Annotated in this window: 21 protein-coding genes (1 of these 21 cut by a window edge); 7 read left to right on the plus strand and 14 right to left on the minus strand. The window is 71.2% G+C overall.

What is annotated here, in order from left to right:
* Positions 1-513: DUF1349 domain-containing protein (locus tag ACFXC1_RS12230; protein WP_463293448.1), on the plus strand; the 513-nt coding region annotated here is incomplete at its 5' end.
* Between the two features lie 32 nt (positions 514-545).
* Here the strand turns inward: ACFXC1_RS12230 and ACFXC1_RS12235 are convergent.
* Positions 546-2,078, minus strand: a complete 1,533-nt coding sequence (locus ACFXC1_RS12235) for a sensor histidine kinase (protein WP_381241854.1) — start codon at positions 2,076-2,078, stop codon at positions 546-548.
* Entirely contained in the window at positions 2,075-2,800 is a 726-nt protein-coding gene (locus tag ACFXC1_RS12240; RefSeq protein WP_381241856.1) for a response regulator transcription factor, read from the minus strand. Before ACFXC1_RS12240 ends, ACFXC1_RS12235 begins: the two co-directional genes overlap by 4 nt.
* A 279-nt stretch (positions 2,801-3,079) precedes the next feature.
* Between ACFXC1_RS12240 and ACFXC1_RS12245 the strand changes: the two genes are divergently transcribed.
* Positions 3,080-6,754, plus strand: a complete 3,675-nt coding sequence (locus ACFXC1_RS12245) for a S8 family serine peptidase (protein WP_381241857.1) — start codon at positions 3,080-3,082, stop codon at positions 6,752-6,754.
* Positions 6,755-6,833: 79 nt separating this feature from the next.
* Positions 6,834-7,835, plus strand: coding sequence for a response regulator transcription factor (locus ACFXC1_RS12250; RefSeq protein WP_381241859.1), 1,002 nt, complete (start codon positions 6,834-6,836; stop codon positions 7,833-7,835).
* 65 nt (positions 7,836-7,900) lie between these two features.
* Here the strand turns inward: ACFXC1_RS12250 and acnA are convergent, their stop codons facing one another.
* Positions 7,901-10,615: an aconitate hydratase AcnA gene (gene acnA / locus ACFXC1_RS12255; RefSeq protein ID WP_381241860.1), complete on the minus strand. Its 2,715-nt coding sequence runs from the start codon at positions 10,613-10,615 to the stop codon at positions 7,901-7,903.
* Between the two features lie 312 nt (positions 10,616-10,927).
* On the opposite strand from acnA, the gene ACFXC1_RS12260 reads away from it, so the two are divergent.
* The 3 genes from ACFXC1_RS12260 to ACFXC1_RS12270 all read left to right on the plus strand — a co-directional run bounded on the left by ACFXC1_RS12260 (position 10,928) and on the right by ACFXC1_RS12270 (position 13,129).
* The gene (locus ACFXC1_RS12260) at positions 10,928-11,284 is read left to right on the plus strand and encodes a hypothetical protein (protein ID WP_381241862.1); all 357 of its coding nucleotides are present in this window, start codon (positions 10,928-10,930) and stop codon (positions 11,282-11,284) included.
* 53 nt (positions 11,285-11,337) lie between these two features.
* Entirely contained in the window at positions 11,338-11,535 is a 198-nt protein-coding gene (locus ACFXC1_RS12265) for a DUF4236 domain-containing protein (protein ID WP_078532723.1), read from the plus strand.
* A gap of 64 nt (positions 11,536-11,599) precedes the next feature.
* On the plus strand, positions 11,600-13,129 hold the full coding sequence (locus ACFXC1_RS12270) for a helix-turn-helix domain-containing protein (protein WP_381241863.1): 1,530 nt from the start codon (positions 11,600-11,602) through the stop codon (positions 13,127-13,129).
* 54 nt (positions 13,130-13,183) lie between these two features.
* Here the strand turns inward: ACFXC1_RS12270 and ACFXC1_RS12275 are convergent, their stop codons facing one another.
* From ACFXC1_RS12275 to eccD, 10 genes are all read right to left on the minus strand, one after another.
* Positions 13,184-14,371 (minus strand): ricin-type beta-trefoil lectin domain protein, encoded by a 1,188-nt coding sequence (locus ACFXC1_RS12275; protein ID WP_381241865.1) that lies wholly within the window; start codon positions 14,369-14,371, stop codon positions 13,184-13,186.
* A gap of 37 nt (positions 14,372-14,408) precedes the next feature.
* On the minus strand, positions 14,409-44,345 hold the full coding sequence (locus tag ACFXC1_RS12280) for a hypothetical protein (RefSeq protein WP_381241867.1): 29,937 nt from the start codon (positions 44,343-44,345) through the stop codon (positions 14,409-14,411).
* Between the two features lie 18 nt (positions 44,346-44,363).
* Entirely contained in the window at positions 44,364-44,729 is a 366-nt protein-coding gene (locus ACFXC1_RS12285) for a hypothetical protein (RefSeq protein ID WP_381241868.1), read from the minus strand.
* A gap of 7 nt (positions 44,730-44,736) precedes the next feature.
* Positions 44,737-45,186, minus strand: coding sequence for a YbaB/EbfC family nucleoid-associated protein (locus ACFXC1_RS12290; protein ID WP_381241870.1), 450 nt, complete (start codon positions 45,184-45,186; stop codon positions 44,737-44,739).
* A complete protein-coding gene (locus ACFXC1_RS12295) occupies positions 45,183-48,278 on the minus strand; it encodes an AAWKG family protein (RefSeq protein WP_381241871.1) in 3,096 nt (1,031 codons plus the stop codon). Before ACFXC1_RS12295 ends, ACFXC1_RS12290 begins: the two co-directional genes overlap by 4 nt.
* A 108-nt stretch (positions 48,279-48,386) precedes the next feature.
* Entirely contained in the window at positions 48,387-48,836 is a 450-nt protein-coding gene (locus ACFXC1_RS12300; protein WP_381241872.1) for a type VII secretion system-associated protein, read from the minus strand.
* A 117-nt stretch (positions 48,837-48,953) separates the two neighbouring features.
* A complete protein-coding gene (locus ACFXC1_RS12305; protein WP_381241874.1) occupies positions 48,954-49,277 on the minus strand; it encodes a WXG100 family type VII secretion target in 324 nt (107 codons plus the stop codon).
* A 47-nt stretch (positions 49,278-49,324) separates the two neighbouring features.
* Complete coding sequence (locus ACFXC1_RS12310) at positions 49,325-49,663, minus strand: hypothetical protein (RefSeq protein ID WP_093629627.1); 339 nt, start codon at positions 49,661-49,663, stop codon at positions 49,325-49,327.
* A 221-nt stretch (positions 49,664-49,884) separates the two neighbouring features.
* Entirely contained in the window at positions 49,885-51,465 is a 1,581-nt protein-coding gene (eccB, locus tag ACFXC1_RS12315) for a type VII secretion protein EccB (protein WP_381241876.1), read from the minus strand.
* 54 nt (positions 51,466-51,519) lie between these two features.
* Positions 51,520-52,920 carry a type VII secretion integral membrane protein EccD gene (gene eccD, locus ACFXC1_RS12320; RefSeq protein ID WP_381241878.1) on the minus strand — a complete coding sequence of 467 codons (1,401 nt, stop codon included), beginning with the start codon at positions 52,918-52,920 and terminating at the stop codon, positions 51,520-51,522.
* 320 nt (positions 52,921-53,240) lie between these two features.
* On the opposite strand from eccD, the gene eccCa reads away from it, so the two are divergent.
* On the plus strand, positions 53,241-57,176 hold the full coding sequence (gene eccCa, locus ACFXC1_RS12325; protein ID WP_381241934.1) for a type VII secretion protein EccCa: 3,936 nt from the start codon (positions 53,241-53,243) through the stop codon (positions 57,174-57,176).
* 278 nt (positions 57,177-57,454) lie between these two features.
* Here eccCa and ACFXC1_RS12330 read toward each other — a convergent pair whose 3' ends face one another.
* A protein-coding gene (locus ACFXC1_RS12330; protein WP_381241880.1) for a S8 family serine peptidase crosses the window boundary here: on the minus strand, positions 57,455-57,671 show its 3' end. It continues 1,076 nt past the right edge of the window; 217 of the gene's 1,293 nt are visible here — the last part of the coding sequence; its start codon lies off the right edge, out of view; its stop codon occupies positions 57,455-57,457.

Here is a 57,671-nt window from a genome sequence, read left to right on the forward strand (position 1 = left end):
GGTCGCATCTCGGTGTGCCAGCACGCCAGGAACCACCGGGGGGGCGTCCCGCCCCTCCGCCCATCCGGCTGGGGGACCCGGTGGTCCCCGTCCACCGGGTCCGCCCCGAGCAAGGGCTCAACCGGCCTGGCCGGTACAGCTCGCGTTGCCGCTCCAGAGGCCGGCGACCGTGTCCGCAACGACATCACCCAACCCAACACGTCTCCGGGCTACTTGGCCCTCGTCGCGACCCCGGGCAACGGCTGTCTGCTCGAGTGGGACAGCGACGGCGACGGCAAACTGGACTCGCAGGACTCCACCGGCACCGCCGTCTACCCGTCGTGGCTGAAGCTGGTCCGCGACGGCACGACCTACCGCGGCTACTACTCCACCGACGACGTCACCTGGAACCTGGTCGGCACCATCGACGTCCCGACCGCCGCGGCCACCCAGGACGTCGGCCTGACCCGGACCCCGCACGCCTCGGGCACCACGGGCGAGGCGGACTTCGAGTCGTTCACGAGCACGCCGTAGCGGTCGGTCGCGGATACGCGCTCGTACGGCGGCTAGACCGGCGCCGTACGGGCGCGCATCTGTGTTTCGGCGGGCGGGAGTTCGGCCGCCGGGAGTTCGACGGTGAACTCGGTGCGGCCGGGGACGCTGGTGACGTCGATGCGGCCGCCGTGGGCGCCGGTGATCGCCGTGGCGATGGCCAGGCCGAGGCCGGAGCCGCCCTCCTTGCCGCCGGAGCGGGCGCGGGAGGCGTCGGCGCGGGTGAAGCGTTCGAAGACGGTGGGGAGGAGGGCCGGGGGGATGCCGGGGCCGTCGTCGCGCACCCGGATGACGACGGTGCGGTCGGCCGTGGCCTCGACGCTCGCGGTGACCGTGGTGCCGACGGGTGTGTGCATACGCGCGTTGGCCAGCAAGTTGGCCAGCACCTGGTGCAGGCGGGCCTCGTCGCCGATCACCAGGGCGGGGGCGTCCAGGGAGAGTTGGAGCTGCCACTCGTGACCGGTGCCCGACGCGCGCGCGTCCCACACCGCCTCGGCGAGCACGGCCGCGAGGTCCACCTCGGCGGACTGCAGCGGCCGGCCCTCGTCGAGCCGGGCGAGCAGCAGCAGGTCCTCCACCAGGCCTGTCATGCGTGCCGACTCGGCGGTGACCCGGCGCCAGGCGAGCCCCGGTTCGATGCGGTCGGTGCCGCGGTTCATCAGCTCGGCGTAGCCCGCGATGGAGGCGAGCGGGGTGCGGAGTTCGTGGCTGGCGTCGGCGAGGAAGCGGCGCATGCGTTCCTCGCTGCGGCGCACCTGCTCCTCGCTGCGCTGGCGTTCGGCGAGCGAGGACTCGACGTGGTCGATCATGCGGTTGAGCGCGGCGCCGACCTGTCCTGCCTCGCTGCCCGGGTCGGTGTCCCGCTCGGGCACCCGGGTCAGCGCGGTGACCTCGCCGTGGCCGAGCGGTGAGCGGGAGACCTCGACGGCGGTGGCGGCGACCCGGCCGAGCGGCCGCAGCTGCCGTCGTACGACCACGGCGCACAGACAGCCCGCCACGGTCAGTCCGACGAGGGCGACGCCCGCCTCGACCGCCACCAGACCGCTGATCATGTGCTGTACGTCGTCCATCGGGAGGCCGGTGAGGACCCGGACGCCATCGGTGTCGAGGGCCGTGAGCCGGTAGGTGCCGAGGCCGGGCACGGACCGGGTGTGCTTCGCGCTGTCGGCGGTGATGCCCGCGAGGGCCGTGCGCTGGGCGGCGGTGAGGTTCTGGGGCGGGGCGTCCTGTCGGACGACGGCCGCGGCGATGATCCTGCCGTTGGCGTCGAACCGTGCGGCGAGCGTCCCGACGGCGTGACCGTTCTCCATGAGGAACCCGAGGTCTCCGTCGAAGCCCGGGTGGTGTTCGGCCCCGCCCAGGCTGCGTTGGGCCGCGTCGCCGACCCGGTCGTCCAAGTCGCCCAGTAGATAGGCGCGTTGGACGAGGACGGTGGTGAGGGACATCGCGGCGCAGACCACCACGAGGGTGGCGCTGATGAAGAGGAGCAGGCGGGTGCGGAGTGAACGGCCGTGCAGGCGGCCTCGGTTGCGGGTCAGGGGGTTCATCTGCCGTCCTCCACGGGCCGTATGGCGTATCCCATCCCCCGGACGGTGTGGATCATCGGTGCGCGCCCCCGGTCCATCTTCCGGCGGAGGCTGGAGATGTAGACCTCGACGAGGTTGCCGCCGCCGTCGAACCCGGTGCTCCACACATGGTCGAGGATCTGCGCCTTGCTCAGCACCTGGCGGGGATGGTCGAGGAGCAGGGTGAGCAGGTCGAACTCCTTGGCGGTGAGCTGGATCGGCTCACCGGCGCGGCGCAGTTCGCGGGTCTCGCCGGAGAGTACGAGATCACCGAGGACCCGTACGGAGTCGTCGGCCGGGAGCCGTTCGCTGCCCGCGCGGCGCAGCAGTCCGCGCAGCCGCAGGACGACCTCCTCCAGGGAGAAGGGCTTGGTGACGTAGTCGTCGGCGCCCGCCTCCAGGCCGTCGAGGCGGTGCTCGATCGCGTCGCGCGCGGTGAGCATGAGGACGGGCAGCCGCGGGTTCTCGTAGCGCAGCCGGCGCAGCACCTGGACGCCGTCCAGGTCGGGCAGCATGCCGTCGAGGACGACGGCGTGCGGGACGCAGCCGCGGGCGATCCGCAGCGCGCTGTGCCCGTCCGGCGCGGGGTAGGGCCGCCAGCCGGCCTCGGTGACCGCGACGGAGAGCAGCTCGGTGAGCGCGGGCTCGTCGTCGACGATGAGCACGCGGACGCGGCTGCTGCGGGACCCGGTGGTGCCAGTCATGTCCGGATTCTGTCCCGGTCCGCTGAGGGAATCCTGTGTTCCACCTGAGGCGCAGCCGTGCGAGCCGGCGGGTGTCCGGGGCGGGGAAAGGGGCGGGCGAGGAGCGAAGGCCCTGGCCCGGCGACCGGCGTCTTCTCCAACTGCCGTGACCGAAGCGGGCGTTGGCACTCTCCGGCCACGTGATTCCCTTGAGCCGCCCTCGCCCCGGCACTCACTCTGATGGCTGGCTTCCCCCTACCGGGCGGAAGCGTTTCCGCGTTCAGGGGAGGACGTCCACCCATGCGAAGACTCCACGCCCTGTGGGCCGTGGCCGGAGTTGCCGGACTGCTCGCGGGGGCCATCGCGCCCGCGACAGCCGCCGCCGGTTCCACGGTTTCCACCCACCCCACGGGCCCGAGCACCGCCCCACCGCAGACCGTCACCCTCATCACCGGCGACACCGTGACCCTCACCGCAGGACCGGACGGCAAGAACGCCGTCGACGTCCGGCGCGGCAAGGGCCGCGAGGCCGCCACCTTCCTCTCCAGCGAGAAGAACGGCGAGATCAGCGTCCTGCCGGCGGACGCGATCCCGCTCATCAAGGCGGGCCGCCTCGACCCGGCCCTGTTCAACGTCACCCAGCTGGTCGAGCAGGGGTACACGGACGCGAAGACCGGCTCCACCCCGGTCATCGCGACATACGGCAAGGGCACCGAGACCCCCGAGGGCGCGCGCCGGATGCTGGCGTTGCCCGGGATCGACGGCGCCGCGCTCAGCGCGAAGAAGTCCACGGCCTTCTGGTCGGACATCGCCCCGGCACTCGGTACCGCGCCGACCGCGAAGGCCGCGAAGCAGCTCGGCGACGGCATCGACAAGATCTGGCTGGACGCCAAGGTGAAGGCGTCCCTCGACGTGAGCGTGCCGCAGATCGGCGCGCCCGAGGTGTGGAAGGCGGGCTACGACGGCACGGGCATCGAGGTCGCGGTCCTGGACACGGGTGTGGACACCGGGCACCCGGACCTGGCCGGGAAGATCGCCGGCTCGGAGAGCTTCGTACCGGACGAGACGGTGCAGGACGGCTTCGGCCACGGCACCCATGTGGCGTCCACGATCGTCGGCTCGGGCGCGGCCTCGGGCGGCCGTTACAAGGGCGTGGCGCCGGGCGCGAAGCTGCTGGTCGGCAAGGTGCTGGACAACACGGGCAGCGGCCAGGCCTCCTGGATCATCGCGGGCATGGAGTGGGCGGCGAACTCCGGCGCGAAGATCGTCTCCATGTCCTTGGGCGGTACGGCCTACGGTCCCTCCGACGTGCTCAGTGAGACAGTCGATCAACTGTCCGCGTCCACCGGCGCGTTGTTCGTGATCGCGGCCGGCAACGCGGGCCCGGGCGAGCAGACCCTGGGCACCCCGGGCATCGCCGACTCGGCGCTGACGGTGGGCGCGGTCGACAAGTCGGACAAGCTGGCCTCGTTCTCCAGCCGGGGTCCGCGCCTCGGGGACTCCGCGGTCAAGCCGGAGATCACCGCACCGGGCGTGAGCATCACCGCGGCCCGCGCGGCCGGCACCAGCATGCCTGGTAGTACACCGGTCGACGACTACTACACGACGGCGAGCGGTACGTCGATGGCCACCCCGCACGTCGCGGGCGCGGCGGCTCTGGTCGCGCAGGCGCATCCGGACTGGACCGGCGAGCAGATCAAGGAGGCGCTGGCCAGCACGGCGAAGACGAACGCCGTCAACTCCGTGTTCGAGCAGGGCGACGGCCGGGTCGACGCCGTACGGGCGGTCGAGCAGGACGTCTTCGCGACCTCGACGCTGAGCTTCGGCAAGTTCGTGGACGGCGACACCGGTGTCGTCAGCAAGGACATCACATACACCAACACCACTGACAGTCCTGTGGAGTTGAAGCTCTCGTCGTCGCTGGCCGACCTCGCGCTGGGTGCGGACACCCTGACCGTGCCCGCGCGGGGTACCGCGACCGTCTCCGTCGGCGTCGACCCGGCGCAGGAGGCCGGGGGCCGGTACACGGGCCGTGTCACGGCGACCGCCGACGGCGGAATCCAGGTCACCACCAGTGTCGGCTTCGAGAAGGCGCCGAAGACGTACAACCTCAAGGTCTCGCTCGTGGACCGCGAGGGCAGACCGTCCACCGGGGCGTCGCTCTTCGCACTCCAGGAGCTGAACGGCGCCTACGACGACCAGTACGGCTTCCTCGGCACCGGCGCGACCTGGCAGGTGCCGGCCGGCACCTACTCCATCGCGACCTGGATCCCGGACCGGGACGGGGCCGGCCTGGCCGTGGGCACGTCGGTCGTCGGCAATCCCGAGATCAAGGTCGACGGCAACACGGCGGTCGTCCTCGACGCCCGCAAGGCCGTGGAGATCAAACCGAAGACCAAGCAGGACTCCGAGTTCCAGGGATTCAGCACCAGTTGGCACCGGGAGGGGCCGGGCACTGCCTGGGGAGTCACCTACAGCCAGGGCTTCTGGACCGACCACATCTATGTGGCGCCGACCCAGCCGGTCACCGTGGGCACCCTGAGCTTCTACGCCAAGTTCCGGCTGTACGCCAAGGAGTTGACGGCGAGCGTCACCAGTCCGGAGAAGACCTCACTGTCCTCGCTCTACTACTCCCAGACGTACAACGACTTCCCGTTGAAGATCAGCGGTGACCACAAGGTGCAGGCGGTGGACGCGGGCGGCGGTACCGAGGCCGACTTCGCGGGGCTCGACGTCAAGGGCAAGGTCGCGGTGGTCGGACTCGGCGCCACCGAGCGGGCGCAGAGCGCGCTGGACAACGCGACCAAGGCCGGGGCGGGTTACCTCATCGCCTACCGCAAGACACCCGGTTTCTGGATCGAGGCCGTGGACCGGGCGACCACCGTCCCGCTGATGATCGCCACCGGCGAGCAGGGCGCCGGACTGGCCGCCCTGCTGAAGACCGGCAAGAAGGTCACGCTGAAGCTGAGCGGCACACCGGTCAGCCCGTACGTCTACAACCTGCTCGCCGCGCAGAGCGGCACCATCACCGCGAACCAGACCTACAGCCTGGACAAGTCCAACACGGTGAAACGGAAGGCCCGTTACTACGGTGCCACGGCCGGCGAGATGGGCGCGGACACCCTGTACACCTTCCGCCCCTGGCAGCGCTTCGGAGTCGACGGCAGCGTGCCCACGCAGTTGGGCACGGAACGCGACGAGTACTACTACGTCGACCCGGACACCCGCACCTGGCACCTCGTCTATCCCAACTCGAAGGCCTACAAGGGCGAGTGGAGCCCGCTGCGCACCTTCACCAAGGCGGGCACCGAGCCCACCGAGGACTGGCTGCGCCAGGTCGTCCGGCCGGGCAGCAGCGAGGAGTACGGCCTCTCGACCCGCACCGGCGACAAACTCGCCTTCTCCGTAACGGAGTTGAACGACTCCACGCCGGGTCACTACGGATACATCGACACCGTCGACGCCACAGCCCAGGGCAAGCTCTACGCGGACGGCCAGTTCGTCGGCGACTCGGCGCGCGGCGGGTACGGCACCTTCGACGTCCCGGCTGCCAAGTCCTCGTACCGCTTCGATCTGGATGTGCAGCGCAAGGCGGCCTGGGCGAAGTACTCCACGAGCACGCACACCGAGTGGACCTTCGCCTCGGCGCACACCGACACCGCGACGGCACTGCCGCTGCTCACCGTCGGTATCACCCCGAAGGACCTCGACCTCCTCAACCGGGCCGACGCCAAGCGGGAGTTGACGGTCGGGCTGCCGGTCGCGAACCAGTCGGGGAGCGTCCGGGCGAACAGCCTGAAGGCCTGGGTCTCCTACGACGACGGCGCGTCCTGGAAGGAGGTGAGTGTCAAGAAGGGCGAGGCACGGTTCAGGCCCGCGAAGGGCGCCACGTCGGTGTCGCTGCGCGTGCGGGCCACCGACCACGACGGCAACAGGATCGACCAGACCGTACTGCGGGCGTTCGGCCTGAAGTAAGCCTGAAGTGACCTGAATTGAACAGACGGCCCGAGCCACTGTAAGGATTCTTAACAAAGAACCCCTACCGTGGCGAGCCATGGTGAACGCTGCACAAGATCCTGCACGACAGACCCCTGCCGCGAGCCCCTGGGCCGCGGTGGGGGTCTCCGCCTTCGACGAGCGGGTGTACCAGTCGATTCTCCATCAGCCCGACGCCGGCGCGGACGGCTGGGCGCTGATGGCCAGGGCGACCCCGGCCGAGCTGAGCGAGGCCTGCGACCGGCTGCTCGCGCTGGGACTGCTCCAACCGCCGGACTCCATGGGCGGGATACGGGCGGTCGACCCGCGGGTGGCGATCCGCGCGCTGATCCGGCGGCGCGAGACGGAGTCCGAACTGATCGCCGCCACCGCCGAGGAGATGGCCACCGCGTACGAGGCCGGGCTGCTGCGCGAGGAGCCGTCCCGGCTGATCGAGGTCGCCTCCGGCGAGGGCGCCATCGCGGCCCGCCTGGAGGAGATGTACGCCCGCGCGGAGCACGAGGTGTGCCTCTTCGACACCCCGCCCTACCTCGCCCCGCCCGCACCGCAGGTGGACCTCCAGGCCGATCTGCTCAAGCGCGGGATCGTCTCGCGCGGCATCTACGCGGCGAGTGCCCTGGAGGATCCGAACACCCTCTCACGCGCCTGGAACATGGTCGAACTCGGCGAGCAGGCCCGGGTGTTGCCGTCCGTACCGCTCAAGTTGCTGGTGGTCGACGGGCGTCGGGCGCTGCTCCCGCTGACCTCGTCGGAGGCGGGCGGCTACTGCGCCGTCGTCGTATGGCACTCGGCGGTGACCGAGGCCCTGCAGAAGCTCTTCGAGCTGGCCTGGCAGCAGGCGACCCCGCTCGGTCGGCCCGCCGGGAACGGTGAACTCTCCGAGGACGAGCAGGCGTTGACGCGGCTGCTGGCGGCCGGGCTGAAGGACGAGGCGGTTGCCCGCCATCTCGGGATCAGTCTGCGCACGCTGCGGCGACGGGTGAGCGACCTCCAGGAACGGCTCGGGGCGGCGAGCCGCTTCCAGCTCGGGCTGCGGGCGGCCCAGCGCGGCTGGCTGTAGCACAACGGCGGAGGGCCGCACCCCCGTCACCGGGGATGCGGCCCTCAACTGCCGTACCGGGTCCGCTAGTTGCGGATCAGGTTGCGCAGCACGTACTGGAGGATGCCGCCGTTGCGGTAGTAGTCGGCCTCGCCGGGGGTGTCGATGCGGACGACCGCGTCGAACTCCACACCGGTGTCGGTGGTGACCTTGACCGTGGCGGGGGTGGTGCCGTCGTTCAGCTCGGTGATGCCGGCGACGGAGAAGGACTCCTCGCCGGTCAGACCGAGGGACTCGGCGGACTGGCCCGCCGGGTACTGGAGCGGGATGACGCCCATGCCGATGAGGTTCGAGCGGTGGATGCGCTCGTAGGACTCGGCGATGACGGCCTTGACGCCGAGGAGCGCGGTGCCCTTGGCGGCCCAGTCGCGGGACGAACCCGAGCCGTACTCCTTGCCGGCCAGGATGACCAGCGGGATGCCCTGCTCGATGTAGTTGCGCGAGGCGTCGTAGATGAAGGAGACGGGGGCGTCGGCCTGCGTGAAGTCACGCGTGAAGCCGCCCTCGGTGCCCGGCGCGACCTGGTTGCGCAGGCGGATGTTGGCGAAGGTGCCGCGGATCATGACCTCGTGGTTGCCACGGCGCGAGCCGTAGGAGTTGAAGTCACGCCGCTCGATGCCGTGCTCGGTGAGGTACTTGCCGGCCGGGGTGTCGGCCTTGATGGCACCGGCGGGCGAGATGTGGTCGGTGGTGACCGAGTCGCCGAGCTTGGCGAGGACGCGGGCGCCGGCGATGTCGGAGACCGGGGTGGTCTCCATCGTCATGCCCTCGAAGTACGGGGGCTTGCGCACGTAGGTCGACTGCGTGTCCCACTCGAAGGTGTTGCCCTCCGGGATGGGCAGCGCCTGCCACTGGGCGTCGCCCGCGAAGACGTCGGCGTAGGACTTGTTGAACATGTCCTCGCCGATGGAGTTCGCGACGACGTCGTTGACCTCGGCCTCGGTCGGCCAGATGTCCTCGAGGTAGACCGGCTTGCCGTCCTGGTCGACGCCGAGCGCGTCCTTGGTGATGTCCACCTTCATCGAGCCCGCGAGGGCGTACGCGACGACCAGCGGCGGGGACGCCAGGTAGTTCATCTTGACGTCCGGGTTGATCCGGCCCTCGAAGTTGCGGTTGCCGGAGAGCACCGAAGTGACGGCCAGGTCATGGTCGTTGACGGCCTTGGAGACCTCCTCGGGCAGCGGGCCCGAGTTGCCGATGCAGGTGGTGCAGCCGTAGCCGACGAGGTTGAAGCCGACCTTGTCGAGGTAGGGGGTGAGCCCCGCCTTGTCGAAGTAGTCGGTGACGACCTTGGAGCCCGGGGCGAGGGTGGTCTTGACCCACGGCTTGCGGGTCAGGCCCTTCTCGACCGCCTTCTTGGCCACCAGCGCGGCGGCGACCATGACGTACGGGTTCGAGGTGTTGGTGCAGGAGGTGATGGCCGCGACGGTGACCGCGCCGTGGTCCAGCTCGTACGTCGAGCCGTCGGGGGCCGTGACGGTGACCGGGTTCGACGGGACGCCGTTTGTGGCGGCCGGGGAGTCGGAGGCCGGGAAGGACTCCTTGCCCGCCTCGTCGTCGTCGGCGACGTAGTTGCGCACGTCGCTCTTGAACTGCTCGGCGGCGTTCGCGAGGACGATGCGGTCCTGCGGGCGCTTCGGGCCTGCGATCGAGGGGACGACCGTGGCGAGGTCGAGCTCCAGCTTCTCGGAGAAGTCGGGCTCGGCGGCCGGGTCGAGCCAGAGGCCCTGCTCCTTGGCGTACGCCTCGACGAGCGCGACCTGCTGCTCGTCGCGGCCGGTCAGGCGCAGGTACTTCAGGGTCTCGTCGTCGATCGGGAAGATCGCGGCGGTGGAACCGAACTCCGGCGACATGTTGCCGATGGTGGCGCGGTTCGCGAGGGAGGTGGCGGCGACGCCCTCGCCGTAGAACTCGACGAACTTGCCGACGACGCCGTGCTTGCGCAGCATCTCGGTGATCGTGAGGACCAGGTCGGTGGCGGTGGTGCCCGGGGTCAGCTCGCCCGTGAGCTTGAAGCCGACGACGCGCGGGATGAGCATCGAGACCGGCTGGCCGAGCATCGCGGCCTCGGCCTCGATGCCGCCGACGCCCCAGCCCAGCACACCGAGACCGTTGACCATCGTGGTGTGCGAGTCGGTGCCGACGAGGGTGTCGGGGTACGCCTGCCCGTTGCGGACCATGACGGTCCGAGCGAGGTGCTCGATGTTGACCTGGTGGACGATGCCGGTGCCCGGCGGGACGACCTTGAACTCGTCGAACGCGGTCTGGCCCCAGCGCAGGAACTGGTAGCGCTCGCGGTTGCGGCCGTACTCCAGCTCGACGTTCTGCGCGAACGCCTCGTGGGTGCCGAACTTGTCGGCGATGACGGAGTGGTCGATGACCAGCTCGGCCGGCGCGAGGGGGTTGATCTTCGCCGGGTCGCCGCCCAGCTCCTTGACGGCCTCGCGCATGGTGGCGAGGTCGACGACGCAGGGCACGCCGGTGAAGTCCTGCATGATCACACGGGCCGGCGTGAACTGGATCTCCTGCGACGGCTGGGCCTGCGAGTCCCAGGTGCCGAGGGCGCGGATGTGGTCGGCGGTGATGTTCGCGCCGTCCTCGGTGCGGAGCAGATTCTCCAGCAGGACCTTAAGGCTGTAGGGGAGCCGGGCCGAGCCCTCCACCTTGTCCAGGCGGAAGATCTCGTACGACTCGTCGCCCACCTGCAGCGTGCTGCGGGCGTCGAAGCTGTTCGCCGACACGACAGTCTCCTTCATTGATGTGCGCGTTCCCACCGCATCCTGCCGTCACGACGTCTTGGCCAATCCGCTAAGGTAAGGCTAAGTTAGGCAAGCCTTACTACTGGATCGGCGGAGTGTGCGGCTGCGGTGCACCTCGGCAGATATCTCGATGTCGAGATAACTCTAGTACACGGGGGCGGATTGGTCATGCCCGGCCGCCCCCACCCCCTCACAACCGGACGAGCCCGTTCACCTCCCCGCATCTATCGAACATGCGTACGATTCGGCGAGGCCCTCGGGAGATACCCGTACGGCTCTGCACGAGGGGGTACCTTGTCCAGGATTTCGAGACGGTCTCTGCTCGCACACTCCGGTACGACCGCCGTCGGCGCGATGGTCGGCGGCGCGGCGGCAGCGCAGCCGGCCCAGGCCGCGGAGGCCGAGGCCGCCGCGGACACCACGGCGGCCGACTTCCCCCGGGGAACACTCTTCACCGGGACGGCCGAACTGGACATCCCCGACTCCTTCCCGGGGCTCACGATCAAGTTCAGCGTCGCCACGATCGAGGTACCGGCGGCCAACGACATCACCCCCACGGACATCGCCGGCCTGCTCAACGACTTGGCCGCCTCCCGGGGCCGGCCGTCGATCACCTTCTACGGCACCCCGGCACCCGCTCCGCTGAACTGACGCCATATCCACGGGACTTCGGGGTACCCGGTGCGGGACGAAAGGGGGCGGGCATGCCGCTCACGTTCCGCAAGAGTTTCCGGATCCTTCCCTGGCTCCGGCTGAACATCAACAAGGGGTCCATGTCGTTCACGACAGGGGGCAAACGCGGCCCGCGGTACACGCGGAGCACTTCAGGACGACGTACGACATCGATGGATTTGCCCGGACCTTTCGGGTGGCGCAAGACTCGCACCAAGAAGGACGACTGACCGGGCGTCACCCGAATGGCCCCCTTGAGAGGCGCCATCTCATATCTGAGATAACCTCGGCCCCATGGCAGACGACTACCTCGTACGTATCGGCAAGCTCATCCGTGACGCCCGCCAGCACCGGGGCTGGACACAGACGCAGCTTGCCGAGGCACTCGGCACCAGTCAGAGCGCAGTCAACCGCATCGAGCGCGGCAACCAAAACATCAGCCTTGAGATGATCGCTCGAATCGGTGAAGCTCTGGACAGCGAAATCGTCTCACTGGGCTATGCCGGCCCGATGCATCTGCGGGTAGTCGGCGGTCGTCGGCTCTCGGGTGCCATCGACGTGAAGACCAGCAAGAACGCGTGCGTGGCACTACTGTGCGCCTCGCTCCTCAACAAGGGGCGCACAGTGCTGCGCCGGGTCGCGCGGATCGAGGAGGTGTACCGCCTTCTGGAGGTACTCGGCTCGATCGGTGTCCGCACCCGCTGGATCAACGACGGCGTCGACCTGGAGATCGTGCCGCCGGCCGAGCTGGAGATGGACTCGATCGACGCGGAGGCGGCCCGTCGCACCCGCTCGATCATCATGTTCCTCGGCCCGCTGCTGCACCGCATGGACAGCTTCAAGCTGCCGTACGCGGGCGGCTGCGACCTCGGTACGCGCACCATCGAGCCGCACATGATCGCGCTGCGCCGCTTCGGCCTCGACATCGCGGCGACCGAGGGTCTCTACCACGCCCAGGTCGACCGGTCCGTCACCCTCGACCGGCCGATCGTGCTGACCGAGCGCGGCGACACGGTGACCGAGAACGCGCTGCTCGCCGCCGCCCGCCACGAGGGCACCACGGTCATCCGCAACGCGTCCTCGAACTACATGGTCCAGGACCTCTGCTTCTTCCTGGAGGCGCTGGGCGTACGGGTCGAGGGCATCGGCACCACCACGCTCACCGTGCACGGCGTGCCGACCATCGACGTCGACGTCGACTACTCCCCCTCCGAGGACCCGGTCGAGGCGATGAGTCTGCTCGCCGCCGCCGTGGTGACGGAGTCGGAGCTGACGGTACGACGCGTCCCCATCGAGTTCCTGGAGATCGAGCTCGCCGTCCTGGAGGAGATGGGCCTCGACCACGACCGCACGCCCGAGTACTTCGCGGACAACGGCCGTACGCGACTGGTGGACCTCACGGTCCGGCCCTCCAAGCTGGAGGCGCCGATCGACAAGATCCACCCGATGCCGTTCCCCGGCCTGAACATCGACAACGTCCCGTTCTTCGCGGCGATCGCGGCGGTCGCGCAGGGCCAGACCCTCATCCACGACTGGGTCTACGACAACCGCGCGATCTACCTCACCGACCTCAACCGCCTCGGCGGCCGCCTCCAACTCCTCGACCCGCACCGCGTGTTGGTAGAGGGCCCGACCCGCTGGCGCGCCGCCGAGATGATGTGCCCGCCGGCTCTGCGCCCGGCCGTGGTCGTCCTGCTGGCGATGATGGCGGCGGAGGGCACGTCCGTGCTGCGGAACGTGTACGTCATCAACCGCGGTTACGAGGACCTGGCGGAGCGGCTCAACTCGATCGGGGCGCAGATCGAGATCTTCCGGGACATCTGAGAAGCAGCCCCGGGGTGCCGCCGTGCCTTCAAAGGTGCGGCGGCACCGCCGTGTTCAGCGCGTACTCCACTTCTGGTTGTCCTGGCCGTTGCAGTCCCAGAGTTGGAGCCGGGTGCCGTTGGCGGTTCCCTGGTCCTTGACGTCCACGCACTTGTTGGCCTGGGGATTGACCAGGTCGTTGCTGGAGTTGAGGCGGAACTGCTGGGCCGGGTTGCCGCTGCACACCGCGATCTGGATCACCGCGCCGTTCGCCGACGAGCCCCAGGCGACGTCCATGCACAGGCCCATCGAGCGGATCGTGCCGTCCGAACGGAAGTCCCACTTCTGCCAGTTCTTGCCGGTGCAGCTGTTGATCTGCAGCGGCGAACCGTCGGCGCCCTTGTGGCCCACCATCTCGATGCACTTGTTGGATGCGTGGCTGTAGATCGTGGTGCCGGGCGCGGTGGTCACCGTCTTGGTGGCCGTGACTTTCGTCGTGGACTTCTTCTTCGAACTCCCGCCCGAGGAAGCCTTCTTGGGGGCCTCGGCGGAGCTGCCCGCGATCACTCCGGCACCGGAACCGGCACCGGCGGCCGCCGCCCCCGCGCCCTTCTTCACCGTGTTCTTGCCGCCGCTCGGGTGCGAGGGGGTCGGCTTCGGCGAGGTCGGGTCCGGGCTGGCAGAACCGTAGGCGCCGGCACCGCTGTCCGTGGTCTGTCCGTTCAACACCGTGCCCGCGTCGGCCACTTGGTCCGACGGCTTCGAGTCCGAGCTCGACCTGCCGAGCAGACCGGACACCAGGAACGGTACGCCGATCAGCAGCGCGCCGGCTATCGCGGCTCCGGCGAGGAGCCCTCGGGAGGGGCGGCCGAAGGCGGGGGCCGCGGCGGCGATGTCCTCGCCGGCTCCAACTCCGCCTCCGGATTCGGCTGTTGCCGCTCCGGCGAGGGCGTCGGGGCCCTGGTCAGGGTTGGCGTGGGTGTCGGGTGCGGCTTCGGGGGTCGCGCCCTCGTCGGTGCCCACGGCGGCTTCCGCAGTGGGGAGTTGGGCCGCTGCGGCGGGCTGCGCGGGAGGTGTCGGCGCCGCTTCCGCCTGCGCCGCGGTCTCCGCGGTGCCGGTGCGGGCGGCCGTCGACTCGCCGCTGGTCTGCGGGAGTGCCGCCGCTTCGGTCTCGGGGGCGCCGCCCGCGGTGGTGTCCGGGGCCGGGGCGGGCTCCGTCCCGCCGGTCGCCGCCTGGTGCTGCGGGCTGTTCTTGCCGGACATGCTGGTCCTTCCAGAAAGGTGATCGGGTGACGACCGGTCAGTCGTCGTCCGGGGCGGGCGGGTTGACCGAGAACCGGTTGCCGTCGAAGTACAAGGTCAGCGGGGTGCCGTCGGCCGGGCCGAAGCGTTGGGTGCGGCTGCCGGGACTGAGCACCTGGACTGGGCGCCCGGTGTCCCGGACGACCAGTACCGCCAGGGTGGCCACGTAGAAGGGAGTGTCGGGGCGGGCCAGCACCAGGGCGAGGCGGGCGGAGTCGTCCAGTCCGGCCTCCGCGACGGTCACCATGCCGTTCTGGAGGATCGCCTGGGCCCGCAACTCCTCGGTGAGGGCGCCGATGTGGGCCAGCGCGTCGGTCGACACCTCTGTGTCCGGGGCCGGGAACCTCGGGTCGTCGGGTGCGCCATTGGCCGCCACATCGGCCTGGACCCAGCTGAGCAGCGCGCCGTGCGGGTCACGGTCCCGGGTCCACGCGGGGGCGGTACCGGAGTCGGCGAGCAGCCGGGCCAGTGAACGGGCGAACGTCTCGGGGCGCTGCGCCCGCGACACGACGGGGCGGTAGCGGGGGACGAATGTCGAAGAGGGCTGTGCCGTCGGTGCGTTGGAGGCGGGCCAGGTGAGGGGGGTGTCCGTGGGGATGGGGGTGGTGTCGGGGTCCTGGGCCGGGGTCGTGTCGTCCTGGCCCGCGTGGTCGTGGAGTTGGGGGCCGGCCGCGGTGACGTTCTCGATGGTGCGCAGGTAGCGGTGCGGGATGTGGACGGGGGTCCGGGTGGTGGCCATGAGGCCGGTGGTGTGGACGGTGGTGCTGTTGGCGTGGTTGCGCAACAGGAAGTCGTTGTCGCGTTGCTCGTCCGGGAGGCCGAGGTAGTGCAGGACTTCGTGGAGGAGGTCCTCGTCGGAATGCCCGGCGTCCAGGTGGAGTTGATCGGCGCGGGCCGGGTTCGCGGTGTCCGTGAGAGTGATCGTCTCGGGGTGGTCCGGGTCGGCGATCAGGTTCAGGTTGATGTGCAGCTGATCGCCCGAACCGGGCAGCGCGAGACCCGAGTTGAGGTGCCTGTCCAGGAGACGCGTGATGCGGTCGTTGAGCTGAGTGGTGAGCGCCGGGTCGGTGGCGGTGACCGGGAGGTTGAGCGTGTAGTCCCGGATCCACTGCCCGTTGGGCGCCTGGATACGACGGACCTGGGTGCGGACGAGCGTCGTGGCACCGCTGAGAACCCCAGGGCGGGGCGAGTTGGACTGCTCCGCATGCGGATCGAACCGCTCCGTGCTGTGAACGGCGGGACGGGCATGCGGACGCAGACCGTGCCAGGTGTCCTTCGGAGCCGGGTCGGCGACACGAGACGCGGGACGCTCGTCGTCGGCGTCGCGGGTCGGCGCGGGACGGTAACGGCCGTCCGGCTGAACGCTGTTGGCGTCCCCGGGACCCCGGGGCGCCGGCGCCGGGGTGATGTTCGCCGAGGTGGTGCCCGGGTTCGCGGCACTGGCGCTGTAGTGGTTCAGGCCCGTGTAGTGGACCTCCAGCGCGGGGGTGTTGGTGGTCGGGCCGTAGCGCAGCACGATGCCGCGGGGGCCGCCGGTCGCGGTGGTGCCGGCGAGCGGGGCGGGCATCGGCTGGAAGACGTGGATCGGGGCGTCGAGGGTGTCGGCGAGGAGGGGCAGGAAGGTGTCGCCGATCGGGTTCGCCCACGCGGCCGACCAGTTGCCCACCGCGCTGCCGAGCATGTTCGCCTCGTCCTGGCTGAGTGGGGCGGTGCTGCGGTGGTAGCCGGCGATCAGCAACGACCGGCGCTCGTCCGTGGTCATGGTGGCGAGGGTCGGCAGTCCGTTCACCGCACGCAGATAGGCGAACATACGGCGGTTGCTCGGCGCGGCGCCGGTCAGTGGGGGCGGTGCGCCCGGCATGGAGACGGCTTGCAGATAGCGGGTCTGGAGGTCGACCGGGTCCAGGTCCTCGGCGTGGGTCACGCCCTGGATGCCGTAGCGGACCAGTTCGTTGTCGATCTGGGCGGCGGGCATGTTCTGGACCGCCGCGGTGAAGGGGGTGACGAGGACGCCGCGGAGCTGGCCGAGCACCTGCGGCGGGAGCGGGCGGCTGCCGTTGTGTGCGGCCGCCAGCCGGGCCAGGACCAGGTTCTGCAACTCCTGCCGTGCGGCACGTAGTTGATTGGATCCCCGGTCGCCGGCCTGCGGGTTCTGCGCCATCGTCCGGAGGGCCCGTTGTACGTCGTCGGGCCGGGCGAGCCAGGCGGCGATGGCGGGGGCGAGGGCCTGGGTGGTGCCGGTGGCGGCGGCCTGCTGGAGGCGGGTGCGGACCAGGTGGGGTGCGCTGCCGATGACGGCGTACAGGAGGCAGTTGCCGTCGCCGGGGGTCTGGACGGCGTTGCCGGTGGGGTCGACGTAGGGGGTCAGGGGGGCGGCGGGAGTTGTGGCGGCCGCCGGGGTCGTGGCCTTGCCCTTGTTCTTGTCGACGCCCGTGCTCTTGCCGGTGTCTTTGGTCGTGGCCGTGGTCTTGCCGGTGCTGGTGCTCGTGGTCTTGTCGGCGGCCGGCTTCTTGTCCTTGCCGGTCTTGTCGCCCTTCCCCGTCTTGTCCGTCTTGGCGTTGCTCGTACCGGACTTGGGCGGCCCGCTCTTCTTCGGCTTCGGCTGCGGCTTCGGCGTGGGCGCGGTCGGGGTCGTCCCTGTCGTCCCCGTGGTTCCGGCATTCGTGGTGGTGGTCGCGGGCACCGGTGTGTGGGTCTGGCCGCCGGCCGGGAGGGGGGCGGCGGGGCCGTCGGGGGTGGGCCAGCGGGGCGGGGTGGTGGCGAAGGTGGTCCGCAGGGACTGTTCGGGGGTCGGGGCGCTGTCCTGGACGTCGCCGGCCAGGTCCTCCAACGCGTCGGTGGCCGCCATCTGGTCGGCGGCGGCCTGCAGTTGCGCGGCGACGGCGGCTGCGACGAGCCCCTTGCGCCGGGCGACTTCAGTCTCGGCCGCGGTCACCCGGCCCCGGGCGACGGTCTCGTCGCGCGTGGCGAGCTGCACGTCGGCAGCCGCGTCGACCTCGGCTGCCGCGGCCTTCCGCTCCTTCGCCACGGCCTCCTCGTGGTTGTCCTCCTCCTCGCTGATGCGGTCCGGGCCGACCGCGACGATGTGCTCCGCCCGCTCCAGCACCGGCCGGGCCGCGGTAAGCGCGGCGGTGGCCCGCTGGATCGCGTTGTCGGCGGCGGTGATCGCCGGGAGCACGGCCTGCACCCGAGGGTCGTCGGCGACATCGGCCGCGGGGGTGTGGGAGCGCGGGGCACCGGATACGGCAGGGACCGGGGCCGGGGCGGGAGTGGTACTCGAGTCCCCGTTCTTCGCGGCCTGTTGGGCGGCGGCCCCTGCTGCGGCGGCGCGCTCTTCGCGCACGGTGTTCTCGGCCCGCGTCAGCGCAGCGAGGGCCGTCTGAAGGTCGTGGCGGCCCTTGGTCTCGTCCCGCTCGTGCCGCTCGATGACCGACGGCAGGGTGGTGACGGTCTTCTGAGCCTCCGCATAGTCCCGCTTCAGCCGCGCGACCAGCGCCCCGGCCTTGCGCGCGGCCTCGGCGGCGTCAGCGGCCGCCTTCTTCGCGTCCGTGTGGGCGTCGGTCGCGTTCTTGACCGCGAGCTGCGCCTTCCCGTGGGCTTCTACGGCGGCCGTGTGCGCCCGGTTGGCCTGCTGGAGGGAGGCGGTGAGGCGGTTCAGTAGCTGCGGGGTGTCGGCGAGGGTTTCGGTAGCGGTGTACAGGAGTTCGGCCTGGGTGTCGAAGGCGTTCCACGCGGTGCTCAGGTCCGGGTCGGCGGTGACGAGGGCACCGTCAGGATTGAACTCCCAGCGGCGGATGCCCTGCGGGTCACGGGTCATCAGCTCCAGCGGGCGGTTGCCGAGCACGGCCGCACGCGAGGCCCCGTAGAGCGCCTGGCCGAGCCGGGTGCCCTGCGGGTCGGCGCCGAGGGCCACCCAGACCTGCACGCCGTGACTGCCCGGAGGGATCGCGGAGTTGAGGCGCTCGGGCACCGTGTGCGGCTCGGCCGTGGCCCAGTCGGGGACGAGCGCGGGCAGGTCGTGGAGGTTCGGCGGGGTCTCCGCCGGGGTGAGCAGACCGTGGCCGAGGAGGTCGCGCTCCTCGATCCGGAGGGTCACGGTGCCGGTGACGTGACGGGTGCCCCCAGGTCCCTCGACGAGCAGGTGTGCGTCGACGTCGACGACGTAACTCCGCGTCCCGCGCGCCCCGTTGGCGGGTGCGGCGGTGCTGCCGGACTTCAGCCAGTCGCGACGACTGCCGGTGGTGGTGCCACCGAAAGTGGACGGCTGGGTCTGCCGCTGGGCGAGCGGGACGCTGATGCCGGCGATCTCGTGGTTGTCGTCGTCGCCGCTGAGGAGTTCCGTGAACGAGGTCGCGAGGGAGTGGTCGGCACCGGCCGCGGTGCTCACCGTGTCGGTGGTGTTGTGGAGCTGGTCGAGCGTGACGTCGTCGGCGTTGGTGGAACGGCGCGGGTTGTACAGCGTCACCGCGATCGACGGGGCCTGGCTCGGCGCTCCCTCGAAGGGTGTGGTGCCGGGCATCTTGCGGGTGAGGTCGGCGGCCAGCCGGGGACGGTCGAGGGAGACCCGCCCGGCCTGGATCAACTGGCCCAGCCGGACCGCCTGTCCCTCCACCGACACGGACGTGATCTGCGAATGCCAGCCACGGCCGCCACGCGGCGCGACGTCGTTGAGCGCCGTCTCCAGATGCGCCCAGCCGTCGAAGTGGAACGCCGGGGTCGGCCCCACCGGGTGGAACATCTGCGCGTCGGCGAGATACGGCCCGGCGGCGGGGCCGGCCGGCAGCACGGTGTTGCGCGGGTCGGCGCCGGAGACGACGGACGGAGCGTTCACCGGAGGCGGGCCGCCCGCACCGGGCAGGACGGTCTCGGTGCCGGTGAAGCGCAGCGTCAGCCGGACCGGGACGGTGCTGGTGCGCGGAGTGCCCCGGGCCATAAGTTCGTTGATCCACCGGTGTACGTCGCCGTCCGCTTCGGACCACGCGATGACGCCGTTCTGGATGAGGCCGCCGATGACGTTCGGCGGCCAGTCGACGACCAGCGCAGAGCGGACGGACAGCTCGTAGTCGTACTGGAGGCCGTCGAAGTCGGCACCGTTGTCCGTACGCAGCCAGAAGCGGTTGTCGGCGGTGGTGGCCCGCCGGGCGGAGATGCTGGTGGCCGCCTGCGGGGTGAACACGGGCGCCGCGCGGTCCGTCTTGGCCGGGTCCGGGCCCTGGTTCGGGCGGAGATAGCGCGTCGTCAGCGTGACCGGGAGCTGCTTCTGCCGGACGGAGGCGCGGGTGGTGGTACGGCCCGCCGAGGTGTGCGACTGCCACTGTTCCAGACCCGAACCGGGCGTCGAGGAACCCCGGACACCGGCCAGGTTCTGGGTCCGCCGGGGCCGCGCCGTGAGCGTGACCTCCACGAGTCGCTCACCGCCGTAACCGTGGTGGCGGAAGTGGAAACGGGTGGTGGCCCGGCGCGGAGCACCGTCCGGACCGCGCCCGGGCAGCGAGCGCAGCCCGGCGGACGAGGTGAGCTGGGCGATACGGCTGTGCACACCCTGCTGGTAGCCGGAGTGCCCGGGGGTGACCGCTCCGGGCGCCTCGGCCTCGACCAGCGCCAGCAGCTCGCGCCCGATCTGCCCGCGCCGCTCCCTCGGGTTGACCGGCCCCAGCGGGATCTGCCCGGCGGCGGGCCCGGTCGTAGGCATGGGGGCGGCGACGGGCCGGTCGTACTCGATGACCGAGAGGACACCGCCGAGGCCCAGTTCGCGGTTGCGTGTGTACGGCGCCGGGAGGGCCGCCGTCAGGGCCGGGGCGGGCGCGGGGGTGAGCCCCTGCACCGAGCCCATCCACCGTGCGTCGCGGGCGAGTTGGCCCTGAGTCATGAGGAACTGGAGGCCGTCGGGGACGTCCACCGCGAAGATGACGGGGTCGATCGTGCCGGGCTCGCCGACGCCGTTGAACAGGGTGCGGGAGCCCGCGCGGACCGTGACGAGGTAGGTGACGTCGGCGACCACGCGGTGCAGGGTGCCGCTCTCGGTGGGGGTGCGGTTGACGCCCGTGCTGGCGGAGAGCGTGTCGGAGGTGTCGGTGCGGGCGACATAGCCGAGCCGTGCGGAGGGGTTGAAGAGTCCCTTGTACGACTTGCCGCTGGTCTGGCTGGTGGAGACCGAACCGTCCGACTCCGGACCGGTGTTGCCCTGTCCGGCCGGCTGCGGGGGCGGGTTCTGGGTGACCACCCCGCTGCCGCCGAACTGGTGCGACTTTCCGAGGGACTTGAGCTGCTGGGCACTGTCGGTGGCCGACACACCGGTCTCCAGGTACTGCCGGGTCGTGTCCAGCAGCCGGGGCCGGTGCGCCACGGCCTGGATCTCCAGCGAGTACTGCCCGTCCGCGAGGGTTCCCGGAAGGCTCAGGCCCTCAACTACGTAGGAATTCTTGAACAGTTCGTGTCCGTGCGCGACGAGACTGCCCGGCGTGATCGCGGCATGCCGGGTCTCGGTGGCACGCGTCCTGCTGTCCGTGAGCCCGTGTCCGGCGAGGGGTGAGATGCCGCCGCGCGGGGGCGGGGCGGCGGCGGTTCCGGTGGTCGCCGGGGCGGTGACCGGGAGGATCGGACCGGTGGCCGAGGTCGGGGGCGTCGCCTGCTGGGCCTGGTTGCGGATGACCGCGGCGGCCCGCTGGAAGGCGGACTCGACGGCCGCCGAGCCACGCACCGTGTCGATCAGCGCGTCGTCCGGTATCCGCACCAGCTCCGGGCGCGGGGTGCCGGTGGCATCGGTCGCGTCGAGCCGTGCCCTGTCGACCGCGTTGGGCCGACGCGGCGCCCCGTCGGCCCGTACGGCGGGCGGTGCCGGGGTCGCCGAGGGCGCGTGGGTACGGCCGTCCGGCACCGCCAGCCGCAGCGAACCGGTGACCGTCGACGAAGGAACGACGGGCGGCGGCGGGGCAACGGGCGGCGCACCGGGGACGGTTGGGGCCGGTACGACGGCCGGGGCCGGGGCCGCGGCCTGGTTCACGTTCCGCCCGAACCGCTCGCTGGGCTGGTCGCTGTCGTCCGCGTACAGGTCCAGGGCCAGTCGCACCGGCACGTCGAACGCGTGGCTGTCCTGGCCGGTGCCGATGTAGAACTGGTCGTGCGAGGTCGCGCCGCCCACGGTGTCGCCGTGGGTGACCTGGTGGCCGTACTGATAGTCGGCCCCGAACCCGATGGACCCCCAACTCCCCAGCGGCCCACTGACACTTGCCATCGGCCCGAGCGCGCCGCCGTACGACTCACCGCGCTGCTCGGCATCGCTGCCCGCCATCTGCGCCAGACCCATGACCTGGATGCCCGGCAGGACCAGGTGATGGGTGCTGGCCTGCCCGGTGTCCCGGTCGGCGGAGAGGAGCAGCCGGACCCGGCGGACACCGGTGTCGGTGCTGTTGGGCACCTCGAAGTGCAGGGAGTGTCCGCCGTCGACCATCGCGTCGGTCGCGGCACGCAGCCCCGTACGGGAGCGCGCCTCCCTCAGCCGGCGCAGGTTGTTGAGCTGGGCGTGCAGCCGGATCTGGTGCTCGGGCTCGTGGTTGCGCACCGCCTGCTTCAGCCGTGCGCCAACTCCGTTGGGAGCCGGGGCCGTTGGGGCCGGCGGCAGGAATCCCTCGTGGCGCAGCCACGTCTCGGCCTCGTCGAAGAGACCGTCCGTACCGGTGACGTCGAGCGGCGCCGCGCTCAGCCCGATACCGTCCAACCGCTCCAGGGAGTCCGGGAGTTCACGCGTCTCGGCGGCCGTCGGCGTGTGCCCGGTGGCGTCCGCCTTGCTCAGGAGCCGTAGGTCCATGCCGTGCGGCCGGGTGAGCGCCGGCGCCCGCGTCTCGGTGCCGTCGGGCCGGATCAGGGTGACCTGGTAGGTGACGCCGGACGGGGTGAGGAGATGGCCGCGGTTGGTGCGGATGGCGTGCATCGTGCCCGCCGAACTGCTCGCGCTGTACGTGTTGGTGACGGTCGCCTGGGTCTGCCCGCGCAGACCGAGGCTGCCGCCGATCATGCTCGACGCGTCCGGATGACCCTGGCTGTGGTCACCGGTGAGAGCGGCGGCGCCACTCCCGCTGACGCCGATCCCGCTGGTGTACTTCGAGGAGAGGTCCACCTTCGCGGTGTTGACCAGGTGGCTTTCGAGGTTGATCTGGCCGGGGGTGCTCTGCCGCAGCGGAGTGCCGGCGGCCGGCGTGGTGACCAGGTGCAGCATGCCGACCGCGTTGCCGTCGGCGTCGGTGATCACCGGCGAGTAGATCCCGCCGTCCACCTGCATGGGCAACGTGCCGCGCAGCACCTGTTCGGAGAGGAAGTCCGAGACCTGGCCGGCGGCGGTGTCGTCCAGATCGGCGTGGAACGTCTGGTGGACGTGCTCGTACAGCGCCCTCGGGTCGATCACCGAGTCGACGCCGTAGAGCGGGAGATCGGCCATCGCGGCGGGCGCGGGCAGCGAACCCGGAACCGGATCGGCGGTGGTGAGGTGCCGTGGGAACCAGATCGTGGTCGGACCGTGGGACTCCGCCGCGCCCCAGCCGTCCGGTGCCGGGGCGGTCGTGGCAGTGGGCGCGGTGACGGCCGGCGCGTCGACACGAACGCGCCACCGGGTGCTGAACTCCACGGGATCGGAAGGCTCGTTGGAGCGCTGGGAGGACGTGGTCTGCACGGCCTGGGTGACGGTAGTCGCGTCACTGGCCTGGTTGTGGGTGATCGCGGCCGTCAGCGATCCGTCCACCGCCCGCACCGCGGTGGGCGCCGTGATCGGCCATGACCCGGTCCACGGCACCTGGAACGTCCGGTACGTCCCCGACGGCTGACTGGAGAAGTTCTCCCGCGTGCCGAACCCGCGCCGCTCGACATGCTTGTCCGGATCACGCGGGTCGAAGCGCCCCTGCCGCAACGAGGCCCGCGCATCGGAAAGCGTCAACTGAACGTCGACGGTGCGATCACGGCCTCCGACCCGGACGGTGATGCGGTGACCGCCGTTCGAGCGCAGATACGGCAGTTGGAGCGCGAGGTTCTCCCGGCTCAGCGCGTCCCGCACCTGCTCGCGCACCGACTCGGGCGGGTCGCCGGCATCCAACCCGAGCGCCTCGTAGACCTGCCCGTGCAGCCCCTGCACCACCTCGTCGGAGAACGGCTCCGCGTACACCAGCCCGACGGTCCCGTCGGGCAGGGCACCGTACGAGTTCACGTAACTCGACGGAAGTTGGACCCGTGCGGGCGGCTGTGCCGTCGGTGCGTTGGAGGCGGGCCAGGTGAGGGGGGTGTCCGTGGGGATGGGGGTGGTGTCGGGGTCCAGCGCGGGGGCGGTGGTGTTCTGGCCCGCGTGGTCGTGGAGTTGGGGGCCGGCCGCGGTGACGTTCTCGATGGTGCGCAGGTAGCGGTGCGGGATGTGGACGGGGGTCCGGGTGGTGGCCATGAGGCCGGTGGTGTGGACGGTGGTGCTGTTCTGGTGGTTGCGCAACAGGAAGTCGTTGTCGCGTTGTTCGTCCGGGAGGCCGAGGTAGTGCAGGACTTCGTGGAGGAGGTCCTCGTCGGAATGCCCGGCGTCCAGGTGGAGTTGATCGGCGCGGCCCGGGTTCGCGGTGTCCGTGAGAGTGATCGTCTCGGGGTGACCGGGGTCGGCGATCAGGTTGAGATTGATGTGCAGCTGGTCGCCCGAACTGGGCAGCGCGAGACCGGAGTTGAGGTGCGTGTCCAGGAGACGCGTGATGCGGTCGTTGAGCTGAGTGGTGAGCGCCGGGTCGGTGGCGGTGACCGGGAGGTTGAGCGTGTAGTCCCGGATCCACTGCCCGTTGGGCGCCTGGATACGACGGACCTGGGTGCGGACGAGCGTCGTGGCACCGCTGAGAACCCCAGGGCGGGGCGAGTTGGACTGCTCCGCATGCGGATCGAACCGCTCCGTGCTGTGAACGGCGGGACGGGCATGCGGACGCAGACCGTGCCAGGTGCCCTTCGGAGCCGGGTCGGCGACACGAGACGCGGGACGCTCGTCGTCGGCGTCGCGGGTCGGCGCGGGACGATAACGGCCGTCCGGCTGAACGCTGTTGGCGTCCCCGGGACCCCGGGGCGCGTTCGACGGGGTGATGTTCGCCGAGGTGGTGCCCGGGTTCGCGTCGCTCGCGCTGTAGTGGTTCAGGCCCGTGTAACGGACCTCCAGCGCGGGGGTGTTGGTGTTCGTCGGGCCGTAGCGCAGCACGATGCCACGGGGGCCGGCGGTTGTGTCGGTCACCGGTTCGAAGACGTGGACCGGGGCGTCGAGGGTGTCGGCGAGGAGGGGCAGGAAGGTGTCGCCGACCGGGTCCGCCCACGAGTCCGACCAGTTGTCCACCGCGCTGTCGAGCAGGCGCGCCTCGCCTTGGGTGAGGGGGACGGTGCTCCGGTGATAGCCGGCGGTCAGCAGCCACCGGCGTCCGGCCGGTGTCATGGCGGCGGGCGTCGGCAGCGCGCCCATCGACCGCAGATAGGCGAACATCCGCCGGTTGCTCGGTGGGTTGCCGGTCAGTGGGGGCGGTGCGTTGGGTGTCGTGACGGCTTGTGCGTAGCGGGTCTGGAGGTCGACCGGGTCCAGGTCCTCGGTGCGGGTGACGCCCTGGATGCCGTACACGGCCAGTTGGTTGGCGACGGCGGCGTCGGTCGCGTCCTCCACCAGGCTCGCGAACTCGCCGGCGAGGACGCCCCGGAGCTGGCCGAGAACCTGCGGCGGGAGCGGGCGGCTGCCGTCGCGTGCCGCTGTCAGCCGGGCCCGGACCAGGTTCTGCAACCCCCGCTGCGCGGCCCGCAGATGGCCTGTTCCCCGGTTGGTGGTCTGCGGCTGCGCCGTGAGTGTCCTGAGGGTGTGCCGTACGTCGTCGGGCCGGGCGAGCCAGGCGGCGGTGGCCGCGGGGAAGGCCGGGTCGGCCTGCCGCAGGCGGGTGCGGACCAGGTCCGGCGCGCTGCCGATGACGGCGTAGAGGAGGCAGTAGCCGTCGCCGGGGGTCGCGACGACGCGGCCTGCGGGGGCCACGTAGGGAGATTGTGCGGCGGCCGGGCTCGTGCCGGGGGGCGGGGGCGACTGGACGAGCGGGGACTTGACCTTGGCCTTGCCCTTGTCGAGGGCCGTGCTGTTGCCGGTGGCAGGCTTCTTGCCCTTGCTGTCCTTGCCCTTGCTGTCCTTGCCCTTGTCCGTCTTGGCGTTGCTCGTACCGGACTTGGGCGGCCCGCTCTTCTTCGGCTTCGGCGCGGGTGTCGTGGTCGTCGTGGTCGTCGTGGGGTTCGTCCCCGTGGTGCCGGTCCCGGCGTTGGTGGTGCCGGTGGCGGCGGCGGGCGGGGTGTGGGTCTGGCCGCCGGCCGGGAGGGGGGCGGCCGGGCCGTCGGGGGTGGGCCAGCGGGGCGGGGTGGTGGCGAAGGTGGTCCGCAGGGACTGTTCGGGGGTCGGAGCGCTGTCCTGGACGTCGCCGGCCAGGTCCTCCAACGCGTCGGTGGCCGCCATCTGGTCGGCGGCGGCCCGCTGTTGCGCGGTGACGACGGCGGCGATCTCCCCGTCGCGGTCGGCGACCTCGTCTGCGGCCTCGGCCACTTCGCGCCGGGCGTCGGTCTCCTTCTCCGTGGCGACCTGGAGGTCGCGGGCCGCGACAGCCTCGGCCTCCGCGTCCTTCCGCTCCTTCGCCACGGCCTCCTCGTGGTTGTCCTCCTCCTCGCTGATGCGGTCCGGGCCGACCGCGACGATGTGCTCCGCCCGTGCCAGCACCGGCCGGGCCGCGGTAAGCGCGGCGGTGGCCCGCTGGATCGCGTTCTCGGCGGCGGTGATCGCCGGGAGCACGGCCTGCACCCGAGGGTCGCCGGCGACATCGGCCGCAGGGGTGTGGGAGCGCGGGGCACCGGATACGGCAGGGGCCGGGGCCGGGGCGGGAGTGGTGCTCGACTGTCCGTTCGTCGCGGCCTGTTGGGCGGCGGCCCGTGCGGCGTTCTCGGCCTGAGTCAGCGCGGCCAGGGCCGCCTGAAGATCACGGTGGCCCTTGGTCTCGTCCCGCTCGTGCTGCTTGATGACCGGCGGCAGTGTCGTGGCGGTCCGCCGGGCCTCCGCGAGGTCGCGCTTCAGCCGCTCGACCAGTGCCTCCGCCTGGCGCGCGGCCCTGGCCGACTCGGCGGCCGCCTTCCTCGCCCGGGTATGGGCGGTGGTCGCGTCCGTGACCACGCGCTGCGCCTCCTCGTGGGTTTCCACGGCTTCCGTGTACGCCTGGTTGGCCTCCCGGCGGGCAGCGAAGCTGAGGTTCAGCAGCTGCGGGGTGTCGGCGAGCGTGTCCGTGGCGGTGTACAGGAGTTCGGCCTGGGTGTCGAAGGCGTTCCACGCGGTACTCAGGTCCGGGTCGGCGGTGACGAGGGCACCGTCAGGATTGAACTCCCAGCGACGGATGCCCTGCGGGTCACGGGTCATCAGCTCCAGCGGGCGGTTGCCGAGCACGGCCGCACGCGAGGCCCCGTAGAGCGCCTGGCCGAGCCGGGTGCCCTGCGGGTCGGCGCCGAGGGCCACCCAGACCTGCACGCCGTGACTGCCCGGAGGGATCGCGGAGTTGAGGCGCTCGGGCAGCGTGTGCGGTTCTACGGTGGCCCAGTCGGGGACGAGCGCGGGCAGGTCGTGGAGGTTCGGCGGGGTCTCCGCCGGGGTGAGCAGACCGTGGCCGAGGAGGTCGCGCTCCTCGATGCGGAGGGTGACGGTGCCGGTGACGTGACGGGTGCCTTCAGGTCCCTCGACGAGCAGGTGTGCGTCGACGTCGACGACGTAACTCCGCGTCCCGCGTGCCCCGTTGGCGGGTGCGGCGGTGCTGCCGGACTTCAGCCAGTCGCGACGACTGCCGGTGGTGGTGCCGCCGAAGGCCGAGGGCTGGGTCTGCCGCTGCGCGAGCGGGACATTGACCCCACCGAGCTGGCGATTGTTCTCCTCACCGCTCAGGCGGTACGTGAGCGAGGTCGCGAGGGAGTGATCCGCGCCCGCGGCGGTGCTCACCGTGTCGGTGGTGTTGTGGAGCTGGTCGAGCGTGACGTCGTCGGCGTTGGTGGAACGGCGCGGATTGTACAGCGTCACCGCGATCGACGGGGCCTGGTCGGGTGCCCCTTCGAAGGGTTGGGTGCCGGGCATGGTGCTGGTGACGTCGGCGACCAGCCGGGGACGGTCGAGGGAGACCCGCCCGGCCTGGATCAACTGGCCCAGCCGGACCGCCTGTCCCTCCACCGACACGGAGGTGATCTGCGCGTGCCAGCCGCCCAGGCGGCGCGGCGCGACGTTGTTCAGCGCCGTCTCCAGATGCGCCCAGCCGTCGAAGTGGAACGCCGGGGTCGGCCCCACCGGATGGAACATCTGCGCGTCGGTGAGATAGGGGCCGGCCGGCCGCACCGAGTTGCGCGGGTCGACACCGGACTCGGCGGACGCGGCGGTCACCGTGGCCGTCGGTACGGGCACGTTGGTCTCGGTGCCGGTGAACCGCAGCGCCAGGCGGACCGGGACGGTGTCGGTGCGCTCGTTGCCGCCCGCCAGCAGCCTGTCGATCCACTGGCGTACGTCGCCGTCCGCGTCGGACCACGCGATGACGCCGTTCTGGATGAGGCCGCCGATGACGTTCGGCGGCCAGTCGACGACCAGCGCGGAACGGACCGTCAGCTCGTAGTCGTACTCCAGACCGTCGAAGTCGGCACCGTTGTCCGTACGCAGCCAGAACCGGTTGTCGGCCGTGGTGGCCCGCCGGGCCGAGATGCTGCTGGCCGACTGCGGCGTGAACCCCACCTCCGCACGGTCCGTCGTCAGGGGATCGGGACCCTGGTCCGGCCGGAGATAGCGGACCCCCGGCGTGGCCGGGAGCTGCGCCTGCTCGATCGCGGCGCGGATGGCACTGCGGCCCGCGGCGGTGTGCGACTGCCACTGTTCGAGACCCGAACCGGGGGTGGAGGTGCCTCGGACACCGGCCAGGTTCTGGGCCGCCCGGGGCCTCGCCCGCAGCATGACCTCGACCAGCCGCTCACCGCCGTAACCGTGGTGACGGAAGTGGAAACGGGTGGTGGCCGGGTGCGGGGTGCCGTCCGGGCCGCGTCCGGGCAGTGAGCGCAGTCCGCCGGTGGAGGTGAGCTGGGTGATCCGGCTGAGCACACCGTCCTGGTGGCCGGAGTGCCCCGGGGTGAACACTCCGGGTGCCTCGGTCTCCACCAGGGCCCGCAGTCGGCGCCCGACCTGGCCGCGCCGCTCCCTCGGGTTGACCGGCCCCAGCGGGATCTGCCCGGCGGCGGGCCCGGTCGTGGGCATGGGGGCGGCGACGGGCCGGTCGTACTCGATGACCGAGAGGACACCGCCGAGGCCCAGTTCGCGGTTGCGCACGTACGACGCCGGCAGCGGAGCCTGACCCTGGACGGGCGCCGGGGTGAGACCGGTCACCGAGCCCATCCACCGTGCCTCACGGTCGAGTTGGCCCTGCGTCATGAGGAACTGGAGCCCGTCGGGGACGTCCACCGCGAAGATGACGGGGTCGATCGTGCCCGCGTCCAGGATCCCGTTGCCCAGGGTGCGGGAGCCGGCCCGGACCGTGACCACATAGGTGACGTCGGCGACCACCCGGTGCAGGTCGCCGCTCTCGGTGGGGGTGCGGTTGACGCCCGTGCTGGCGGAGAGCGTGTCGGAGGTGTCGGTGCGGGACACCTTGTTGAGCCGTACCGCCGCGCTGAGCTGGTTCTTGTTCTGCTTGGCGGCGCCGTGTTCCACCGGTGTGGTCGAGTTCTGGGTGGCCGATCCGGTGCCGCCGAACTGGTGCGACTTTCCGAGGGACTTGAGCTGCTGGGCACTGTCGGTGGCCGAGACACCGGTCTCCAGGTACTGCCGGGTCGTGTCCAGCAGCCGGGGCCGGTGCGCCACGGCCTGGATCTCCAGCGAGTACTGCCCGTCCGCCATCGTCCCCGGCAGGCTCAGGCCCTCAACTACGTAGGAATTCTTGAACAGTGCGTGTCCGTGCGCGACGAGACTGCCCGGCGTGATCGCCGCGTGCCGGGTCTCGGCGGCCCGCGTCGTGTTGTCCAACAGCCCGTGCCCGGCGAGCGGGAAGAGGCTCGCGCGCTGCGGCACTGCGGGTGCGGGTGCCGTGCCGGGGGCGGTGACCGGGAGGATCGGGCCGGTGGCCGGGGTGGGGGGCGTCGCCTGCTGGGCCTGGTGGCGGATCTCCCGGGCGGCCCGCCGGAAGACCGACTCGATGGCCGCGGAGCCGCGCACGGTGTCGATCAGCGCGTCGTCCGGTATCCGCACCAGCTCCGGGCGCGGGGTGCCGGTGGCATCGGTCCCGTCGAGCCGTGCCCTGTCGACCGCGTCGACCGGACGCGGCGCCCCGTCGGCCCGTACGGGCGGCGCGGGGGTTGTCGCGGGTGCGTGGGTACGGCCGTGCGGCACCGCCAGCCGCAGCGTGCCGGTGACCGTGGGTGGGACGGGCGGTGCGGGGGCAACGGCCGGCGCACCGGCGGCAGTTGGGGCCGGGGCAGCGGCCGGTGGCGGTGCGGCGGCCTGGTTCAGGTTCCGCCCGAACCGCTCGCTCGGCTCAACCCCGTCGTCCGCGTACAGGTCCAGGGCCAGTCGCACCGGCACGTCGAACGCGTGGCTGTCCTGGCCGGTGGCGATGAAGAACTGGTCGTGGCCGGTGGCGCCGCCCACGGTGTCGCCGTGCGTGATCTGCCGGCCGTACTGGTAGTCGCCCCCGAACGCGATGGACCCCCAGCTGCGCAACGGCCCGCCGACACTGCCCAACGCCCCGAACGCACCGCTGTACGACTCACCGCGCTGCTCGGCGTCGCTGCCCGCCATCTGCGCCAGACCCATGACCTGGATACCCGGCAGAACGAGGTCATGGGTGCTGGCCTGCCCGGTGTCCCGTTCGGCGGTGAGCAGCAGGCGGACCCGGCGGACGCCTGTGTCGGTGCTGTTGGGCACCTCGAAGTGCAGGGAGTGTCCGCCGTCGACCATCGCATCGGTGGCAGCTCGCAGCCCGGTGCGGGAACGGGCCTCCTTCAGCCGGCGCAGGTTGTTGAGCTGGGCGTGCAGCCGGATCTGGTGCTCGGGCTCATGGCTGCGCACCACGCCGTGAGCGGATGGCAGGAAGCCCTCGCGGCGCAGCCACGTCTCGGCCTCGTCGAAGAGACCGTCCGTACCGGTGACGTCGAGCGGCGCCGCGCTCAGCCCGATACCGTCCAACCGCTCCAGGGAGTCCGGGAGTTCACGTGTCTCGGCGGCGGTCGGCGTGTGCCCGGCGGCGGTCGTCCCGCTCAGGAGCCGTAGGTCCATGCCGTGCGGCCGGGGAAGCGCGGGCGCCTGCAGCCGGTTGCCGTCCGGCTGGATCAGGGTGACCCGGTAGGTGACCGCGGTGGGGGCGAGCAGATGGCTCTGGTTGGTGCGGATGGCGTGCATCGTGCCCGCCGAACTGCTCGCGCTGTACGTGTTGGTGACGGTCGCCTGCCCCTGCACGCGCAGGCCGAGGCTGCCGGCGATCACGCTCGACGCGTCCGGATGACCCTGACTGTGGTCACCGGTGAGCGCGACGGCGGCGGTGCCGCTGACGCCGATCCCGCTGGTGTACTTCGAGGAGAGGTCCACCTTCGCGGTGTTGACCAGGTGGCTCTCCAGGTTGATCTGGCCCGCGGTGCTCTGCCGCTGCGGAGTGCTGGTCCCGGGCTCGGTGACCAGGTGCAGCATGCCGACCGCGTTGCCGTCGGCGTCGGTGATCACGGGCGAGTAGAGCCCGCCGTGGATCTGCATCGGCAGCGTGCCGCGCAGCACCTGTTCGGAGAGGAAGTCCGAGACCTGGCCGGCGGCGGTGTCGTCCAGGTGGGTGTGGAACGTCTGGTGGACGTGCTCGTACAGCGCCCTCGGGTCGATCACGGAGTCGACGCCGTAGAGCGGGAGATCGGTCGGCGCGGCGGGCGCGGGCAGCGAGCCCGGCGCCGGATCGGCGGTGGTGAGATGCCGGGGGAACCAGATCGTGGTGGACCCGTGCGACACCGGCCCGCGCCATCCGTCCGTCGCCGGGGCGGTGGCGGGCGCGGTCGGCGCGGTGGGCGCAGCGGTGACCGCGGGGGCGTCGACGCGCACGCGCCAGTGGGTGGTGAACTCCACTGGGTCCGAGGGCTCGTTGGAGCGCTGGGCGGAGGTCGTCTGGACGGCCTGCGTGACGGTCGTCGCGTCACTGGCCTGGTTGTGCGTGACGGACAGCGTCACCGACCCGTCCACCGCTCGCACCGGCGTCGGCGCGGTGATCGGGAAGGTACCGGTCCACGGCGCCTGGATCGTGCGATACGTCCCCGACGGCTGACTGGAGAAGTTCTCCCGCGTGCCGAACCCGCGCCGCTCGACATGCTTGTCCGGATCACGCGGGTCGAAGCGCCCCTGCCGCAACGAGGCCCGCGCATCGGAAAGCGTCAACTGAACGTCGACCGTGTGATCACGTCCGTCGACCCGGACGGTGATGCGGTGACCGCCGTTCGAGCGCAGATACGGCAGTTGGAGCGCGAGGTTCTCCCGGCTCAGCGCGTCCCGCACCTGCTCGCGCACCGACTCGGGCGGGTCGCCGGCATCCAACCCGAGCGCCTCGTAGACCTGACGGTGCAGCCCCTGCACCACCTCGTCGGAGAACGGCTCCGGGTACACCAGCCCGACGGTCCCGTCCGGGAGCGCGCCGTAGGAGTTCACGTAGCTCGACGGGAGTTGGCCCCGCGCGGGCGGCTGTGCGGCCGGGGCCTGGGAGGTAGGCCAGGTGAGCGAGGCGTCGGTGGGGATCGGGGTGGTGTCGGGGTCCAGCGCGGGGACGGTGGTGTTCTGGCCTGCGTGGTCGTGGAGTTGGGGCCCCGCAGAGGTGACGTTCTCGATCGTGCGGAGGTAGCGGCGGGGGATGTGGACGGGGGTCCGGGTGGTGGCCATGAGGCCGGTGGTGTGGACGGTGGTGCTGTTCTGGTGGTTGCGCAACAGGAAGTCGTTGTCGCGTTGTTCGTCCGGGAGGCCGAGGTAGTGCAGGACTTCGTGGAGGAGGTCCTCGTCGGAATGCCCGGCGTCCAGGTGGAGTTGATCGGCGCGGGCCGGGTTCGCGGTGTCCGTGAGAGTGATCGTCTCGGGGTGGTCCGGGTCGTTGATCAGGTTCAGGTTGATGTGCAGCTGATCGCCCGAACCGGGCAGCGCGAGACCCGAGTTGAGGTGCCTGTCCAGGAGACCCGTGATGCGGTCGTTGAGCTGAGTGGTCAGCGCCGGGTTCGCCGTGGTGATCGGGAGGTTGAGCGTGTAGTCCCGTATCCACTGCCCGTTGGGCGCCTGGATACGACGGACCTGGGTGCGGACGAGCGTCGTGGCACCGCTGAGAACCCCCGGCCGGGGCGAGCTGGACTGCTCCGCATGCGGATCGAACCGCTCCGTGCTGTGAACGGCGGGACGGGCATGTGGACGCAGACCGTGCCAGGTGTCCTTCGGAGCCGGGTCGGCGACACGGGACGCGGGACGCTCGTCGTCGGCGTCGCGGGTCGGCGCGGGACGGTAACGGCCGTCCGGCTGAACGCTGTTGGCGTCCCCGGGACCCCGGGGTGCCGACGCCGGGGTGATGGTGCTGGGGTCGACGGTGAGGGGTCCGGCGTCGGTGGCGTTGTAGTGGTTCAGGCCTGTGTAGTGGACCTCCAGGACCCGGGTGACCGTGGGTGGGCCGACACGGGTGACGGTGCCGAGGCCGGTCGACGGGTCCGGCCGCAGTACCTCGACGGCCACGTCCAGGGTGTCCGCCAGCAGCGGGAGGAACAACTCGCCCTGGTTGCTCTCGTACGCCCTGGACCAGTTCTGGACGGCGTCGAGCGCGTGGGCCAGTTCGGCGTCGGTGAACTGTGCGTCGCTGACGGTGTATCCGTGCCCGAGCAGCCTGCGGAGCTGTTCGTCGGTGAGGCGGTCCAGCGTGGGCAGTCGGCCGGTGTCGCGCAGGTAGGCGAACATGTCCCGGACGCTGGGATCCGCCGGGCCGATCGCGTTGTTTCCGGTCAGCGCCTCGATGTAGAGCGTGTCGAGATCGTCCCGCTCCAACTGGTCCGGCTCTGTCACCCCTGTGATGCCGTATTCGTCGAGGGTCTCCAGGAGTTCGGGCCGGTTCATGGCCGCCGTGCGCCCGTCGAACCACCCCGCGAGCGTCTGCCGTACCTGGCCCACCACCTCGTGCGGCAGCGGGCGTTCGCTGCGCGCGGTGAGCAGTCGGTCCTCGGCGAGGATGCGCAGCTGGTCGGCCGCGAGCATCAGGTGCCGGCCGGCCCGGGGCATCGGGGTGCCCGGCCGCCACCGGGTGAACTGGGCCAGCCCGGCACGGACTTGATTCGGGTCGCCCAGCCAGGCGTAGGTCTCCGGAGCCTGGGACCGCAGGTCGGGCAACCGGTCGCGGACCCGCGCCGGGTCGGTGCCGATGAACGTGTAGAGGATGCATCGGCCGTCACCGCGGGTCGGCACCAAGTTGCCTCGCGGCGCCCGTACTTGGAAGGCGGCGGGCTGAGGAACGGTGGGGACGGGGGTGGATGACGTGCCGTCGGTGTCGTCCTGGGCAGGCGCCTTGCCCTTGCCCTTGTCCTCGGTCTTGGGTGTGTCGGTGTCCGTGTCCGCCGTGTCCGCCGTGTCCTTCGGCGCACTGTGCAGGTCGGTGGACGTGTCGGTGTTGCCGACCAGGGCGTCGAACGCGCTGTCCTGGACGGAGGTCGTACCGGGGTCGCCGGACGTGCTGCCCTGGTCCCCGCCGGTGGCGTCGTTGTCGCCGGTCGCCGGGGGGTCCTTCGGCGGGACGAGAGACGCCGGATCGGGAGTGGTCAGTTCGGTGTCCGCGTCCGAACTGTCGTCTCCCGCTGAATCCTCGTCCCCGGTGGTCGAGTTGTCGCTCTCGGAGAAGGTGTCGTCGCCGGGGAGCGGGGTGTTGTCGGTGGAGGGACCTGCCGTACTGGGGCGGCCCGAGCCCGGCCAGCGCGGGCTGACCGAGGCCAGCGTCGTGTGTGAGGTGGGCAGCGCCGAAGGGCCGGAGGCCAGCACCGGGCCGGTCGCGCCGGGCAGCCCGGTCTCCGCCGCCGCCCGGCGGGCCGCGGAGTCGTCGCGCCTGCCGAGGGCGTTGCCGATCCGGGTATCGATCTCGCCGAGCGTCCGCGCCGCGCGTTCATGGTTCTCGCGTGCGTCCTCGTGGGCCAGGGCCGCGTCCGCCGCGAGCCCGCGAGCCGTGCCCGCGTCCGCACGCCGGGTCCCGGCCGTGGCCCGCACGCCCGGGAGCTGCGCCCGTGCCTCGTTCAGAGCCGCCACATCGCGGTCCAGGCCGGCCTGGGCGTCCCGGAGCGCGGCACGGTCCCGCTCGAGCCCGGCCCGCACCCCGGCGAGATCGGCGTCCAACTTGCCCACCTGGGCGGTGACTTCGTCGATCTGCTGGGTGAGACGGGGGTCTACGGCGGGGGCGGTGGTGTCGTCCCCGGCCGGCGATCCCACGGCGCTTTCCGGCGCGGGTTCCACGACCGTGTCCGGCGCGGGTTCTGCGACCGCCTCCGGCGCGACGGTGTCCGACGTGATCGGGCCCGGCACCGAAACGTTCTCCGTGTCGCCGGAACCGGAGCCGGAGGCCCTCGTGTTCGAGGCCTCGGCGGCGCGGGCCGTGAGGTCGGCCAGCTGGCGTCGGGCGGTCTTGGCCTGGGCGCTGAGGCGTATCTCCTGGCGCTCGCCCTCGGAGACCGCGTCGGTGAGCGGGCCGATCGTGCGGCGGGCGTCGGAGATCCCGCCGGTCAGGGTCCTCTCGCGGTCGACGAGGCCGCGGAGGCCCTGTTCGGCCTGGTCCGCGTCCTGCTCGGCGGTGGTCGCGGCCGTGTCGGTCCGGTGGGCCTCGTCCGCCGCGTCCGTCAGCTCGGTGACCGCGTCGTTCAAGGCGTCCTGCGCGTCGGGCCGCAGCGCCCGCTGCTCGTACTCGTCGTCGAGGGCCGCGGTGTGGTCGGCCTCGGCCTGGTCGAACGCGGCGGCCTCGCGCTCGAAGTCCGCCCAGGCCTGGTCCAGGGACACGACACCGGTGGTGGAATCCGACGCCTGCGGCCCGGTCAGTGTGCCGTCCGGGTCGAAGGCCCAGACGCGCAGGCCCTCCGGGCCCCGGGTGACGAGTTCCACCGGGCGCCCGTTGTCCCGGGCGGCGCGCGACGCCGCGTAGAGGGCCAGGGTCAGGCGGGAGCCGTCCGGGTCTGGGCCGGTGGCCACCCAGAACTGGAAGCCGTCGTCCGTGAGGTCGACGCCCGCGTTCACGTTGTTCCGTACGTCCCGCAACCGAATCGTCGCCCAGTCCTGCGGTGCGGTGCTGGTGCCCTCGGTGAGCAGGGCCGGGAGGTCGTAGACCTGGGGCGCCGGATTCGGCTCGGTGATGCCGTGACCGAGGGCGTCGCGCTCCTCGATGCGGATCGTGGCCGTACCGGTGACATGGCGGACGCCCTCGGGGCCGGTGACCTCGATGTGGACGTCGGCCTGCACCTCGTAGCTGCGGGTGCCGCGGCCGTCGGCGGGCAGGCTGGTGCTGCCGGTCTTGAGCCAGTCGCGGCGGCCGCCGGAGACTCCGCTGCCGAAGTTGCTCGCGTCGACGGGCCGTTGGAGCACCGGCGGGGTCGCGCCGAGGAGGTTGCGGTCGGGGTCGTCGGCGCTCATGACGAACGGCAGCGACAGCCCGGTGGTGGTGTCGGCTCCGGAGACCGTGCTGCTGCTCTGCGTGTTGATCCGCAGCCGGTCGAGGGTCACGTCGCCGCCGTCGGTGACCACTCTCGGCCGGTACAACGAGACGGTGAGGGTGGGCCGTTGGTCCGGCGCGTTCTGCAACGGGTACGCGCCCGGCATCGAGTCCAGCATGCCGCCGACCTGGCGGGGTGTGTCCAGCGAGATCGTGCCGGCCTGGATGAGTTCGCCGAGCCGTACCGACGCGTTCTCGTCGGAGGTCGAGGCCGGCACGGAACGCCAGCCGCTCCCCGTGTCCGGGGCCACCTGGTCGAGGGCGGTGTACAGCTCGCTCCACGCGTCGAAGCCGTAGACCGGGACGGAGCCGGTCGGGTGGAACAGGTCCGCGTCCTGCAACGCGGGCTGTGCGGCGGGCAGTTGGCGGGGGTCGACCCGGGACACCGAGGGCGGCGCGGGCGCGGGCAGCGGGGGTCGGGTGCCGTCCGTCTCGCTGCCGGTGAAGCGCAGGCTCACCTGGGCCGGTACCCGTACCTGGCCGCCGAGCTCGCCGGAGAGGGTGCGGCTGAGCCAGGAGCGGGTCGGCGCGTCGGCGTCGTCCCAGGCGATGACCCCGCGCTGCACCAGCGCGCCCACCACGTTCGGCGGCCAGTCGGCGACCAGGGTGGTGCGGACGGTGGCGACCAGCTCGTAGTCCAGGCCGTCGAAGTCGGCGGCACTGTCGGTGCGCAGCCAGTACCGGTCCTCGGCTGTGCGTCCGCTCTTGTCGACCTTGCTGGACGAGGAGACCACGGTGGCGGAGGGGCCGAGCCGGTCCGTACGGTCGTCGGCGTCGGGGCGGCTGAACCGGGCCGTCGGGTTGCCGGTGAAACGGTGTGTCCGGCCCACCGAGGAGGAGAGCGAGCGTCCCTCCGCCGTGTGTGAACCCCACTGCTCTATACCGGACTTGTGGCCCGGCACGGCGGTGCCCCGCACGGCTCCCCGGTCCGCGGCGGTGCTCGTGGGACGGGCCGAGAACGTCACCTCGACCAGGGCCGCGCCGCCGAACCGGTGGTGCCGGAAGCTGAACCTGGTCTGTCCGCCGCCGCGCCCGATCAGCGCCCGCTTCCCGGCGACACCGGTGTTGTCGGCGATCAGCGTGGCGACACCGGGCAGGTAGGAGGCGTGGCCGGGGGTGGTCACGCCGGGGGCGTAGCGGTCCACCAACTGCCGTACTTCGTTGTGGAGTCGGTTGCGCTGCTCGATCGCCGGGGTCGGTGTCGGGCCCGTGCCCGGGTCGGAGAACTCGGTGACCGAGTTGACCGCGGCCAGTCCGAGGGTGCCGTCGCGGACGTACCGGTCGGGCAGGGACGGGCTCGTCAGACCGGTCGTCGACGGGTCGGCCGGGCGCTCGGGCAGAGCACCCATCCACCGTTCGTCGCGCCGGAGTTGGCTCTCCGTCATCAGGAACTGGAGCCCGCGCGGCACGTCCACGGCGAGCGTGACGGTCTCCCCGGGCCCGAAACCGAGGGAGTTGGCGACGACATTGCGGTGTCCGGACCGTACGGTGATCAGGTAGGTGACGTCGGCCGTGACCCGGTGCTGGAGGCCCGACTGGGTGGGCGTCCGGTTGGTGCCGGTGCCGCTGATGAGGGTGTCGGACTTGTCGCTCTTGCGGTCGTACTGGTAGCGCCCGGACGGGTTGAAGCGGGACGGCGTGGACGGCGTGGGTGCCGGGGAGCCGGCGGGCTGCGAACTCGGGGTGGGACTGGGCGGGTTGTTCTGGGTCGCCGAGCCGCCCACCCCGAACTGGTGTGTTTTTCCGAGGCCCTTGAGCTGCTGCGCCGAGTCGGCGGCGGAGATGCCGGTCTCCAGGTACTGGTTCACGCTCTGCGTCAGCCGAGGAGTATGGGCGACGGCCTCGATCTCGATCGCGAGCTGCCCGTCGGCACCGAGCCCGGGCAGCGTCAGCCCCTCCACCACGTACGTGCCGCTGAAGATCTGGTGCCCCCGGCCGACCAGCGAACCGGGCGAGAGCGCGGTGATACGGGACTCGGCGCTCACCGTGGTGGTGTCGCCGAACGGACTCCCGACCAGCGAACTGCTCAGGAACCCGGTGACGTTGTCCACCAGTTGTGCGACACGGCCGGGTTGGGCGGGGGCGACGGGGGCGGGAGCGGGCGCCGGTTCCGTGGTGGGAGCGGTGACCGTGTCGGTGTCAGGAGCAGGGGCGGTGACGGTGTCGGGGGCGGTGACAGTGACGGGAGGGGCGGCCGGATCGTCGCCGGTGTCGACGCCGTCACCGGTGTCTGTGTGGGAGCCGTCACCGGCATCGGTGTCGCTGTCGACACCGTCGCCCCTGACGATCCGCCGGAAGGCGTCCTGGAGCGCCGCCGAACCGCGCACCACGTCGATCAGGGCGTCGTCCGGGACGCGGACCACGTCCGGGTGCGGATCGCCGGTGACCGGGTCCGTCATGGCCAGACGGTCCCTGTCCTCCTGCGTGACCCGCCGTACGGTGAACGGCTCACCGTCCGGCGCGGGCTGCGCGTCGGCCAGCGTGCGGTCGTGCGGTACGGCCAGCCGGATCGTGCCCGCGACACCCCTCTCCTGCGGAGCAGCCAGGCCCAACTCCGGGTCGGGATCGCCGTGTTGGGCGGGCGGTGCCACCTCGCCGAACCGGGCCACGGGTTCCTGGCCCGAGCCCTCGTACAGGTCGAGTGTGAGGCGGGCCGGTACCCCGAACTCGTGGGTGTCCTGCCCGGTTCCGATGAAGAACTGGTCGTGGCCGAGCGTGGTGCCGGTGGTGTTGCCGAGTGTGGCCTGGCCGACGTACTGGTAGTCGCCGGTGGCGCTCAGGGTCCACGCCCCGCCGTGCGGTGTGGGCACGGTGAGACCGCCGCCGAACCCGGCGCCCAGGCCGTAGGTGTTGCCGAGCCGGGCGGTGCCGCCGCCCGCCGCCTGGGCCAGGCCCATGACCTGGATGTTGGGCAGCACCGTGCGGTGCTCCACCGGCCGGTTCGGGTCGCGCTGCGCGCCCAGCTCCAGCCGTACCCGGCGCCGTCCCGTCACCGAGGGGATCTCCAGGAACAGCGAGTGGCCGCCGTCCACCATGGAGTCCGTCGCCGCGCGCAGTCCGAGCGGGGAACGCAGTTCCTGCAGCCGCCGCAGATTGTTCAACTGCGCCTGCACCAGCGTCTCGTCGGGCAGTCGTCCCCGGCGCGGGGCGTCCGCCGGCGATGGCAGGAAGCCGCGGTCCCGCAGCCAGGTCTCCGCGTCCTCGAACAGCGGCTCCGCGTCGTTCTCATCCACCCCGAGCGGCGCGATGGACTGGCCGATCGACTCCAGGTTCTCCAACTCGTGCGGCAGCACCCGCACTTCGTCCGGCTCCGGTTCGTGCCCCGCCGCGTCCTCGGCGCTGAGCACCCTCAGATCGAGAGCGTGGGCCCAAGTGCCCGGCGTATAGGTGGAGATGGAGCCGTCGGGCCGGATCAGGGTGAGGGTGTACTCGACGTCCGCCTCGGTCAGCAGATGGCTGCGGTTGGTGCGCACCGCGTGCATGGTGCCCGCGAGGTTGCTGGTGCCGAACACGTTCTGCGCCGCGAGACTGGCGGTGCCCTTGCCGTTGACGGTGCCGCCGATGCCGTGGGAGGCGTCCGGGTGTCCCGCGCCGTGGTCGTGCGTGAAGGTCGGACCGATGCTGCCGGTGAACGTCACCCCGCTGTTGAACGACGTGTTCTGGTCGTTCTTGACCGAGTTGACGACATGGCTTTCCAGGTTGATCTTCTTGTCGAGGCTCTTGGCCACCGGGGTGGTCCCCCGGACCGTCGCGTCCAGCCGCATCATGCCGACCGCACGTCCACGCGCGTCGGTGAGCACCGGCGAGTACAGCCCGCCCTCGACCTGCATCGGCAGCGTGCCGCGCAGGATCGGTTCAGCGAGGAAGTCCGCGAGTTGGGCCGACGACGTCTCGTCCAGGTCCTCGCTGAAGTTCGCCGCGGCCCCCTCGTACAGCCGCCGCGGATGCAGCACCGAGTCCACGCCGTAGATCGGCAGCGTCCTGATGTCGGCGGGTTCGGGCAGCTCCTGACCGGGATCGCCGTCGGCGTCCACGAGGTGCTGCGGGAACCAGATGGTGACCGACCCGTGCTGCTCGGCCGGACTCCAGTCGGGCGCGGGATCGGGATCGGGGTTCGCGACGACAACGGCCGTGTCCGTCACGCCTGTTGTGTCGGTCGTATCTGCCGTATCCCCCGCATTCTCCACGTCCGTGTCCTGGGCCGGCGCGGCCACGCGCACCTGCCAGTTGTCGGTGAAGTCGTAGGCGCGGGAGGGCTCGTTGCTGCGCTGGGCGCTGGTGGTCTGCACGACCTGGGTGACGGTGGTCGAACCGTCCGCCTGGTTGTGGGTGATGGTCGCGCCCAGCGCGATGTCCACCCCGCGGACCGGGCCCGCCGCGGCGATCGGTATCGAACCTGTCCATGGCACCGGGATCGTCGAGAACGTGCCGGACGGCTGCGCCGAGACGATCTCCCGGGTGCCCTGCCCGCGCCGCTCCACATGCTTGTCGGGATCGCTCGGGTCGAGCGCGCCCTGCCGCACGGACGGCCGCCGGTCGTCGAGCGTCAGCCGTACGTCCACCTCGTGGTCGACACCGCCGACGTCCAGGACGATCCGGTGACCGCCGAGGCTGCGCAGATACGGCAGGTTCAGCGCCATCTGCTCCGCCGACAGCACGTCCCGGAGCTGCGCGAGCACGGGGTCGTTCGGTTCCGGAGCGGGCCGGCCGAGCGCCGTGAGCACCTGGCGGTGCAGTCCGTCGACCACGTCCGGCGCGAACGGCTCCACGTGCACGAGCCCCACCTGGCCGTCGTGCCGCCGCCCGTAGCCACCGAGGTAGGAGCCGCTGCGACGGCCACCGCCGACCACCGACTCGGGTGGAGAGGTGGTGTCGCCCTCCGGGGAGGTCAGGGTGATGTCCGGGACCGGCACGACCGCGGGGACGGTCTCCGTCTCGGTCTCCGTGCGCGTGTCCGCCGGATCGACGTCCGGCGAGTCCGTGTCATGGGTGTCATGGAGCCCCGTCACGGACGTGGACGTGGTGGCCAGCGGGGTCGGTGCGGTGTCGCCCTGGTCGACGGTGGGGGTGGGCGGGGCGGGCGGGTCCGCGCCGGGCGCGCCCTTGGCCGGGCCTCGGGAGCCGGCCCCCCGCCTCACGACCGCCGGGGTGTCGACGATCCCGCCGATCAGATCGAGATGACGGGGCCTCAGCCCACCCGGCTCGTACGACAGGTCGGTCGACTCGGTCGGGGGCGCGGACCGCGTGGGATCGCCCATCAGGCTGGACGTGCCGCCGCGGTGCGGGGCGGCCGGGTCGAGGCCGCTCTCGTCGCGCAGTCCGAGCTGATGGCCGACCTCGTGGGCGAGGTCGGTGTCGGAGATGTCGGCCGGCCACGAGTGGTGGGTGGCCGGGATCCCGTCCGCCGGGTCGGTGAGGGTGACGTCGAGGTGCGCGGTCTCGCCGGGGGCGGCCGGTACGACGGTGACACGCAGCAGACTGCCGTCCCGCAGCCGGTGGCCCGGCGTGTTGAAGACCCGCCCCACCCCGTCCGTCAGCCGCTGGTGCACACCGTCGGCCTGCGACCCGAGGTGCGGGCTGCCGGTGAGCCGGTAGGTGACGGTGAGATCGGTGACGGGCCCACCGTCATGGGTGAACTGCCGTACGGCGAACCCGGCTCGCACCACGTACTGGGTGGGCCTGCCGTCCGCCCCGAGCGGCCGCGACACCGGGTCGACCCAGGTGGTGCTCCGCTCCGAGGGCACCACCGCGGCCCGCGTCTCCGCGTAACTCCCGGGATCCGGCGCGGTGTCGGGAGTCATGGAGGGGGTGAGCACCACGGGCTCGGGAGCAGGGGCGGGCGTGCTGTCCGGCGCCGGTACGGCGGTGGCATCGGAGGAGGAGGTCGTCTCCGTACCCGGTGCCGGGGTGGCAGTACCGGAGTGGGACGGCTGGGTCGCCTCCGGCACGGGAGTCGACTCCGGTACCGAACTGGCCGTAGGGGGCGCGGTGTTGCTGGTGGTGGCGACGGGGGCGGCAAGGTCGGTGCCGGTGTGTGTGCCGGTGCTGGTGCTGGTACCGGATTCAGGCTGGGATGTGCTGTTGCTCTCCGTACCCGAAGTGTCCGTGCTGTCGGTACCGGTGCCGTTCGTGGTGTCCGTGGTGTCCGTGTGGTCGGTGCCCGATCCGGTGCCGTCGGACGTCGTGTCCTCCGGGCGACCCGTGGTCGTGGTACGCGGGTTGCCGCCGCTGTTCGAGGACGTACCGGAGCCGGAACCGGACGTCGGACTCCCCGTGTTCGTCCCCGTCCCGCTCGACGCGGGGGCACCGGAACCGGTCGTGCCCGTGCCCGTGGTCGGCGGTACGACGCCGGTGTTGGACCCGTTCGTCACCGGAACGTCCGTTGAGGGCAACGGAGTCGAGGTGTCCGGGGTATCCGACGTGGTCGAGGTGGTCGAGGTGGTCGAGGTGTCGCTCTGCCGGCCGGTCCCCCGGGCTTCGTCAGTACCGTCCGTCTGGCGACCGTCACCGGTGTTGTGCGGCTGCTGCTGGACCGTCCGCACGGGCGCCGGAGTTCCCGAGTCGGTGGTCGGCGGATTGGTGGCCTGCGAGTCGCCGCCGGTGTCCGAGGTGTCGTTCTGCTGACTGGTGCCCTGTGGCTCGTCGGTGGTGTTCGTGTCGGACCGGTCCGGCGTCCCCGTGGGCGAATGGCTCGTGGTCGTAGGGGTGTTGGACTGCGAACTGCCGCTGCCCGACGTGCTCGTCGTCCCGTGCGGGACGTTGTTCTGGAGGCCTCCCCCGTCGACGTTCACGTCGTCGACGTGGGTGTCGGTGGACTCGGTCGGCGGGTTGTTCGCGGACGTGCGTTGGGGGGTGGTGGTCGTCGACGAACTGCCGCTGTTCGACGTCGTGTTGGCGGGGCTGGGGCCCGACGTGGTCGTCGAGTCGGACGACGGGCCGTTCGCCGAAGAGGTCGAAGAGGTCGAAGAGTCATTGTCCGAGCCGGAATTGGCGTTGGAGTTGGTCTCGTCGTCCGGGATGTCCGCCGTACCCAGGGTGTTCACCTGTGGCGGGGTGGTGAAGTTGAACTTGTTGCCGATCGCGCCCGCGCCCTGGCCCAGGTGGCGTTCGCTCATCGAGCTGAGGCCGGCGCCCAGGAAGGTGTTCAGGGGGTCGATCGGGAAGCCGAAGATGGACGCCGTGGCGATCTCGCCGAGCGTCTCCGCGCCGCCCTCGGTGATGAAGTGCTCGAAGTCCTCGCCGAGTTCGTGCTTGACCTTGTCGCCGAAGCTCTTCGGCTTCGGTGTGGGCGTCGGAGTCGGGGTCGGCGTGATGTGCGGGGTGGGCGTGGTCTTCGGGTTCGGGGTCGGTGTCGGGGTGGGTGTGGTCTTCGGGTTCGGGGTCGGCTTCGGGTTCGGCTTGGTGTTGAGGTCGGGGTTGTCGAACTTGTGGTTGTTGAACTTCTTCCCGTTGCCGCTGATGTCCTTGAACGGGTTGTGGGTGTCGAAGATGTTCTTGAAGTTGTTCTTCAGGCCCTTGCCGAGGTCCGAGAGCAGGCCGTGGAACAGGCCGGTGAACGCGCCGAAGACACCGTCCTGGACGATCTGCGACCAGTCGAACCCGTTGGGCCGGCGGCCCTTGGGCGCGCCGAGCATCATGGCCAGCCGTACCGCGAAGGTCGTGAACGCCTCTTCGATCGCCTCCGTGACGCTCGGCATCAGATGCGTCTTCTTCATCAGCCATTCCATCAGCGTGAGAATGGCGACCCGGCTGCGGGCCTTCGCCACCGCGGCCTGGCTGGAGGCGGAACCCCCGGTGAAGGCGGACAGCACCGCGATGACCAGCAACTCGATGAGCAGCCGCACCAGTTCGGCGATGATCTGCCACTTCGACTCCATGATGTCCATGGAGGACTTGGTGCGGGACTGCCCGATGGTGTCGAGCTGGTCGGCGAAGTCCCGCAGGTAGTTGACGCCGCCGCTGTCCAGGAACATGTGCATCGCCCGCACATAGTTGTTCCCGACCTGCGGCGGCAGCGCGCGCCCGACCCCACCGGCGGTCTGCTCGATCAGGTCCGAGAGGTCACGCATACGCCGGCCCAGCCGCTGGTACGGCTTGCCGTTGGCGTAGGCCATGTCCTCGTCGGCCTGGAGGAGCTTCTCGCCGATGAGCACGAACAGGAGGTTGTTCAGCTGGGGCGACGCGTGGATGGTCATCAGGGGCGGTCCGCCGCGTCAGTGTTTTCCGTTGTGCGAACCGGTGTTGGTGTCGCCCGAGTTGATGCTGGAGTCGTGGATGGCGTCGAGGACGCCGTTCTGGGTGCCGAGCACGCTCTTGAGGTTGGTGAGGGTGCCGTCACCGATGCTGACGATCGCCTCGGAGAGGGACGAGCCGGTCTTGATGGAGCCCTCCCGCTGTTCCTTCTCCTGCGGCCGCATCTGCTTCGCGTAGCTGTCGTTGTGTCCGGGCCAGCCGGAGGTGGACGACACATCGGTGATGAACTCGTTGATCATCTCGTTGGCCAGCCGGCTGATCTGCTCGATCTGCCGGGTGCCGGCGACGAGCGCGGGCGGGGTGGCGGAGTAGGCGTTCGAAGCCATCGTCTTCTCAGTCCTCCGGGTCTTCGCTGATCTCGTCGCGGAGCCGGCCGGCCCCGCGTCGTCGGCCGCCCTTGGGGCCCTCCAGGACACCGGGTCCGAAGATCTTGTTCCAGTCGACGTCGAAGCCGGTGATCTCGGGTGCCTCGGGGCTGGCCTTGGTGAAGGGCTCGAAGGTGGCCATGACGTGCCGGGCCATCCGGGCCCGGGCCTCCTGCACCGCCTCCAGCACGCTCGCGGCGAGCTGACCGGCGGGCATCGTGCGGTACTTGTCGTCCAGGAAGGTCAGCGCGCGCAGGTCGCCCTGCGCGCTGACGGTCGCCTCGACGGCGCGGTCCGCGGAGCGCACCGTGCTCTCGGCGTGGGCGAGTTCGCCCTCGGCACGGGCCACGGCGGCCTCGGTGGCCTCCAGTTCGGCCATCGCCTTGGCCAGCCGCTGCTCGATCGACTCGCTGCTCATCGCCCGATCACCGCCGGTGAACCGCCCTCGTCGGTGCCCCAGACGTCCTCGTCCTCGGTGAGCCAGGCATCGCGGGCCCGGTCGCCGCTCTCCGTGGAACGGCCGTTCTGGCCCGCGCCGTTGCTGCCGGGGCCGCCCACCGGATAGGGGGCGCTGGAGGTGGTGGGCCGGGTGTACACGACGTCCTCGTCCTCGTCCACGGAGCTCGCCCGGTTGGTCCGGCCGCGCCGGGTGGAGCCGTTGGACGGGTCGGTGAGGACGGCCCGGGTGCGCTCGGTGTTGCCGCCCTGCCCGCCGCCCGCGCCTCCCATACCGCCGCCCATGCCTCCCATGCCGCCCATCCCCATCGGGTTGAGCGGGGTGCCGCCCGACGCGCTCTGCTCGCCGGTGGAGGCGGCGGCGAGGGTGCTGCTGTCGAGGGCGTCGGAGCGCAGCGGGCCGCCGGTGTAGGGGGTGCTGTCGTAGTCGTCGTAGCCGCTGTCGAGGCCCGAATCCAGGCCGCCGCCGGACGTGTTGAGGCTGCCGCCGCCGAGTCCGCCGCTGTTGAGGCCGGTGGTGTTCAGGCCGCTGGTGTCGAGGCTGCTGCCGTTGTTCAGCCCGCTCGTGTCGATGCCACTCGTGTCGATGGTGCTGCCGTTGAGGCCGCTGGTGTCGATCGAGGACGAGGGGAGGCCGCTGCCGTCGATGTCGGTGGTGGTCGTGTGGCCCGAGGGGTCGGTGGTGGTGAGCGCGCCGGTGTCCGGGTTGAGCGTCTGGACGGAGCCGTCCGGGAACTTCGTGGTGAGCGTGCCGTCGTTGTTGAGCGTGGTGGTGGAGCCGTCCGGGTTGGTGAAGGTGTCGCCCGGGTTGAGGTGCGTGGTGGTGACGTGGCCCGAGGGGTCGGTGACCGAGACCTGACCGGTGTCCGGGTTGAACGTCTCGGTGGAGCCGTCCGGGAAGTGGGTGGTCAGCGAGCCGTCGGCGTTGAGCTGGGCCGTCGAGCCGTCCGGGGTGGTGAAGGAGCCGGCGGTCGGGTTGAGCTGCGACAGGGAGGTGGTGCCGTCCGGGTTGAGCGTGCTGACCTGGCCGGTGGTCGGGTCGAGGGTCTGGCTGGTGCCGTCCGGGAACTTCGTGGTGAGGGTGCCGTCGTCGTTCAGGGTGGTGGTCGAGCCGTCCGGGTTGGTGATGGTGGTGCCCGGGTTGAGCTGGGAGACCGAGGTGGTGCCGTCCGGGTTGGTGGTGGTGACCAGGCCGGTCGACGGGTCGATGGTCTGGGTGGAGCCGTCCGGGAACGTGGTGGTGAGGGTGCCGTCGCCGTTGAGCTGGGTGGTGCCCCCGGTCGGGGAGTTGAGGGTGGTCGAGCCGTTCTTGGTGGTGTCGTTGCCGTTCAGGAGCGAGGGGTTGAGGGTGCTCAGCGCGGCGTTGGCGAGGTCGGTCGGGTTGTTGTTGCCGCCCGAACCGTCGCCGTTCAGCAGGCTGTTGGTGTTGAGGTCGTCGAGCCCGCTGCCGACGTTGTTCAGGCTGTTGCCGAGATCGTCGTTCAGGTTGTTGAGGCTCGAGTTCAGGCCGTCGCCGATGTTGTTGAGGCTGTCGTTCAGGTTGGTGTTGAGGTTCGTGCCGAGGTTGTTGAGGCCGTCGCCGAGGTTGTTGAGGTTGTCGTTCAGGCCGTCGTTGAGGTTGTTGAGGTTGTCCCCGAGGTTGTTGAGGTTGTCGTTCAGGTTGTCGTTGAGGTTGTTGAAGTTGTCGCCGAGATTGTTGAGGTTGTTACCAAGGTTGTTCAGGTTGTCGTTGAGCTTGTCGTTGTTCTCCTTCGCCTCCTCCTCGGCGATCTCGTTCTCCTCCTTCTGGAGGACCTCGGAGAGCGTCTCGGTGTTCTTGTTCTTGACCTCTTGGGCGAAGGCGTCCTCGACATCGGCCCACGCGTTCTTCACCGCGCTCAGCGCGTCGATGGACGGCTGCTTGAGCTTCGCGTCCGCGTGGTCCGACCAGCTCTTGACGGCGGCGTCGGCGACCTTCTGCCAGGTGGTGTGCTCGGTGAGGTTGCCGTACTCGGGGACGTTCTGCTTGAAGTTGGCGTCGGTGGAATAGGTCGTGCCACCGCCGCCCTCGGTGACGTAGGTCTCCTCGAGCACGTGGTTGATGTTGTTGTTGATGACCCACTGGCTGATCCCGTCGAGGATCTTCTTCACGTGGTAGTGCGGGTCGTGCTGGCCGTCCGAGGCCCAGTCGGTCCACGCGGCCTGGATGGCGGTGACCGCGTCCTTCAGCGCCTTCTGCGCGGCGGCGAGCGCGTCGCTCAGCTTCGACTGCGGGACGGTGCCGCCGAGGGTGGTGTTGGTCGGCGTGTAGTCCCGGCCGCCCAACTGCGAGACGTAGCCGTCGTAGTTGGTCTTCAGCTCGTTCAGCAGATGCCAGAAGAGGCTGGCCGCCTTGCCCTTCCAGGCCGCCTGGTCCTCGCCGAGCGAGGTCATCCACTGGTTGACGGTGTCCGAGTGGTCCTTGAAGAACTGCACCACCCGGTCGAAGGACTGTCCGGTGCGCTCGAAGGAGAGCATGTCGACGGCGTTGTCGTCGGTGACCGACAGTCCGCTGTAGGAGAAGCCCTGCGTCGAGTACGGCGACGACAGCAGATGGTCGAGGACCAGCTTGCTGCCCGAGATGTACTGCGCCATCGGCCCCGAGTCCCACTGGACGTGCGAGTACGAGCCCTCGAACGCGCCGCCGCCGGTGGTCTCGCCGCCGCTCCAGAGCGTGGCGCGGCCGTTCCCGTCGACGGTGACGCCGATCATCACGATCCGGGCCTTCTTCATGCTCACGCTGTCGTGCGCGCCGTCCCCGCCGGCGTCGTAGAAGGCCAGGTCGTAGTCCTCGCCCTTGTTGACCTGCCACCCGCCGATCGCCGAGTAGTCGGCGGCGGTCACGGCCCGGATGTCCATGCCCTTGATGTCCATCCGGAACAGCTTGAGGTCGCCGAAGTCGTCGTTCGCCGAGCTGCTCAGCTTGTTGAACAGCGTCGACCTGGGCGGGATCGTGTAACCGGTGAAGTCGGTGACGGCCTGGGCGAAATAGTCGTCCGGGTCGTAGCCGGCGGTCCCGGTGGTGCTGTCGGCCATGGGGCGGAACTCCGCTGCGGAGGAGGGGTGGGGGCGGGGACGGGGTGGGGGGGGTCCGAGGTGCGGGGCCCGGGGTCCGGCGGGAGCCGGCGGGCCGCTCGGCCGGCCTCAGCTCTTGGAGCTGGTGCCGCCCATGTCGCCGTCGACGGTGTCGAAGATGTCCAGCAGCTTCTCGCCGTCGATCGCGTCGAGGCTGTCGCCCTGGTTCTTCAGCAGGGTGGTGATCGTCTCGTCCAGCGCGGAGTCGATGTCGTCGAAGAGCGTCTTGTGGTCGGTGAGGATCTTGTCGAGCGCGGTCGCCTGGGTCTTGAGCGCCTCCACCAGCGTGGAGCCGCCGACCGGGTCCTTGCTGTCGCCGCCGTTCATCAGGCCGATGCGCAGGATCTTGGCGAGGCCCGCGGCGGAGCCGGCACCGGTCTCGGCGAGCAGGTTCTTCAGGGACCGGACGCCCGCCGGGTTGTCCTTGCGGATGGCCAGCAGATCGCTGATGAAGTCGGCGACGTCGGTGTTCTTGAAGTTCTTCAGCGCGGTCGAGTCGAGGTGGGTCAGATCAGCCATGGGTGCCTCCGCGGGCGGAACGCGCCGGGCCCGGTGTACGGCCCGGCGACGGAACGGGAAGGTGCCTGGACCGCACCGACCGCGAGGAGACCGGCCGGTGCGGTGGAGCCGAGCGGCTCAGCGGCCGATGGTGACCTCGGACCACATCTGGCTGAGGGAGTTCTCGCTGTACTTGTAGCTGTTGGAGATCTCGTTGAGGAGCTGCGAGTGCGAGGTCAGCAGCGTCTCCATGTTCTGTACGGCGCCGTCCCAGGCCGCCTGCTTCTGGCGGTAGGTGTCGGCGTCGTTGCCGTACCAGGTCTTGGACAGCTCGCTGAGTTCGGCTTCGAGGTTGGACAGCGTCTGCGCGATCGCCTTGGTCTGCGCCACCATGTCGTCCGCGGCGTTCGACATGTGGTTGTAGCTGACGTAGATGACACCGTCGGTCAGGTTGTCTGCCACAGCTTGCCTCTCTTACGCGATGGGGGGATTCGGACGTGGACGCGAGGTCAGCCGGCGAGCTGGTCGAAGGCCGACTGGGCCGCGTTGTACGCCTGGTTGATGGAGTCGTTCGAGGAACCCTGGGTCTTGTTGTGTTCCACGAGGCTCTGGTTCAGCCGGTCGATGACGTCCTCGAGGTTCTTGAGGATGACGTTGCACTGGTCGTCCCACTGTGTGAGGAGCTGGCCGTACTGACCGCCGTCGCTGCCCTGGTAGCCGCTGCCCAGGGTGGAACGGGTGCTGTCGACGTCCTGACGGATCTTCACGATGCCGCTGAAGGCGCTCTCCAGGGCCTGGATTCCGTTCCGGGTCGAGCCTTCGCTTGACTGCTGGCCATCTCCAGCCATCGTCCCACCTTTCATCAGTCGATCTACAGTACGAGTACAACTGAGCCTAGATTGACGGAAGTTGCGACGGCAACGAACTGAGGAAGATCTGAGGTTGCCATTGGGTTCCCGTCAAATGCTTTTACTGCTAGGCAACTTGACCGGAACACGCGACTCCGCGGATTCCGGTTCTGGATCCGTTCCAGTTTGGCGTGAACACGATCTCGATCGGCGAGAATTCGTCAGTTCGCCGCCGCGGAGAGCGAGTTGGAACTCACACCCGACTGCGGCACCCCGGCCCCACCGCTCGGCGGGACGCGCCCGGCGATCGCGGCCGGACCCGAACCGGTCCCGCCGGGCGCCGATCCGCCGGTCCCGCACTGCGCCGCCGCGCCCGGTGCCTGTGCCGCCCCGCCCGAGTCCGAGGCGGCGGCCCGGGCGCTGAGCTCCGGCCCGGTCGGCAGCATCGACAGCAGCGTGGACGGCACCCGTACCGGGGTCGCGCCGTCGTAGCCGAGGGCGGCGAGCGCGCTGGAGTCCGGGATGCGGTACTTCACTCCGTCGTCGCCGACCAGGAACGTGGTGTCGCCGACCGTCTCGCCCGCCGCGCCCAACGCCCGTACCAGCGTGCCGTGTCCGGGCCTGGCCACCACCCGGTCCACCGGCACGCAGGCGGCGGTCAGCGCCGTCGGGTCGGCCTGTGCCGCCGGGGACAGCGCGGTCTCGGCGACCCGTACCGAGGTCACCCGCACCTGCCCGCCGGCCGGGTCGACCTGGGCGCACACCGACTCCCCCGCCGCGAGCGCCAGCGCGCTGGGCGGGCTGTCCGGCAGTCCGGCGACCGAGGGGTCCGTGCCCGCCGTTCCCGGTGCCTGGTGGGCCCGCAGGTCGGAGACGTCGATCGTGACGACGTTCGGGGCCCCGCCGTCGTAGGCCTCCTTGCGGGTGTCCGGATCGCCGAGGAGCAGTGCCGACTGGGTGTCGGTCACCGGGTGCAGGCCGTCCTTCTGGAGGAGGTACTCCTGGTTCCCGGAGCCCGCCACCACGCGGAAGACCTGGCCGATCCGGGTGGCCCGGCCGCCGAGTTCGGGTCCTGCCGTGCCGCGGCCGTCGACCTTCGGGGTGGCCAGGTCGGGGCCGGTCACCAGGGCGTCCAGGAAGGCCGCCGAGACCGGGCGGGGGGTCACGGGCGCGTAGCCGAGGGACTCCGCCGCGCCCGAGTTCTCGTCCAGTTCCAGCCGGCTGCCCTGCCACACCAGGTAGGTGTGCTTGTCCGGGCCCTTCACCACCAGCGCCGACTGCGCGCCGACCGCGGCCGTCTCCACCGGGGCGCCCGGCACGAGGGTGGTCTGCGCGCCGGAGCCCGTGGAGCAGACCTCCCACGGCGAGGACTCCAACTCCCCTGTCGACGGTACGGAGTCGGGGGCGCCGGTGATGCCGACCGGCCGGCCGACCGGGGTGCCCGCGAGCGACGCCGAGCCGACCGAGGTGGTCTTCAGGTCGGAGCCGCCGATCAGCACGGCCGAGGCGTAGTTGCGCACCGGGCGCAGCCTGCCGTCGGCGTACAGATAGCGGGCGCCGGTGTCCTTGTTGACGATCAGGGTGTCGCCGCTGCGCCAGGCGTCGTTGCCGCCGGGCTTGAGCAGCCCGAACACCAGCGCCCCGCCGCAGAACAGCACACCGACGATCAAGCCGACGAGGGCGCCCCGGCTGGTACGGCCCAGCGGGCTCTCCGGTGCGTCCGGGTCGGCCAGCAGCATGCCCGAGGTCAGGCGGCCCATCATGAACGTGTGCGCTTGCACCTGGTCGCGCTTCGACCGCACGCTTTCCTCCTGCTCGGTCGTTCAGGTTCCGGTCGGGTCGGCTCTCGCGGGCGGTCAGCCGAAAATGCCGCGGAGGGTGCCGAAGACACCCAGCAGCCACAGGGTCAGCGGCAGCAGGGCGATCGCCAGCAGGGAGTGCAGGATCTCCGCCGCGCGGCCCCAGTACGGGACCAGACGCCGGCCCGGTACGGTCCACACCGCGACCGTGAGCGCCGCCGCCACCGCGAGCAGCCCGGCGACCAGCAGCGTCCGCTCGGTGCCGGACAGGCGCAGCCCCCAGCCGAACGCCAGGAGCAACAGGCCCCACGCGCCCGGGAGTACGAGCACCAGCCGCTGGGCCGTGTTGACCAGGCCCCGGCCGTGCAGGAGCAGCAGCAGCGACAGGACCAGCGCGACCAGCAGCGCCGGGAGGCTCGGGCGGCGGGCCAGGGCGACCAGGCAGGCCGACGAGAGCACGCCCGTCGCGCCGTACAGCGCGGTCATCCACTCGCCGGCCAGCTCGGTGCGGACCGTCACGTCGGTGCCCCGGTAGGGCTCGATGCCCTCCTGCAACTGCTCCGGGTTGGTCGGCAGCGGGGGCATCCGCATCCCGGCGAACTTGAACGACAGCGAGGGCACCAGGCCCCCGAGCAGCACCGTCAGCGCTGCGACCACCCCGGCCGCCGCCGCCACGCGCACGTCGAACACGGTCATCAGAACGCCGCCCACCGCCGTCGCGAACGCCACCAGCGCCGAGGCCAGGAACAGGGGCGTACGCGCCGCGGAGGCCGCGAGGGCCAGCACCGCGCCGCCCGCCCAGGCCGCCGCCGCCCCCAACAGCCGTGCCCCCAGCACCTGGTGGGCCTGCGGACCGCTCAGCTCACCGCCCGGCACCAGCCAGCCCGCGAGCGCCAGCGCCGGTGACGCCAGCAGGCCCAGGACCGCACCGGTCGCCGGATCGTCCACGGCCCGGCTCGCCGACGCGGCCCCGGCCAGGAGCAGCAGACCCGTCCCTACGGCGGTGGCCGCACGCAGCGACGCCGGGGCGCCCGGCAGGGCCAGCAGGACCAGACCGGCCAGTACCGCCACCGCGACCAGGCCGCGCAGCAGCCGCCGCGCCGCCTCCGGACTCCAGCCGTGCAGCCGGTCCCGGGTGACTGCGGCGATGCCGTCGACCAGGTCGTCGAGGCGGACTTCGGGCAACGCCTCGGTGCGCGGCCGGAGATGGAGCGCCTCGCCGTCGGTCAGGTCGAGGGAGGCGAGGGTCGCCTCCTCGTCGAGCGGCCGGCCGCCGAGGCGCTGGAGTATCCAGCCGTCGTGTTCGAGACCGGTCTCCTCGGCCTCCTCCCCCGCGTACCGCAGCACTGTGGGCAGCAGGTCGGCGACCGGCACGTCGGACGGCACGGCGAGGTCGATGGTGCGGGCCGGGGCGCGCACGGTCAGATGGCACAGTCCGGTCACGGAAGTGTCGGTCATACCGGGGCTCACGTCTCCTGGACATCGAAACGGGGGCACGCGGCGCGGCGTGCGGGGTGGGGGGAGCAGGGTGCTGGTGATGCGAGGGGGGTGACATGGACGTACGGAGTTGACGGGGTGCACACTACTGACACTCCCTACGACCCGTGTCAACGGGAGCCCCCACGAACGGTGTTGACAGCATCCTCCACCGTGAAAGTGCCGAGGCCTGATCCGGTGCACGCCCCCCACGTACCGCCGCGGTGCGCGAAGTCCGTTAGGAGCCCCAAGCGTTGAGCGTGGTCCTGTTCCGTCGTCCGGCCCGCCGTCGCGGACCCGACATGCCCGCCGGCGAGTTGGTCCTCCAGGAGCCGCCGACTCTCATGGAGACCGTCCCGGACACGTCCGCGGTGTGGACGTATCTGCCGATGGCGATGATGTCGGTCTCGATGATGATGATGTTCATGCGGTCGGGCGGTCAGTCCAGCGGCATCTTCATGTACCTCGCGCTCGGCATGATGGTGATGGCCGCCGGCGCGATGATGGTCGGTCAGGTGATGCGCAAGGCCGGCGACCGCAAGCAGCGGCTGCGGGGTGAACGCCGGGACTATCTGCGCTACTTGGCGCAGAGCCGGCGTACCGTGCAGCGGGCCGTGGTCGAGCAGCAGCTCGCGCTGGCCTGGCGGCATCCCGAGCCCCGGGTGCTGCGCACCATGGTCCGCACCACGCGGCTGTGGGAACGCCGGGTCAAGGACGACGACTTCGGCGAGGTGCGGATCGCGGTCGGCGACCAGCAGCTCGCCATGCGGCTGACTCCCGTCTCCAGCAAGCCGGTTGAGGACCTCGAACCGCTGTGCGCGCACGCGCTGCGCCGTTTCATCCGGGCCTACAGCACCGTTCCCGGCCAGCCCATCGCGCTGTATCTGCGGTCCTGGTCAAGGGTGTTGGTCCGCGGCGACCGGGACGCGAGCCGCGGGATGGTGCGCGCCGCGCTGGCCCAACTGGCCCTGTTCCACCCGCCGGAGGAGCTGTGGATAGCGGTCTGCGCGGCCGACGAGGTGCGCGCGGAGTGGGAGTGGGTGAAGTGGCTGCCGCACAATCACCACCCCCAAGAGACCGACGGCGCCGGGCCGTTGCGCATGGTGGCCTCGGCCTTCACCGATCTGGAGGACCAGCTCGGCAGCGAGTTCTCCGAGCGGCCCGCGTTCGACCCGGACGCGGTGCCCGGCCGTGACGAGCCGCTGGTGGTGGTCGTGGTGGACGGCGCGGCGATCCCGTCCGGCCACCGTTTCGACGGACCCGGCTACCGCAACGCGATCGTCCTCGACCTCTCCGACTCGCTGACCTGGCGGCCCGGCCGCACCACGCTGCGCCTGGACGTGACCCCGGACGCGGTCGCGCTGGTGCGCACCGACCGCAGCCGCAAGGAGCAGACCACGGTCCTCGGCCGCCCCGACCGGGTGGGTCCGGTGGCCGCCGAGTCGCTGGCCCGGCTGATCGCGCCGTACCGGATGAGCCTGTCCTCCGACGCGGTCGAACCGCTGTCCAACGACACCGAGTTGACGACCCTGCTCGGCATAGCCGACCTGCACCGGCTCGACCCCGACACGCTGTGGCGGCGGCACACCGGCTCCGGCCGGCTGCGCGTCCCGGTCGCGGTCGGCGCGGACGGGCGGCCGGTGGAGCTGGACATCAAGGAGTCCGCGCAGGGCGGCATGGGCCCGCACGGCATGCTGATCGGCGCGACCGGTTCCGGCAAGTCCGAGCTGCTGCGCACCCTGGTACTCGGTCTCGCGCTCACGAACTCCTCCGAAACACTCAACTTCGTCCTGGTGGACTTCAAGGGCGGCGCGACCTTCCTCGGCCTCGACGAACTCCCGCACACCTCCGCCGTCATCACCAACCTCGCCGACGAGGCAGCCCTGGTGGAGCGCATGCAGGACGCCCTGCACGGCGAACTCATCCGCCGCCAGGAGCTGTTGAGGTCCGCGGGCAACTACACCTCGGCGCTGGAGTACGAGAAGGCGCGGGCCGGCGGCGCCGAACTCGCCCCGCTGCCCAGCCTGTTCGTCGTCGTCGACGAGTTCAGCGAACTCCTCGCCTCGCACCGGGAGTTCATGGAGCTGTTCGTGATGATCGGCCGCCTCGGCCGGTCGCTGGGCGTACATCTGCTGCTGGCCTCGCAGCGCCTGGACGAGGGCCGTATGCACCAGCTGGAGTCGCACCTGTCGTACCGGATCGGTCTGCGCACCTTCTCCGCGATGGAGTCCCGGGGCGTCCTCGGTGTCCCCGACGCGTACGAACTGCCGTCCCAGCCGGGCAGCGGCTACCTCAAGAGCGGCATCGAGGCCCTCACCCGGTTCCGTGCCGCCTACGTCTCCGGCCCGTACCGCAGGCGCGGCGGTGCCGTCGCGCAGGCCCGGGTCGCCACGCAGGTGGTGCCCTGGTCGACCGGGTACATCGTGCCGCGCGCTCCGGCACCGGCCGCGATCGCGGCCCCGGAGCCCGAGGCGGAGGAGAGCGCCGAGAGCCTGCTCGCGGTGGCGCTCGACCGGCTGCGCGACTCCGGGCCGCCCGCGCACCGCGTGTGGCTGCCGCCGCTGGACACCGCCTCCCCGCTCGACACCCTGCTCGGCGGTCTCGCCGAGGACCCGGACCGCGGTCTTACCGCGTCCCGCTGGACGGGCGCCGGGAAGCTGCGGGTGCCGGTCGGCCTGGTCGACAAGCCCTTCGACCAGCGCCGCGACCCGCTCGTGGTGGACCTCGCCGGGGCGGGCGGCCATGTCGCCGTCGCGGGCGGTTCGCAGAGCGGCAAGTCGACGGTGCTGCGCAGCCTGATCATGGCGCTCGCGCTCACCCACACCCCGCGCGAAGTGCAGTTCTACTGCCTGGACTTCGGCGGCGGCACGCTCTCCCAGCTGACCGGTCTGCCGCACGTCGGCGGAGTCGCGGCCCGCCTCGACACCGAGCGGATCAGCCGTACGGTCGCCGAGGTCACCGCCGTCCTCACCCAGCGGGAGCAGTTCTTCCTCGACAACGGCATCGACTCGATGTCCACCTACCGGCGCCGGCGCGCGGCCGGGGAGTTCCCCGACGAACCGCACGGCGACATCTTCCTGGTGATCGACGGCTGGTCGGCGGTCCGGCAGAACTTCGACCAGTTCATCCCGACGTTCAACCAGATCGCCACCAACGGTCTCAACTACGGCATCCACCTGATCGTCGCGACCGCCCGCTGGCTGGAGCTCACCGCCCCGGTCCGCGACCAGTCCGCGACCCGGCTGGAGCTGCGGCTCGGCGACACGATGGACTCCGTCGTGGACATCCGCAAGGCGAGCGCGGTACCGCAGATCCCCGGCCGGGGTCTGACCGTCGAGACGAAACTCCACTTCCTGTCCGCCCTGCCCCGCGGCGACGGTTCGACTGACCCGGAGACGCTCAGCGAGGGTGTCGCGGACCTCGTGGACCGGATCGCGAGCGCCTGGCACGGGCCGCGCGCCCCGCAGGTCCGGATGCTGCCGCACCGGCTGCCCGCCGCCGAACTCTCCGAGCCGGAACTCGGCGACGGCCAGAGCCTCAAGCTGGCGCTCGGCCAGGACGAGGAGACCCTGGGCACCGTCTGGCACGACTTCTCCCGCACCCCGCACCTGGTCGCCGTCGGCGACACGGAGAGCGGCAAGACCAACCTGCTGCGGCTGGTCGCGGATTCGGTCATCGCCCGCTACACCCCGGCCGAGGCCCGCATCCTGGTCGTCGACTACCGCCGCGGCCTGGTCGACGCGGTCCCCGAGGAGTACCGCCTCGGTCACGCGGTGGCCCTGGAGGCCCTCAAACAACTGGTCGGCGGCTCGGCGAAGGCCCTGCGCACCCGCGTCCCGGGCCAGGAGATCACCCCGGCCCGTATGCGGCAGGCCGACTGGTGGACGGGCCCCCGCCTGTTCGTCCTCGTCGACGACTACGACATGATCGGCGGCGGCACGGTCATGGACCACCCCTTCGCCCCGCTCTTCGAACACCTCGCCCTGGGCCACGAGTTGGGCCTGCACGTGGTGGTCGCCCGCTCGGCGACCGGCGCGGGCCGCGGCCTCAACGACCAGCTCCTGCGCCGCCTCGACGAGGTCAACACCCCCGGCATCCTGATGTCCTGTTCCCCGTCCGAGGGCTACGTCTTCGGCAACGTCAAGCCCCGGGTCCTCCCCCCGGGCCGAGCCCTCCACATCGTCCGCCGCAAGCCGTCACTGATCCAGACGGCGCTGGCGGCGGGGGCGGAGGAGTAACCGAGACGCCGAGCCGACCGGGGCTGGAGCCACATGGACTCCGCCCCGGTCACCGGGTTCTCCGTGGCAGCCCCGGCGACCAGCTCTCCGTAGCGCGCCGGGGCACTTCGCTGTCCAGGGCATCCCGGGCACTCGGCCCTCAGCAGTTTTGCGCTCCCCCGACCGTCCCGCGCCGCGAATCCCCTTCGGCGCAGCCTGTCAACAGCCCCGCGCGGAAAGGCCGTTCGGTGCCGCCCGGTCCGCGAGCGACCCCTCGCCGGGGTGTCACCACCCGGCGATCAGCCCTCCGCGGCTCCGGGTCCTCCGACCCCCGCCGTGACCGCCGTAGCCGTATCGGGCGTGCTGTCCGGAGCTTCCGAGCCGTCCGGCGCCACCGCGTCGTCCGGACGTGACGGGCGCCAGCCCAGACGGCGCCCCCGGGGCAGGACGAGCCCCAGCCACACCACCGCGATGATCACTGCGAGGCCCGCCGAAGCGGGCCAGAGGGCGCGGCGG

It is taken from the genome of Streptomyces hokutonensis (genome assembly GCF_042751305.1).
Lineage (GTDB): Bacteria > Actinomycetota > Actinomycetes > Streptomycetales > Streptomycetaceae > Streptomyces > Streptomyces hokutonensis_A.

Coding starts and splice junctions, on each gene's coding strand:
- ACFXC1_RS12250 (WP_381241859.1), top strand. CDS start 6,834: ATGGTGAACGCTGCACAAGATCCTGCACGACAGACCCCTGCCGCGAGC.
- eccD (WP_381241878.1), bottom strand. CDS start 52,920: ATGACCGACACTTCCGTGACCGGACTGTGCCATCTGACCGTGCGCGCC.
- ACFXC1_RS12270 (WP_381241863.1), top strand. CDS start 11,600: ATGGCAGACGACTACCTCGTACGTATCGGCAAGCTCATCCGTGACGCC.
- ACFXC1_RS12295 (WP_381241871.1), bottom strand. CDS start 48,278: ATGGCCGACAGCACCACCGGGACCGCCGGCTACGACCCGGACGACTAT.
- ACFXC1_RS12245 (WP_381241857.1), top strand. CDS start 3,080: ATGCGAAGACTCCACGCCCTGTGGGCCGTGGCCGGAGTTGCCGGACTG.
- ACFXC1_RS12290 (WP_381241870.1), bottom strand. CDS start 45,186: ATGAGCAGCGAGTCGATCGAGCAGCGGCTGGCCAAGGCGATGGCCGAA.
- ACFXC1_RS12310 (WP_093629627.1), bottom strand. CDS start 49,663: ATGGCTGGAGATGGCCAGCAGTCAAGCGAAGGCTCGACCCGGAACGGA.
- ACFXC1_RS12285 (WP_381241868.1), bottom strand. CDS start 44,729: ATGGCTTCGAACGCCTACTCCGCCACCCCGCCCGCGCTCGTCGCCGGC.
- ACFXC1_RS12275 (WP_381241865.1), bottom strand. CDS start 14,371: ATGTCCGGCAAGAACAGCCCGCAGCACCAGGCGGCGACCGGCGGGACG.
- eccCa (WP_381241934.1), top strand. CDS start 53,241: ATGCCCGCCGGCGAGTTGGTCCTCCAGGAGCCGCCGACTCTCATGGAG.
- ACFXC1_RS12235 (WP_381241854.1), bottom strand. CDS start 2,078: ATGAACCCCCTGACCCGCAACCGAGGCCGCCTGCACGGCCGTTCACTC.
- ACFXC1_RS12280 (WP_381241867.1), bottom strand. CDS start 44,345: ATGACCATCCACGCGTCGCCCCAGCTGAACAACCTCCTGTTCGTGCTC.
- ACFXC1_RS12300 (WP_381241872.1), bottom strand. CDS start 48,836: ATGGCTGATCTGACCCACCTCGACTCGACCGCGCTGAAGAACTTCAAG.
- ACFXC1_RS12240 (WP_381241856.1), bottom strand. CDS start 2,800: ATGACTGGCACCACCGGGTCCCGCAGCAGCCGCGTCCGCGTGCTCATC.
- ACFXC1_RS12265 (WP_078532723.1), top strand. CDS start 11,338: ATGCCGCTCACGTTCCGCAAGAGTTTCCGGATCCTTCCCTGGCTCCGG.